The 57,671-nt window shown below is 32.6% G+C and carries 50 protein-coding genes (1 of these 50 running past the window's edge); 35 read left to right on the forward strand and 15 right to left on the reverse strand.

From position 1 onward, the window contains the following. From H8K90_RS07170 to H8K90_RS07185, 4 genes are all read right to left on the reverse strand, one after another. On the reverse strand, positions 1-3,066 hold a 3,066-nt coding region (locus H8K90_RS07170), incomplete at its 3' end, for a BspA family leucine-rich repeat surface protein (RefSeq protein WP_186845285.1). A 277-nt stretch (positions 3,067-3,343) separates the two neighbouring features. Beyond that, positions 3,344-4,114, reverse strand: coding sequence for a LuxR C-terminal-related transcriptional regulator (locus H8K90_RS07175; RefSeq protein WP_186845286.1), 771 nt, complete (start codon positions 4,112-4,114; stop codon positions 3,344-3,346). A 20-nt stretch (positions 4,115-4,134) separates the two neighbouring features. Further along, positions 4,135-4,761, reverse strand: a complete 627-nt coding sequence (locus tag H8K90_RS07180) for a CPBP family intramembrane glutamic endopeptidase (protein WP_186845287.1) — start codon at positions 4,759-4,761, stop codon at positions 4,135-4,137. A 1-nt stretch (position 4,762) separates the two neighbouring features. Then, positions 4,763-5,221 carry an Lrp/AsnC family transcriptional regulator gene (locus H8K90_RS07185; RefSeq protein WP_186845288.1) on the reverse strand — a complete coding sequence of 153 codons (459 nt, stop codon included), beginning with the start codon at positions 5,219-5,221 and terminating at the stop codon, positions 4,763-4,765. Positions 5,222-5,380: 159 nt separating this feature from the next. Here H8K90_RS07185 and H8K90_RS07190 point away from each other — a divergent pair, with 159 nt between their 5' ends. Continuing rightward, positions 5,381-6,595 carry an aminotransferase class I/II-fold pyridoxal phosphate-dependent enzyme gene (locus H8K90_RS07190; protein ID WP_186845289.1) on the forward strand — a complete coding sequence of 405 codons (1,215 nt, stop codon included), beginning with the start codon at positions 5,381-5,383 and terminating at the stop codon, positions 6,593-6,595. A 226-nt stretch (positions 6,596-6,821) separates the two neighbouring features. Here the strand turns inward: H8K90_RS07190 and H8K90_RS07195 are convergent, their stop codons facing one another. Continuing rightward, complete coding sequence (locus tag H8K90_RS07195; RefSeq protein WP_186845290.1) at positions 6,822-7,055, reverse strand: hypothetical protein; 234 nt, start codon at positions 7,053-7,055, stop codon at positions 6,822-6,824. 183 nt (positions 7,056-7,238) lie between these two features. On the opposite strand from H8K90_RS07195, the gene nhaC reads away from it, so the two are divergent. Both nhaC and H8K90_RS07205 read left to right on the forward strand, forming a co-directional pair. Next, positions 7,239-8,708, forward strand: a complete 1,470-nt coding sequence (nhaC, locus tag H8K90_RS07200; protein WP_186845291.1) for a Na+/H+ antiporter NhaC — start codon at positions 7,239-7,241, stop codon at positions 8,706-8,708. A gap of 105 nt (positions 8,709-8,813) precedes the next feature. Then, entirely contained in the window at positions 8,814-9,452 is a 639-nt protein-coding gene (locus tag H8K90_RS07205) for a peroxiredoxin (protein WP_186845292.1), read from the forward strand. Positions 9,453-9,536: 84 nt separating this feature from the next. On the opposite strand, the gene H8K90_RS07210 is transcribed toward H8K90_RS07205, so the two are convergent. Together H8K90_RS07210 and H8K90_RS07215 are read right to left on the reverse strand one after the other, a co-directional pair. Continuing rightward, positions 9,537-10,889, reverse strand: coding sequence for a DEAD/DEAH box helicase (locus tag H8K90_RS07210; RefSeq protein WP_186845293.1), 1,353 nt, complete (start codon positions 10,887-10,889; stop codon positions 9,537-9,539). A gap of 36 nt (positions 10,890-10,925) precedes the next feature. Beyond that, positions 10,926-11,822, reverse strand: coding sequence for an aldose 1-epimerase family protein (locus H8K90_RS07215; RefSeq protein ID WP_186845294.1), 897 nt, complete (start codon positions 11,820-11,822; stop codon positions 10,926-10,928). A gap of 85 nt (positions 11,823-11,907) precedes the next feature. Here H8K90_RS07215 and H8K90_RS07220 point away from each other — a divergent pair, with 85 nt between their 5' ends. From H8K90_RS07220 to H8K90_RS07310, 19 genes are all read left to right on the forward strand, one after another. Further along, positions 11,908-13,224 (forward strand): anthranilate synthase component I family protein, encoded by a 1,317-nt coding sequence (locus H8K90_RS07220; protein WP_186845295.1) that lies wholly within the window; start codon positions 11,908-11,910, stop codon positions 13,222-13,224. Positions 13,225-13,251: 27 nt separating this feature from the next. Further along, a complete protein-coding gene (gene tilS / locus H8K90_RS07225; protein WP_186845296.1) occupies positions 13,252-14,565 on the forward strand; it encodes a tRNA lysidine(34) synthetase TilS in 1,314 nt (437 codons plus the stop codon). Between the two features lie 47 nt (positions 14,566-14,612). Continuing rightward, positions 14,613-16,235: an adenine deaminase gene (gene ade / locus H8K90_RS07230; RefSeq protein ID WP_186846169.1), complete on the forward strand. Its 1,623-nt coding sequence runs from the start codon at positions 14,613-14,615 to the stop codon at positions 16,233-16,235. 78 nt (positions 16,236-16,313) lie between these two features. Further along, on the forward strand, positions 16,314-18,200 hold the full coding sequence (locus H8K90_RS07235) for a CocE/NonD family hydrolase (RefSeq protein ID WP_186845297.1): 1,887 nt from the start codon (positions 16,314-16,316) through the stop codon (positions 18,198-18,200). Positions 18,201-18,333: 133 nt separating this feature from the next. Further along, complete coding sequence (locus H8K90_RS07240; RefSeq protein WP_186845298.1) at positions 18,334-19,293, forward strand: YheT family hydrolase; 960 nt, start codon at positions 18,334-18,336, stop codon at positions 19,291-19,293. A gap of 33 nt (positions 19,294-19,326) precedes the next feature. Beyond that, positions 19,327-22,887 (forward strand): T9SS type A sorting domain-containing protein, encoded by a 3,561-nt coding sequence (locus H8K90_RS07245; protein ID WP_186845299.1) that lies wholly within the window; start codon positions 19,327-19,329, stop codon positions 22,885-22,887. A gap of 119 nt (positions 22,888-23,006) precedes the next feature. Beyond that, positions 23,007-24,545, forward strand: a complete 1,539-nt coding sequence (locus H8K90_RS07250; RefSeq protein WP_186845300.1) for a YifB family Mg chelatase-like AAA ATPase — start codon at positions 23,007-23,009, stop codon at positions 24,543-24,545. A 60-nt stretch (positions 24,546-24,605) separates the two neighbouring features. Next, the gene (locus H8K90_RS07255) at positions 24,606-25,874 is read left to right on the forward strand and encodes an LVIVD repeat-containing protein (protein ID WP_186845301.1); all 1,269 of its coding nucleotides are present in this window, start codon (positions 24,606-24,608) and stop codon (positions 25,872-25,874) included. Positions 25,875-25,886: 12 nt separating this feature from the next. Then, positions 25,887-26,354: a hypothetical protein gene (locus tag H8K90_RS07260; RefSeq protein WP_186845302.1), complete on the forward strand. Its 468-nt coding sequence runs from the start codon at positions 25,887-25,889 to the stop codon at positions 26,352-26,354. A gap of 73 nt (positions 26,355-26,427) precedes the next feature. Further along, entirely contained in the window at positions 26,428-26,982 is a 555-nt protein-coding gene (locus H8K90_RS07265; protein WP_186845303.1) for an RNA polymerase sigma factor, read from the forward strand. Further along, positions 26,979-28,358, forward strand: coding sequence for an outer membrane beta-barrel protein (locus H8K90_RS07270; protein WP_186845304.1), 1,380 nt, complete (start codon positions 26,979-26,981; stop codon positions 28,356-28,358). Before H8K90_RS07265 ends, H8K90_RS07270 begins: the two co-directional genes overlap by 4 nt. Before the next feature lie 81 nt (positions 28,359-28,439). After that, on the forward strand, positions 28,440-29,552 hold the full coding sequence (locus tag H8K90_RS07275; protein ID WP_186845305.1) for a DUF2891 domain-containing protein: 1,113 nt from the start codon (positions 28,440-28,442) through the stop codon (positions 29,550-29,552). Further along, positions 29,549-30,775 carry an Nramp family divalent metal transporter gene (locus tag H8K90_RS07280; RefSeq protein WP_186845306.1) on the forward strand — a complete coding sequence of 409 codons (1,227 nt, stop codon included), beginning with the start codon at positions 29,549-29,551 and terminating at the stop codon, positions 30,773-30,775. The genes H8K90_RS07275 and H8K90_RS07280 overlap by 4 nt, the downstream gene beginning before the upstream one ends. Then, positions 30,776-31,507: a 5-oxoprolinase subunit PxpA gene (gene pxpA, locus H8K90_RS07285; RefSeq protein ID WP_186845307.1), complete on the forward strand. Its 732-nt coding sequence runs from the start codon at positions 30,776-30,778 to the stop codon at positions 31,505-31,507. A 5-nt stretch (positions 31,508-31,512) separates the two neighbouring features. Then, on the forward strand, positions 31,513-32,238 hold the full coding sequence (gene pxpB, locus H8K90_RS07290) for a 5-oxoprolinase subunit PxpB (RefSeq protein ID WP_186845308.1): 726 nt from the start codon (positions 31,513-31,515) through the stop codon (positions 32,236-32,238). Next, a complete protein-coding gene (locus H8K90_RS07295; protein ID WP_186845309.1) occupies positions 32,235-33,083 on the forward strand; it encodes a 5-oxoprolinase subunit C family protein in 849 nt (282 codons plus the stop codon). The genes pxpB and H8K90_RS07295 overlap by 4 nt, the downstream gene beginning before the upstream one ends. Before the next feature lie 135 nt (positions 33,084-33,218). Further along, complete coding sequence (locus H8K90_RS07300; RefSeq protein ID WP_186845310.1) at positions 33,219-33,599, forward strand: hypothetical protein; 381 nt, start codon at positions 33,219-33,221, stop codon at positions 33,597-33,599. A 65-nt stretch (positions 33,600-33,664) separates the two neighbouring features. Next, a complete protein-coding gene (locus H8K90_RS07305) occupies positions 33,665-34,177 on the forward strand; it encodes a hypothetical protein (RefSeq protein WP_186845311.1) in 513 nt (170 codons plus the stop codon). Positions 34,178-34,800: 623 nt separating this feature from the next. Beyond that, the gene (locus tag H8K90_RS07310; RefSeq protein WP_246457612.1) at positions 34,801-35,667 is read left to right on the forward strand and encodes a sensor histidine kinase; all 867 of its coding nucleotides are present in this window, start codon (positions 34,801-34,803) and stop codon (positions 35,665-35,667) included. Here the strand turns inward: H8K90_RS07310 and H8K90_RS07315 are convergent. Genes H8K90_RS07315 through panB form a run of 3 tightly spaced genes read right to left on the reverse strand, consistent with a single transcriptional unit; the run spans position 35,664 to position 37,628 of the window. Next, positions 35,664-36,362, reverse strand: a complete 699-nt coding sequence (locus tag H8K90_RS07315) for an RluA family pseudouridine synthase (RefSeq protein ID WP_186845312.1) — start codon at positions 36,360-36,362, stop codon at positions 35,664-35,666. The genes H8K90_RS07310 and H8K90_RS07315 overlap by 4 nt on opposite strands. A gap of 52 nt (positions 36,363-36,414) precedes the next feature. Continuing rightward, entirely contained in the window at positions 36,415-36,768 is a 354-nt protein-coding gene (locus H8K90_RS07320) for a four helix bundle protein (RefSeq protein ID WP_186845313.1), read from the reverse strand. 41 nt (positions 36,769-36,809) lie between these two features. Further along, a complete protein-coding gene (gene panB, locus H8K90_RS07325; RefSeq protein ID WP_186845314.1) occupies positions 36,810-37,628 on the reverse strand; it encodes a 3-methyl-2-oxobutanoate hydroxymethyltransferase in 819 nt (272 codons plus the stop codon). Positions 37,629-37,741: 113 nt separating this feature from the next. Between panB and H8K90_RS07330 the strand changes: the two genes are divergently transcribed. Further along, positions 37,742-38,656 (forward strand): GLPGLI family protein, encoded by a 915-nt coding sequence (locus H8K90_RS07330; RefSeq protein ID WP_186845315.1) that lies wholly within the window; start codon positions 37,742-37,744, stop codon positions 38,654-38,656. 21 nt (positions 38,657-38,677) lie between these two features. Next, positions 38,678-39,148 (forward strand): nuclear transport factor 2 family protein, encoded by a 471-nt coding sequence (locus H8K90_RS07335; RefSeq protein WP_186845316.1) that lies wholly within the window; start codon positions 38,678-38,680, stop codon positions 39,146-39,148. A 61-nt stretch (positions 39,149-39,209) separates the two neighbouring features. Here the strand turns inward: H8K90_RS07335 and H8K90_RS07340 are convergent, their stop codons facing one another. Continuing rightward, positions 39,210-40,634, reverse strand: coding sequence for an L-serine ammonia-lyase (locus tag H8K90_RS07340; RefSeq protein WP_186845317.1), 1,425 nt, complete (start codon positions 40,632-40,634; stop codon positions 39,210-39,212). Positions 40,635-40,749: 115 nt separating this feature from the next. Beyond that, positions 40,750-41,235 carry a dihydrolipoamide dehydrogenase gene (locus H8K90_RS07345; RefSeq protein ID WP_186845318.1) on the reverse strand — a complete coding sequence of 162 codons (486 nt, stop codon included), beginning with the start codon at positions 41,233-41,235 and terminating at the stop codon, positions 40,750-40,752. A 237-nt stretch (positions 41,236-41,472) separates the two neighbouring features. Between H8K90_RS07345 and dnaK the strand changes: the two genes are divergently transcribed. The 3 genes from dnaK (at position 41,473) to H8K90_RS07360 (ending at position 45,818) form a co-directional block, all read left to right on the forward strand. Continuing rightward, positions 41,473-43,377 (forward strand): molecular chaperone DnaK, encoded by a 1,905-nt coding sequence (dnaK, locus tag H8K90_RS07350; protein WP_186845319.1) that lies wholly within the window; start codon positions 41,473-41,475, stop codon positions 43,375-43,377. Between the two features lie 209 nt (positions 43,378-43,586). Continuing rightward, complete coding sequence (locus tag H8K90_RS07355; RefSeq protein ID WP_186845320.1) at positions 43,587-44,816, forward strand: class I SAM-dependent rRNA methyltransferase; 1,230 nt, start codon at positions 43,587-43,589, stop codon at positions 44,814-44,816. A gap of 54 nt (positions 44,817-44,870) precedes the next feature. Further along, the gene (locus H8K90_RS07360) at positions 44,871-45,818 is read left to right on the forward strand and encodes an NAD(P)H-dependent flavin oxidoreductase (protein WP_186845321.1); all 948 of its coding nucleotides are present in this window, start codon (positions 44,871-44,873) and stop codon (positions 45,816-45,818) included. On the opposite strand, the gene H8K90_RS07365 is transcribed toward H8K90_RS07360, so the two are convergent. Next, positions 45,808-46,173: a hypothetical protein gene (locus tag H8K90_RS07365; protein ID WP_186845322.1), complete on the reverse strand. Its 366-nt coding sequence runs from the start codon at positions 46,171-46,173 to the stop codon at positions 45,808-45,810. The genes H8K90_RS07360 and H8K90_RS07365 overlap by 11 nt on opposite strands. Positions 46,174-46,390: 217 nt before the next feature. On the opposite strand from H8K90_RS07365, the gene H8K90_RS07370 reads away from it, so the two are divergent. The 4 genes from H8K90_RS07370 (at position 46,391) to H8K90_RS07385 (ending at position 49,950) form a co-directional block, all read left to right on the forward strand. Next, a complete protein-coding gene (locus H8K90_RS07370) occupies positions 46,391-46,741 on the forward strand; it encodes a YciI family protein (RefSeq protein WP_186845323.1) in 351 nt (116 codons plus the stop codon). After that, positions 46,741-47,988, forward strand: a complete 1,248-nt coding sequence (locus tag H8K90_RS07375; RefSeq protein WP_186845324.1) for an RNA polymerase sigma factor — start codon at positions 46,741-46,743, stop codon at positions 47,986-47,988. Before H8K90_RS07370 ends, H8K90_RS07375 begins: the two co-directional genes overlap by 1 nt. 300 nt (positions 47,989-48,288) lie before the next feature. Continuing rightward, positions 48,289-49,356 carry a DUF6090 family protein gene (locus H8K90_RS07380; protein ID WP_186845325.1) on the forward strand — a complete coding sequence of 356 codons (1,068 nt, stop codon included), beginning with the start codon at positions 48,289-48,291 and terminating at the stop codon, positions 49,354-49,356. A gap of 270 nt (positions 49,357-49,626) precedes the next feature. Next, positions 49,627-49,950: a YtxH domain-containing protein gene (locus H8K90_RS07385; protein WP_186845326.1), complete on the forward strand. Its 324-nt coding sequence runs from the start codon at positions 49,627-49,629 to the stop codon at positions 49,948-49,950. A gap of 123 nt (positions 49,951-50,073) precedes the next feature. On the opposite strand, the gene H8K90_RS07390 is transcribed toward H8K90_RS07385, so the two are convergent. Continuing rightward, positions 50,074-50,649, reverse strand: coding sequence for a GNAT family N-acetyltransferase (locus H8K90_RS07390; protein WP_186845327.1), 576 nt, complete (start codon positions 50,647-50,649; stop codon positions 50,074-50,076). Positions 50,650-50,859: 210 nt separating this feature from the next. Between H8K90_RS07390 and H8K90_RS07395 the strand changes: the two genes are divergently transcribed. The 4 genes from H8K90_RS07395 (at position 50,860) to H8K90_RS07410 (ending at position 56,923) form a co-directional block, all read left to right on the forward strand. Next, the gene (locus H8K90_RS07395; RefSeq protein WP_186845328.1) at positions 50,860-51,756 is read left to right on the forward strand and encodes a DMT family transporter; all 897 of its coding nucleotides are present in this window, start codon (positions 50,860-50,862) and stop codon (positions 51,754-51,756) included. A gap of 162 nt (positions 51,757-51,918) precedes the next feature. Then, positions 51,919-53,778, forward strand: coding sequence for a DNA topoisomerase IV subunit B (locus tag H8K90_RS07400; protein WP_186845329.1), 1,860 nt, complete (start codon positions 51,919-51,921; stop codon positions 53,776-53,778). Next, a complete protein-coding gene (locus H8K90_RS07405; protein ID WP_186845330.1) occupies positions 53,775-54,251 on the forward strand; it encodes a hypothetical protein in 477 nt (158 codons plus the stop codon). Before H8K90_RS07400 ends, H8K90_RS07405 begins: the two co-directional genes overlap by 4 nt. Then, positions 54,248-56,923, forward strand: coding sequence for a DNA gyrase/topoisomerase IV subunit A (locus H8K90_RS07410; protein ID WP_186845331.1), 2,676 nt, complete (start codon positions 54,248-54,250; stop codon positions 56,921-56,923). Before H8K90_RS07405 ends, H8K90_RS07410 begins: the two co-directional genes overlap by 4 nt. On the opposite strand, the gene H8K90_RS07415 is transcribed toward H8K90_RS07410, so the two are convergent. Next, on the reverse strand, positions 56,920-57,671 hold the 3' portion of the coding sequence (locus H8K90_RS07415; RefSeq protein ID WP_186845332.1) for a TerC family protein. 37 nt of this gene lie beyond the right edge of the window; only the last 752 of its 789 coding nucleotides appear in the window; the start codon falls outside the window, past its right edge; its stop codon occupies positions 56,920-56,922. The two genes, H8K90_RS07410 and H8K90_RS07415, sit on opposite strands and share 4 nt — an antisense overlap.

Here is a 57,671-nt window from a genome sequence, read left to right on the forward strand (position 1 = left end):
GAAACTTTCTTCTGTACAGCCTATTGCCTCTCCATCCGCATTATACGGAATTACTGAAACATAAATCACTGTGTTCTCGGGTAAGTCAATTGCTAAATCATAAGTCAATACATTACCAACATCTAAATCATTTACAATATCAGTTCCGCCAGAGGTTGTGCCAACCGTTAATAGGTAACCTGTTGCCTCTGTAACTGATGACCAAGTTAGATCTGTATCAATTGCAATATTCATTGAACCCGAAGTCGGCGAACTTAAACTCGTGCAATTTGGAGGAGACAGTATATTTTCGGTTGTAAAACTCTCTTCTGTACAGCCTGTAGCATTACCATCTGCATTGTATGGAATTATAGATACATAAATTGCAGTGTTTTCTGGTAAATCTGCTGGTAAATCATAAGTTAATACATTACCGACATCTAAATCATTTACAATATCAGTTCCTCCAGAAGTTGTGCCAACCGTTAACAGGTAACCTGTTGCTTCTGAAACCAGATTCCACGTTAAATTTGTTCCTATTAATACATCAACCGAACCGTTTAAAGGGGTATCTAAAGAGGTACATGGAGGTGGAATTGTAATGGTTAATTCGAAATCTTCTTGAGATTCACAACCATCATTAACACTATCATATATATAAAGTGTAATAGGATACGAAGCAAAGTCTGCATAGTTAATAACATCTCCTGCATTGTACATTGTTCCGGTTCCATTTGGTTCAGTATAGTACGCCTCATTTCCAGAAAGATTTGTTCCTGTAATAACAGGAAACGTAAAACTTACAGACGTATTTTGATCTGCTAAATCATCAACTGTTGAGCCTACAAAACCGCCATCTTGTATATACCAATTATCACTTGAAATCATGTTTGTTCTTGCTGCTTCTCCAGCACAATATTGACTAAAACCTCCATGAAACCAAACATCTGGCTGTAAATTTTGAGCATTCCAACCAATTAGTAAACTATCATAATTTGCAATGGATAATGTAGCTAAATTAAACATACCATTAGCGTAAAGAACGTTCTCAACATTCCAATTCCCTAAATCTTGATCAAATTCAACAGCACTGTAAAACATATCAGTCATATGGGTTGCATTACTGGTGTTCCATGCTCCAATATCCTGATTAAAGACTATAGCACCACCAAACATATTAGAGAAATTAATTGCTTGACTTGTATTCCAATTTCCAATATCTTGATTAAAGACTAACGCTCTATCGAACATACTACCAAAATTAGTGACACTGGAAGTATCCCAATTGTTTAAAGGTTGGTTAAAGTCACTTGCTTCTGAAAACATGGCTCCCATATCAGTAACCATAGCAGTATTCCAGCTATTAATATTCTGATTAAAACTCCAAGCTTGCTGAAACAAATTATGCATATCCATTACATTACTAGTGTCCCAAATTCCTATATCTTTATTAAATGTGTTAGCACCTGAAAACATTAAGCTCATATCAGTAATTGTGCTTGTATCCCAGTTCCAATTACCTGTGCCACCACCCAAATCCTTAGCTTGATAAAACATGAATGATGTATCAGTAACATTAGATAAGTTTGGAACATCTGTAGCATTAACCACTAAAAATCGACATCCAGAAAAAGCGTAGCTCATAGTTTCCCATGCGTTACAACCCCATTGATCAATAGATTTAATATTATATTGATTGTTTAAACTTGCCCCATGAAAGTAGATACGTGGAAAAAGTCCCGTAATTGTAATTTGATATGTACCAGCAGCTAGATAAGTATGACTTGCATCTCCAGTTGCACCAACTGTGGTATTTCCATCTCCCCAATCTATATTGTAATTATAGCCTGGTCCTGTAGTTGGTATGGTAATGGATTCGTTGGCAGTTGAGGTTTCCCATGTGGTGATGAAGGCGCCAACGGAGGGTTGTGGCAGTGATTCATTAACATACAAACTTGTACGAGGACCTGAAAGTCCATTTCCAGCAATTAAAAGGTCTTGATCACCATCTCCTTCTACATCCGCAAAAGCTACAACACCATTGGCAGCCCTTTCAAATGGCATTCCTATAACTTCTGTAAAGTTACCATAGCAATCATTTGAATATAATATTGAATCTGTTCCATCTGTAATTATTAAATCAATATTACCATCGCCATCAACATCAGCAAATTCAACATCACCTGCACTTGCGGCTTGTAATGGCTGATTAGCTGTTAATGCAAATAAGCCTGTACCATCATTTTCATATAAGTATGAAATACTGCCACTACCGTTAAAACCAGTAATTAAAATGTCTTGGTCACCGTCATTATTTATATCTGAAAAACCAATAGCTGCGTTTAAAACCCCTTCAAAGGGAGTTCCAATCATTTGTGTATAATTACCTGACCCATCATTTGTATATAAATAGGACTGCTCTATAGTGCCATCGTTCCCAGATATTAAAACATCCAAATCATTATCACCATCAATGTCTGCAAAGGCAACATCGCTATATCCACCTAATGGTATAAATGGTTGCACAGATAAAGTAAACAAACCTGAACCATCATTTATATATAGATTATTGACCTCATTACCAAAATCATTTCCACCAGTAATTAAAATATCTAAATCATTATCACCATCTACATCAGCAATTCCGCTCCTCCCAAATTGAACATTTTCAAATGGGCTTCCAACTGCCAAAGTGAAATTTCCTGATCCATCGTTAATATATAACTCTGTTGAGGAAAAATTTGAAGCTAGCTTTCCTGTTATTAAAATATCTTGATCATTATCCTCATCAATATCTGCAAAAGATATTGAGCTCATTGATACTGGTATAAATGGAGTACCAATTACTTCTGCAAAATTTCCTAATCCATCATTACTATATAGTTTAGCAATAATAGTACCTCCTTGTTGGCCTACAATAAATAGATCCTGATCTCCATCATTATCAATATCGGCAAAGTCAGCATCGCCTAATGTAATACCTTCAAAAGGTACAGTAGTATCTTCTATAAAATTTATTTGAGCATTTAGCGTTAAAGAAAATAATAAATATAAAGTGAGAATTGAGAGAACGGAATACGGTTTCAAAATAGAGAGGTGTTAATTAATAGCATTACAAACTATTAATAATCATACATATACGCAACATCTCTATTGAAAAACAAAGGTCATTATGACTGTTTTTCGGTAAACTGTATATAACGAAGTTCTATCACATTGAGCATCTGTATATATTGCGTAAAAAAAGTGCCTACCAGAATCAATGACAATTCTTAAATAGACACTTTTTCTTATATACCTTAGAATTAATAGCATTCAAAATTGAACAATTACTTTCAATCTTACAATACTCAATTTGAGTATTTTATAGCCAATGAGGATTTAATTTTAAAATTCCTACGAGTTCTCCTGTGGATGATATTTCTAATTTTTTTAAAATATTGCGTCTATGAGTATCCACTGTGTGCGGACTAATGTTTAGTTTTTCTGAAATTTCTTTACTTGACTTGTCTAAAATTAATAGACGTATGATATCACGCTCTCTATTGGTAACACCATCGTGCAGTAATTTTTGTGAAAAGCTATCAAAATAAATGGTCTCATACTCTTGCTTATCATTTAATAACTTAGCTGAAGCTGTAATATCTAATTTTACATCTGGATGTAAAACAGTATAATGTGCTAAACCAATTATTGGTTTGTTTTCAGAATCAAAAATTAATGGAGTAGTGTTTTGTACTATGTTTACGAAAACATTTTGTGCATTTTTAAATCTAAAGTTCCAAGTGTAACTCGCATCTTGTCGTTTTTCTACAGGAATTTCATTTAAAGTAAATTCCATTAATTTGTTTAAGGCTTTTAACCATGCATCTACATCGTCTGGATGAATTCTATTCCAGAAATATCGCATTCCATTCTCTTTTAATTCGTTAGGATTTAATCCCAAGGATGCTTTGTAATTTTTACTGATGAATTCAAAGCTTAAATCTTGAGTATTTGTGATACAAAAAAAGGTTGAACTATATGGTAAAAACGTATCCATCTCAATAATTTTTTCGATGTGTTTTTGTAAAAATGGTTTATCGTAAGACTGAAAAATAAATCTATATATTTCTTTAATTTTTAAATAATTCATAACCTAAAAATAGTGTAAAATTAATTAGGAAACCCTAGCATTTCTCCCATGCCAACTGTAAACAACCAGCACCCATATAAAGCATGCTCTATGGACACCAGTAATGTTGATTTTGTTTTCTTAAATGTTATTGCAAATAATAAACCTCCTACAAAAGTGAAAATCGAAACTAAAATGTTTCTAAAAAATATATGCGCTAAGGAAAACATAGCTGCGTTTACAAATACAAATAAAGTGTTACTTCTAAATAAGGATTGGTAACGCTGAAAGAAAAATGTTCTGTAAATTAACTCTTGTGGATATACTGAAAAAACAGAATATATAAATAAAATTGCTAGCCAAAATAATGGCTTTGATTTTATAACAACAAATAAATTCTTATGGTCAACTAAATATACATACAGAGTAGTAATAACAATTATTACAAGTAGTTTTATTGTGGTTCTTTGCCAAAATTGTTTCCAATTAATATGTTTTCTTAGTTTAAACTTATTGTTTTCAACTTTAAGAAGCACATAAATCGCATAGATAAAGCCAAGGAGACCAATCGTTAGTTTTAGCCAAAGCTGATACTGCAACACAAAACTTATCGGTATTACAATAAACACTATAAAAAATTCAATAAGTCTGTATTGTACGCTATGCATATTATATTTTTATTGCAGTTGTGTGTTTTACTTCATTCATCATAAACATACTATAGGTACTACCAATATGATCAATTTTAGTGAGCTTTTTCACCATAAATTCTCTAAACTCTTCCATGTCTTTTACCAAAACTTTGATAAGATAATCATAATCTCCACTTATATGATAACATTCTAGTACTTCATTGAGCTTTGCAACTTCTCTTTCAAATTTTACGACATAATCTTGTGTGTGCTGAATTAACTTAATATTACAAAAGACCACAAAATCCTTATCTACACTTTTTTTATCAACAAGAGCTACATATCTATTAATTACTCCGTTATTTTCAAGTTTTTTTATACGTTCGTAGACCGCAGTAACCGATAATCCTAGTGCATATGATAAGGCCTTATTGGTTTGCTTACTATCCGCCTGCAACAATTCTAGTAATTTCTTGTCAATTTCGTCGTAAACCATAATTATATTTTTTCTGTTTAAATGACTTGAGAATAAAATATTTAGATTATAAATCTATAATAATACGTAAAATTAGTTTAATTTTCTAAAAATAGTAATAACTATTGATTATTAATCTAATATTTATGAAATTTGAAAAGTTAATCAAATAAAATTATTATGGCTTTTAAACCTGCAAACAATATACAAGATTTACAATATTTCGGAGAATTCGGAGGTGTAAATCCTTCAATTTCAGACTCATCTACCTATACTTTCTTATCAGCAAAAACTATGTTCGATACTTTTGAAGGAAATGCAGATGGATGTTATTTATACTCGCGTCATTCATCTCCATCAAATTTATATTTAGGTGAAGCATTGGCTGCTATGGAAGGTACAGAAACAGCAACCGTTACAGCTTCTGGTATGGGTGCTATTACAGCTGTGTTACTTCAATTATGTGGTGCTAGCGAGCATGTAGTAAGTAGTAGAACTATATACGGAGGTACATATGCATTTCTTAAAAATTTTACACCTCGAATGGGTATTGAAACGAGCTTTGTAGATATCACTAAACTAGATGCGGTTGAAGCGGCAATTACTCCAAAGACTAAAGTATTATTTTGTGAGTCTGTAAGCAATCCTCTTCTCGAAGTTGCAGATATTAGAGGTTTAGCAGCTTTGGCAAAAAAGCACAACTTAAAATTGGTTGTTGATAATACGTTTTCACCATTATCTATTTCACCAATAAAGTTGGGCGCTGATATTGTTGTACACAGTTTAACAAAGTTTATAAACGGCTCATCCGATACGGTTGGTGGTGTAATTTGCGGAAATCAAGAATTAATAGATGATCTAAGAAACGTAAATGATGGAGCTGCCATGTTACTAGGTTCTACAATGGATAGTTTACGATCTGCTTCAGTTTTAAAGAACCTTAGAACGTTACATATTAGAATGCAACAACATAGCTATAATGCCGCTTATTTAGCAGACAAATTTGAGAAAGATGGTTTAAAAACGGTGTATCCTGGTTTAAGATCTCACCCTTCGCATAAATTGTTTAAATCCATGATGAACGATAAATATGGTTATGGTGGCATGTTAACTATTGATGTAGGTTCTTTAGATAAAGCCAATTCATTGATGGAATTGATGCAAGAACGTAACCTTGGTTATTTGGCTGTAAGTTTAGGATTTTATAAAACACTATTTAGCGCTCCAGGTAGCTCTACTTCTTCTGAAATTCCGGAAGACGAACAAGTAGAAATGGGTCTAAGTGATGGTTTAATTCGTTTTTCGATTGGTTTAGATGCTGATATTGAACGTACCTACCAAATGATGAATGCTTGTATGGTTGAGTTGGGTATTCTTGAAGCGACAATGGCCTAAGAAAAACCTTTAATTTGTCATTCTAAAGTTACACAAGAATTTAGTTGTGCAATTAAGGTAGATTCTGAAATAAATTCAGAATGGCAAAAAATGATATTTGTAATTTCCTTTATTCCTTATTTTTTCTATTCATGCTTTAAAATAACAAGTATATTAAAGGATTAGAATAACTGATTAGATATTTAGAATATAAGTACAATTGTAATTATCACCGTGAATTTACATTTTAAGCGATTAGTTTATTTTCAATTTGAGTTTTAAAGAGATTTATCTGCCTGGTATTTCTAATGACTTCTCGTTGTAAACTTCTTTTTAAGTTTTGAATATCTAGCAAACGCTTTGAATCTTTTTCTGTATTAGAATTCAGTTCTAAAATGAATAAATAATTTAACGTTTTTAGATTTCTTCTTAATTGGTTAGACTGTTTTTTAAGCTCTGTTTGTAAAGTTGAAGTTTCCAAAATGTAAAATGATTTAGGGTTGCAACAATCGAAATGTTTATTATATGTATGACACACAGCTATTTATGGTGGTCACTAATTTTCGATGAATGACATTTTTTTTTAACAAATAAAAAATGATATACCCTTAATTTGCTATAAAAACAAGATTATTGTAACATTACATAACTAAACTTAGCACAAATGCAAGACGACGACTTATCTAAAATTAACATAGAAGACCAAAAAATTATTGACAACAAAGAACTTAATATATGGGAAGCACTTGTACCTGTTGTTATTCTAATGGGACTTTTAGCATATAATATTTTTGGAGCAGAAGGTGAAATGTTCGGTGGTTATTCTAACCAATACATTTTATTAATTGGTGGTTTTGTAGCTTTTGTTGGAGGTTTATTAAATAAAGTTACTCCTATTGTAATGTTGAAAGAGGTATGGGAAAACCTTAAAAGTGTTTTTGTACCTATAATGATATTGTTTTTAGTTGGTGCTTTGGCAGGTACATGGCTTATAAGTGGTGTTATACCAGCAATGGTGTATTATGGATTACAAGTTTTAAGTCCCGAGATATTTTTACCTGCTTCTGTTATCATTGCAGCTGTAATTTCGATAGCAACTGGAAGTTCATGGACAACTTCAGCAACTGTTGGTATAGCCTTAGTGGGTATTGGCACAGCCTTAGGGATTAATCCAGGTATGATTGCTGGAGCAGTAATTTCGGGTGCTTATTTTGGGGATAAAATGTCTCCACTTAGTGATACAACTAACTTAGCACCTGCTATGGCAGGTACCGATTTATTTACACACATAAAATACATGGCATATACTACGGTGCCAACTATTGTAATAACATTAATTGTCTTTGGAATTATTAGTGCTTCAATTGAACCGACTGGTAATGCAGATATTAGCAATCTACTTGGATCAATAGATAAAGCATTTAACATTACACCTTGGTTATTTCTTGTTCCAGCTGCAGTAATTGCTTTAATTTTATTAAAAACAAAACCTTTAGTAGCCTTAGTTTCTGGTGTTGTTTTGGCTGCTATTTTTGCTGTTATTTTTCAGCCAGAAGTATTGAAAAATCTTTCTGACTCAAATTTTTCAGCCATCTCAAATTCAATTCTTACAGATACGGCAATTGCTACAGATAATGAAAAATTAAACGATTTGTTTGCATCTGGTGGAATGGAAGGAATGTTATGGACAATCTTTCTTATAGTTTGCGCTATGATATTTGGTGGAATTATGGATGGCATTGGTGCCTTGGCAAGAATAACAAAAGCTTTACTTTCTATAGCTACTACTGTTTTTGGTTTGTTTGCAAGTACTGTCATTAGCTGTTTGGGATTAAATGCTATAGCTTCAGATCAATATTTGGCTATTGTTATACCTGGTAAAATGTTTAAAAAAGCTTATGAAGATAAAGGCTTAGCACCCGAAAATTTAAGTAGAACATTAGAAGATTCTGGTACTGTAACTTCTGTTTTAATTCCTTGGAACACTTGTGGTGCATACCAAAGTGGTGTATTAGGCGTTGGTGTTGGTGAATATTTTATATATGCTATTTTTAACTGGTTAAGCCCTTTTACAACACTAATATTTGCCGCGTTTAGAATAAAAATTAGACAGCTATCTGGTAAATTAGCATAATCTACCGTTTAATAAATTTTTAAAATAATTCTTCATTGTCAATCCTATATTGATATGTATCTTTGCAGCCAAATTCAAAAATTTAACATTAAAATAGATTAAAAAATGGCAGTATTAGTAGGAAAAAAAGCACCTCAATTTAATGCACAAGCAGTTGTAAATGGACGTGAATTTGTAACTGATTTTTCTTTAGATCAATTCATAGGACAAAAACACGTTGTTTTATTCTTTTACCCAAAAGATTTTACATTTGTTTGTCCGACAGAATTACATGCTTTTCAAGAAAAGTTAGAAGAATTTAAATCTAGAAATACTGAAATTATTGCTGTTTCTACAGATACAGAGCAATCTCATTTCGGATGGTTGCAATTAGAGAAAAACCAAGGTGGTATTAAAGGTATTACATACCCATTAGTTGCAGATACTAATAAAACAATTTCAAAGAATTATGATGTTTTAGCTGGTGATTACTTTTATGATGAGAATGATATGCTACAAGCTGAAGGAGAATTAGTAGCTTATAGAGGTCTATTCTTAATTGATAAGGAAGGTATTGTACGTCATCAAATTGTTAATGATTTACCATTAGGTAGAAACGTTGATGAGGCGTTACGTATGGTTGATGCTTTACAATTTGTAGAGGAAAATGGTGAAGTTTGTCCAGCAAACTGGAATAAAGGAAAATCTGGAATGCAAGCAACTCACGAAGGTGTTGCTGAGTTTTTAGAAAAGCATGTCAATTAAATAAAAGACATTACTTAAATAAAAAACCACTTCTTTTATGAGGTGGTTTTTTTTATATATGTTGTGTGCTAACAGCTAATCAATTTATTTCTTTTTGTTTCGCCTGTTATAGTTTTTATCTCCTCTAGTTTTTGGCTTTTTATACTTTTTAGCGATTTCTCTTTGGTAAGATCCACCAAGGTTTTCTTTTTTATTTTTTTCTTTTTTCTCATGAAATGCTGGTCCAGGTGCGTCTTCATCTCGACGTTTTATTGGATTGTAACGTTCCTTTATTTGTGGACGCTCTTCTTCAATTAATTCAGTAGAAATTTCAACTTCTTCAGGTATTTCTAGAGTTTCTATAGGTATTTGCATTAATTCTTCAATGCGTATTCGAGCATCTTGTTCTGCTTCAGTAGAAAATAGTATGGTATGTCCTTCTTTTTCAGCACGACCAGTTCTACCAATTCTGTGCATATAATTTTCAGGATAATCAGTGGTGTCAAAATTAATAACATGAGTAATATCATCTATGTCTAGACCACGAGCCATAACATCTGTAGCCACTAATAGCCGATGTTCACCTTCTCTAAATTGTTCTATACTACGTAATCGATAATTTTGCGTTTTATTTGAATGGATAACACAGGCTTCATTAGGAAATAGCTCTTCTAACTGATCAAATAATCGATCAGCCATACGTTTGTAGGCCACAAATATTAAAACTTTTGAAAACTCGTCTGTATTTTTAAGTAAGTATTCTAATAAATTAACTTTGGTGTAAAAATTAGGAACATTGTAACGCTGTTGCTTTATGTTTTCTAACGGAGTACCAGAAACTGCAATTGATATTTTAGTAGGATTGATAAAAAAATCAGTAATTAATTCATCTACATCTTTGGTCATGGTGGCAGAAAACATAATATTCTGTCGACGCGGAGGAAGGATGTCAAAAATATTCATTAATTGATGTCTAAATCCAAGATCTAGCATTACATCTACCTCGTCAATCACTAGTTTCTGAATCGATTTTAACTGTAAAACTCTACTAACAGCTAAGTCATATAATCTTCCGGGTGTAGCAACAATAATATCTTGTCCTTGAGCCACAGCTTGCTTTTGAGTGTTTATATTAGTGCCACCATAAACTCCCAATACACGATTATTAATGTATTTAGAAAATTTTTCGATTTCACTAACCACTTGTACCACCAACTCTCGAGTAGGTACCAAAACTAAGACTCTAGGATTATCTTGTCTAGAGTATTTAAGGTTTCTTAATATAGGCAGCATGTAGGCTAGCGTTTTACCTGTACCAGTTTGCGCTATACCTACAACATCTTTTCCAGAGGCTACTACATTAAAAGATTGCGCTTGGATTGGAGTAGGAGTTTCAAAGCCTAAATCGTCTAAAGCGTTATATAATGGTGTGTTTAAGTTTAAGTCGTTAAAAGTCACTTAGTATAATTTAGTTGCAAAGCTACTACTTATTATCTACTTATTATTTAAATGTTGTTTGTCTATTTCAATACTATAACTAGATTTAAAAATGGAGTTAGCTTCTAGGCTAATAATTCCTTCCTTTTCTTCAATTTTCTGATTTGTGTTTTCGTTGTCTGCAATACCTAGCCAAGGTTCAATACAAACATAAGGTGCATTTGGTTTTGCCCAAATGCCTAAATAGGAAAAGTCTTTGTATGTCATATTTAATACCCTTCCTTTATCTTTATGCTTTAAAGTAACTTTTCTAGATTTTAAATCTTTAAAAATAAGCGCATCATTATTAAATATGTTTTCGTTAAGCTTAATTTTATTGCCATCCTCAATTATTGGTTTTGTTTTATCCGTTAGTAGACCATTTTCCATATTAAGTAAATAAGTTTCACTATCTTCTAATTTTTCAAATTCTAAAAAATAATCACTGTAGTCTTCATCTTTATATAGTGGGCAAGTAAAAGCAGGATGTCCACCAAGTGAAAAAAATAACGGTTTAGAATCTGTGTTTTCAATTTTATGATGTATCGTTAGAATATTATCGTTTAACTGATAAGAAATTTCATATTTGAATAGAAAAGGATATATTTTGTATAACCTGTCATTAGATGTTAGCTTAAATGTAATCTCAGAATCGGAATGACTTTTTAAAACAATTTCATCATTATGTCTTACAAAACCATGTTTTGTCATTTTATAGGATTGGTTGTTATAGATGTAACTATCATCTTTCATAGCTCCAATAATCGGAAATAAATTTGGTGCATAACTTCCCCAAATATTTGGGTCTCCATGCCACATAAATTCATTATTGTTTTTAATTGCGGAAATAGCACAAAGCTCTGCACCAACGGTATTTATATTAATTTTAAGGTAGTCATTGAGTAAAGTGTACATGAATCTATGTTTTTTTTTAGAAATATACGAATTTGATGATATTCAAAACTATTCTCATTATTTTTACAAGGATTAAATTTTACTATTGAGAACAACAACTTTTTATAATCTCAAAGACACCGAGAATTTTAAGCAGCAACTGTTACAATGGAGTCAACAATTTAAAGATGTTGTATGGCTCGATTCTAACTGCCATAAGGATATTTATAGTAGTTATGATGCCGTGTTGGCTGTTGATGCTTTTACAGTTTTAAAAACGGATTATTCCAATGCTTTTGAGCGTTTAAAAGAGTATCAAAATAGCACCAGAGATTGGATTTTCGGGTATCTCACATACGATTTAAAAAACACCACAGAACAATTAAAGTCTCAAAATTTTGACGGATTAGATTTTCCTGATTTATACTTTTTTCAACCTAAAAAACTATTTCTAATTAAAGGGAATGAAGTAGAAATTCAATATTTAAAAATGGTGGATGATGAGATTGAAGATGATTTTAAATTAATAAGTGCTATTACTTCATGTACTTCGACTTCGCTCAGTAAAGGTTGCGCCGAGAAGTTTCAGAATCCTATTAAAATAAAGCTGAGAATTCACAAAGATGAATACTTTGAAAAAGCTCATAAAATGTTAGCACACATTCAAAGAGGTGATATTTATGAAGCTAATTTTTGTCAGGAATTTTATGCAGAAGACAGTACAATTAATCCATTGGAGACCTTTAGAAAACTCAATGAAATTTCTAAACCACCTTTTGCGACATTTTTAAAAATTGAAGATAAATATTTGTTATCTGCAACACCAGAACGGTACATAAAAAAAGAAGGGTTTAAAGTGATTTCACAACCCATAAAAGGAACGGCAAAACGATCAAATCTTAAAGAGGAAGATTTAAAATTGGCGGAAACTTTGGCCAAAGATGAAAAAGAAAGAAGTGAAAACATAATGATAGTAGATTTGGTGCGTAACGATTTATCGCAGACAGCCATAAAAGGAAGTGTGAAGGTCGAGGAATTATGTAAAGTCTATTCGTTTTTGCAAGTGCATCAAATGATTTCTACTATTTCTTCTAAAGTCGAAGAAGAAACGCATCCTGTAGAGATTATTAAAACGACTTTTCCAATGGGAAGTATGACAGGAGCACCAAAAATTTCGGCCATGAAAATCATTGAAGATTTAGAGGAGACTAAACGTGGTTTATATTCGGGTTCTGTTGGTTATTTTACTCCTATTGGTGATTTTGATTTTAATGTTATTATAAGAAGTATATTGTATAATGAAACTAAAAAATATATTTCCTATTCTGTAGGTAGTGCTATAACTGCAAAAAGTGATCCTTTAAAAGAATATGAAGAATGCTTAATAAAGGCTAAAGCCATGCGTGAGGTTTTGGAGAATTAATCGTATTAATTTCAATAACTTTGAATTGTGCTAAATAAATTCAAGAACCATATAAATAAACAACTTCCTTTTCTCGAAAAAAGTAAGCTCATTATTGCCATTTCAGGTGGAGTAGATAGTGTGGTTTTAGCACATCTTTGCAAAACATTAGGTCTAAACTTTGCTCTAGCACATTGCAATTTTAACCTTCGTAGAGAAGAAAGCAATGCAGACGAAGAATTTGTATTAGAACTTGCCGAAGAGTTAGATGTTGAAGTCTTTATTCAAAATTTTGATACACAAGCATATGCAGATGAAAACAAACGCTCTATCCAAATGGCAGCACGTGAGTTGCGTTACGATTGGTTTGCTGAATTGGCAGAGCAACTAAAGTTCGACTATATTTTAACAGCACACCACGCAGATGATAATCTCGAAACGTTTTTAATAAATTTTACTCGTGGTACAGGATTAAATGGATTAACTGGTATTCCTATGCTTAATGATAATATTGTTAGACCTTTATTACCTTTTTCGAGAGAACAGATTGAACACTATGCAAAGGAGCAAAATATATCTTGGAGAGAAGATAGTAGCAATTCATCCCGAAAATATCTTAGAAATAAATTAAGGCACGAGGTTGTGCCAATTTTAAAAGAAATTAATCCACAACTATTAGATAGTTTTCAAAACACGTTAGAAAATCTAAATGATACAGCAGATATTGTTGAAGAAAGTCTAAATGCAGTTGCAAAACGCGCTATTACTAAAATCGATGATAATGGTATAACTTATAAAGTATCCGAGTTTAAAAAAGTGAATAACCCAAAAGCATATCTTTTTGAGATGTTCAAGGATTACGGATTTACAGAATGGTATGATGTTGTTGATTTATTAGATGCGCAATCCGGAAAACAGGTATTTTCAAATTCACATCGCTTAATAAAGCATCGTGATGTATTAATATTAACCAATTGTCATTCAGAGCAAAACGAAGAATCTTTTGATGTGTCAGAAGATATTAAATCGATTAATACACCTATAGGTATTTTGTTTTTTGATGAAGCAGATACCATCAAGGAATCATCAAAAAATACAATTTTTGTTGATAAAGATAAGTTGAAATATCCCTTAGAATTAAGATTAAGGAAAGAAGGAGACTACTTCTATCCATCTGGAATGAAGGGTAAAAAGAAGATTAGCAAATACCTAAAAGACGAAAAGCTTTCATTAGTAGAAAAAGAAAATACTTGGCTGTTAACCTCAAATAACGACATTGTTTGGGTAGTTGGTAAACGTAGCGATAATCGTTTTTGTGTAACTGAAGCGACTACAAAAATTCTTAAAATAGAAGTTGAATAGAACTGTCATTCCGCACGTGATGTGGAATCCACACATAAATTATGAATTTGAAACTAAAAGGAAACATAGTAGATATACAAAACCGCAAAATCTTTAAAGGAGAAATCACCATTGAAAACGGTAAGATTAAATCCATTGAAGAAAAACACAGTGAAGAAAACCATTACATACTGCCAGGTTTTGTAGATGCACACATTCATATTGAAAGTTCAATGTTGGTGCCAAGTGAATTCGCCAAAATTGCGGTTGAACACGGAACAGTTTCTACAGTTTCAGATCCACATGAAATTGCTAACGTCCTTGGAGTTGCTGGTGTAGAATTTATGATTGACAATGGTAAGCAAACACCCTTTAAATTCAATTTTGGAGCACCAAGTTGTGTGCCTGCTACAAGTTTTGAATCTGCAGGAGCAATTATAGATTCGGAAGACATTAAAACCTTAATGGCAAATCCAGATATTAAATATTTGGCTGAAATGATGAATTATCCAGGAGTTATTTATGATGATGAAGAGGTTATAAAGAAACTCGATTGGGCAAAACATTTCAATAAACCCATTGATGGACACGCTCCAGGCTTGCGAGGAGATGATTTAACCAAATATATTGCTGCCGGAATTTCAACGGACCATGAATGTTTTTCCTATGAAGAAGGTTTAGAGAAATTACAAAAAGGAATGAAGGTCATTATCCGAGAAGGAAGTGCAGCTAAAAACTTTAATGCACTTATAGATTTATTAGAAGAACATTACGAAAACATGATGTTCTGTAGCGATGACAAACATCCAGATGACCTGTTGTTAGGTCATATTAATCAACTCTGTGCCAGAGCTGTTGAGAAAGGTATTGATGTATTTAAGGTGCTTCAAGCGGCTTGTGTCAATCCTGTAAAACATTATAATCTCGATGTTGGATTGCTAAACATTGGTGACGACGCGGATTGTATTCTAGTTGAAGATTTAAAAGACTTTAAAACGCTTCAAACCTATATCAATGGTGAATTGGTTTACGATAACGGAGTTTCAAAAATAAAGCATGTCGAATTTCAAAACCTGAATAATTTCAATACAACTAAGAAAGAAGTTTCAGATTTTAGATTCGAATCGAATTCAAAGCAAATTCGAGTGATTGAATGTTTAGATGGAGAGTTGGTGACTAACGAAATCATTGAAAATTCAACAATTGTAGATGGTAATTTAGTATCTAACACAGAAACTGATGTATTGAAAATGGCTGTCGTTAATCGTTATCAGAATGATAAACCAGCAATAGCATTCATTAAAAACTACGGTCTAAAGGAAGGTGCTATTGCAAGTTCCGTTGGTCACGATTCGCATAATATCATTGTTGTTGGCGTATCTGATGAAGCCATTTGTAAAGCTGTAAATCTACTTATTGAAAATGAAGGTGGTATTTGTGCTGTTTCAAATTCAGAAGAAAAGGTAGTAGCTCTTCCTGTAGCTGGTATAATGAGTGATCAAAACGCAGAAACAATTGGCAAGCAATATTCCGAACTAGATAAAATGGCAAAAGATTTAGGAAGTAAGCTTCATGCTCCATATATGAGTTTATCATTTATGGCTTTATTGGTGATTCCGTCTTTAAAATTGAGCGATAAAGGCTTGTTTAATGGTTCAGATTTTAAGTTTACTTCGGTAGAACTTTCTTAAAGAATGTTAAGGTTCTAAAACCTTTCAATTTTTGATATTCAATTTACCTATCTTTAAATTTTAATAAACCAACCTATTATGATAAAAAAGATTCTACTCATTGCATTAGTGACTTTAACAGTTTTTAATTGCCAAGACACGAAGCATCAGGCTATAGATATACCAGAGATAGCTGAAGGAGAAAACACTTTTGCAAAAGATAACTATACCAAAAGAGAGGTGATGATAGAAATGCGAGATGGTATTAATCTGCATACCACCATCTATACTCCAAAGGATACAACTAAAACATATCCTATTTTAATGATGCGTACACCTTATAGTTGCCGACCATATGGTGAAACGGAATTTAAAAGCAAAATAGGTCCTAATAAATACCTCATGGAAGAAGGTAATATTATGGTCTATCAAGATGTAAGAGGTCGTTGGAATAGTGAAGGAGTTTACGATAATATGCGTGCTTATATCCCAAATAAAACAGGTGAGCAAATTGATGAAGCAAGTGATACTTACGATACAATAGAATGGTTGGTCAATAATGTAGAATACAATAATGGAAATGTTGGTACTTATGGTATTTCATATCCTGGTTTTTATGCTACATATTCACTTTTAGATTCACATCCAGCGTTAAAAGCGGTATCTCCTCAAGCATGTATTGGTGATTTCTTTTTCGATGATTTTATACATAATGGTGCGTATTTATTGAGTTATTGGAGGGCAACATCTGTTTTTGGATATATGAAAGATACACCAACAACCGAAGCTTGGTATGAGTTTCCTGATATTGGTACTGAAGATCAGCACCAATTCTTTTTAGATCATATGCCATTGAGTAAACTAAACAAGTTCTACGATAGTACTAATGTGTTCATGGAGCAATTAAAAGAGCATGTCACTTATGATGAATTTTGGCAGAGTAGAGGCATTATTCAACATTTAAAGGATATAAAACCAGCCACAATGGTTGTTGGAGGTTTTTTTGATGCTGAAGATTTATACGGCCCATTTAATACTTATAAGAGTATAGAAAATAATAGTGAAAATTATAACACAATGGTTTTTGGACCATGGAGTCATGGAGATTGGGCAAGAAATAAGGATAGACAGGTCATTGGTAATATTAATTTTGGAGATAGTATATCAGATTATTTTCAAAAAAATATTGAGACCAAATTTTTTAATCACTTCTTAAAAGGTGATGCCAATGGAGAAACCGGGTTAGCAGAAGCACACATGTTTAATACTGGTACAAAACAATGGGAATCTTTTGAAACTTGGCCACCTAAAAACACTGCTAAAGAAAGTTATTTTATGCAGCCATCTGAACGTTTAACACAACAAGCGAATCGTATGATTGCGACTTCAGATTTTGTTAGCAATCCTAAAAAGCCTGTACCATATACTGAAGATATCAAAGTTGGATTTACGCCAAGAAAATTCATGACAGACGATCAGCGTTTTGCATCGAGACGACCAGATGTATTAACCTTTGAAACTGAAGTTTTAGAAAATGATATAACACTTGCTGGTGACATTTTAGCAAAACTTAATGTATCTACAACAGGCACAGCAGCCGATTGGATTGTAAAAGTTATTGATGTCTTTCCTGCAGATACTGAAAACACAGACGATGTTCAAGATCATTTAAAACTGAGTAATTACCATATGATGGTGCGCAGTGAAGTATTAAGAGGTCGTTTTAGAAATAGTATGACAAATCCTGAACCATTTGTGCCAAATAAAAAGACTGTGGTGAATTTAAAGTTGCAAGATGTGTTTCACACCTTTAAAAAAGGACATAAAATTCAAGTGCAAGTACAAAGTACATTCTTTCCGTATATAGATGCTAATCCACAGACTTATGTCGATAATATTTTTGAAGCAAAAGAATCGGATTTTAAAACACAGACGCATAAAGTGTTTAATGATTCGTCTATTGAGTTTACAGTACTTAAGCAATAAAATTTGTGTCAGTTCGAGTGAAATTGCTTGTAGCAATTTTGTATCAAGAACCTAATTAGTTTTCTTCTCGATACAATTCCTGATACTTCGGTATCACTCGAAGTGACGACATAAAATAACCACTGATTACTAAATGCCAATCGTACAATCTAATTACAAACCACCGTTTTGGGCTAAAACAAGCTTTGTGTCAACGGTATTTTCTGGATTAGCTAGAAAAGTTAATGGAATTGAGCAATCGAGAGAACGGATTACATTACCAGACTCTGACTTTCTAGATTTAGATTGGAGCTATGCACAAAAGAAGAGTGATAGAGTTGTTATTCTACTTCATGGTTTAGAAGGACATGCGCAACGGCCATATATTACTGGAACTTCGAAGTTGTTCAATGACAATGATATTGATGCCTGTGCTGTAAATTTTAGAGGTTGTAGTGGTGAGCCCAACTTATTGTATCGCAGCTATCATTCTGGTGCAACAGAAGATCTAGATATTGTGGTTAAGCATATCTTATCTAAAAAGAAATATAAAGAGATTTATATAAAAGGCATTAGTTTGGGCGCAAACATGGCATTAAAATATGTTGGTGAGCGTAGCGATGTGCCAGATGAAATTAAAGCAATAATAGCCATATCTACACCATGCGATCTTAAAGGCTCTTGTGATAAATTACTAAGTTTAAAGAACAAACATTATGCGATTCGATTTTTAGGTCATTTAAAAGAAAAATTAAAACCTAAACTAATTCAATTTCCTAACAGTATAACGGTTACGGATTTTAATTCAATAAAAACTTTAATTGATTTTGATCATGTCTATACCTCAAAAGCACATGGATTTAAGGATGCTTTTGATTATTACGACAAAGCCAGTTGTCTACAATTCTTACCCAATATTAAAATACCTTCTTTAATAATTAATGCCTTAAATGATTCGTTTTTATCACCAAGTTGTTACCCTGTAAAAGCAGCGAAACACAATCCTAATCTTTTTTTAGAAATGCCAAAATATGGAGGACATGTTGGCTTTATTGATAAACGGAATGTTTATTATAACGAAAGTCGCGCGTTAGAATTTGTTACTGGATTATAATTATATAGATTTGCCATTCTTACATCAAAGCCTATGAAAACAAAACTACTTACTTTACTTTCAATATTATGTGTTCTAAGTGCTAAAGCACAAATAGACTTTACTGAAAATACTGTTATAGACATGTCGTTATTTATTTTAACGCCATTTGATGTTTTTCCTGCAGATTTAGATGGTGACGGAGATATAGATTTGTTGACATCAACGTATAGTGATGATAAATTGTTGTGGTTAGAAAATTTAGATGGAATTGGTAAAGATTTTGCAATGCACGAAATCTCTACAACTATTGATAACCCTTGGTCTGCACATGCAGCTGATTTAGATAATGATGGAGATTTAGATGTATTAGCGGCTGCTTTTGGTGGAGATCATGTTATTTGGTACGAAAATACAGATGGCAATGCTAATTTTGAATTTAGGCAATACATATCAGCATATGAAGCTAAAGAAGTCAGTGCTCATGATATGGATGGAGATGGAGATTTAGATGTTGTTTGGTCTTCTAATACTGACGCTAAAATTAAATGGTCTAGAAATACCGATGGTTTAGGCACTTTTGCAAGTACTTTAAATATTGAAAATAGTTTGTCTAGTCTCCCAAATTTTCAAGTTATCGATGTGGATGGAGATGATGATTTAGATGTTGTGTCCGCATGGAATTTTGATGGAGGCACCCAAGGAGTTTCATGGTACGAAAATGAAGTAGGCTCAGGAAGCTTTAGTAATAGAATTACAATTAGCTCAACAACAGCAACAGTCTCATCAGTACGTGCTGGAGATTTAGATGGTGATGGAGATATAGATGTTGCTGCTACAATTTCTGCTGAGAATAAAGTAGTTTGGTTCGAGAATACGGATGGTATTGGCACGTTTGGCCCAGAACAATTGCTGTCAGATACAGTAAACGCTGTTGTCGAAATGCGAATTACAGATTTTAATGGTGACGGAAATTTAGATATTATCGTAGCAGCTAATGATGATAATGAAACATTCTGGTTTCAAAATTTAGGCTCAGGTAATTTTAGTGCTAAAACGAGTATTGATGGTTATTTGGGTGGCATGCGCGATTTAGAAATCAGAGATTTTGATGGAGATGGAGATCAAGATTTTGTTACCGTAACTAGTGACGATAAAAATATTAAATGGTATGAAAATACAGATGGTTTAGGTGATTTTTCGCCTTATACCATTACAAAAACTGTTTCTGGAGGTAAAGTTATTACAGCTGCCGATTTAGATGGAGATGGAGATAAAGATATACTTTCGGCTTCGCATTGGGATGATAAAATCGCTTGGTTTGAAAATAAAGATGGACAAGGAGATTTTTATAATACACAAAAAATAATTTCAGAAACTTTAAATGGTGCTGGCTCAGTAGTCGCTGTTGATATTGATGGAGATGGTGATAATGATGTTATTGGAACCTCTTCATTAGATGATGATGTGGTATGGTACGAAAACACCGATGGCTTAGGCAATTTTGGTGAGGCTCAAGTTATTGAAGATGATTTATATAGTGTGAGTAAGGCATTTACTTCAGACATTGATAACGATGGAGATATCGATATCTTTTGTGTTGCTAGAGGAAAAGTGGTGTGGTATGAAAATACAGATGGATTAGGGAATTTTTCAGTACGACAAGAAATAGAATCTATAAATAATTTTACCATGTGGTCTATAGATTTTGGTGATTTAGATGGTGATGGAGATTTAGATATTTCAGTAGCTTCAAGTTACAGATTGCTGTATTTCTTAAATCTAGATGGTCAAGGTAATTTTGGTACTAGGCAAGAAATTGAGGATTTTTATTTTGATTCGGTATCAACTCAAATAGCAGATATCGACGGCGACGGAGATAATGATATTGTTTATACAGGTGATAAAACAGATACAGACTATGTTGGTTGGTCCGAAAATTTAGATGGAGCAGGCACATTTAGCGATATTAAGTTGATAACCACAATTATTAATAATCCGAAGGATGTTAGAGTTTTTGATATTGATAATGATGGAGATTTGGATGTTGTATCTGCTGCACAAGGTAATGGAGGAGTCATTGCATGGTACGAAAACACTGATGGACTTGGTGATTTTGAAAACACGCAACAAGTCATTTCTACAAGTTTGAATAGTCCTTATGATCTTTTTCCAACAGATATAAATCAAGACAATAATATAGATATTGTTTCTATTTCAAATTTAGGTAACCGAATTTTTTGGTACAATAACATGGGTGCCGCTTTAAGTAACCAAATTCGTGGTACAGCACGATTCGATCTTTTAGGTGATGGTTGTACAGTAGATGATGCCTTATTAAGCGGAATTATGGTAGTGGCCACAAATGGTACCTCATCTCAAGCTGCTTTCACTCAAGAAAACGGTGTTTTTAGAATATATACTCAAGAAGAAGGAATTGTAGATACGCAGATTACAGCACAATTACCTAATTATTATCAAGCTAATCCAACGACTTTTCAATCGGACTTTACAGGTTTTGGAAACTCAGACAATATTAATTTTTGCATTGAGCCTGTAGCCGCAATAAGTGATTTAAATGTTAGTGCGTACCCAATATTTTTTGAGCCAAGACCAGGTTTTGATACCTCGTATCGCATCGTTTATAAAAATGTAGGTACAACGCAATTAAGTGGTTCTGTCAATTTTGAATTTGATGGTTCAAAACTAAATTTTTTAAGCGCTACTGAAATGGTAAGTTCTCAAACAGCGAATGTAATAACCTTTGATTTTACAGATCTAAACCCTTTTGAAACCAAAACCATTGATTTAGATTTTAATGTCTTTCCGCCACCAACAACTAATATCGATGATGAACTTTTAACGACCGTTTCTATAAGCCCAATTTCTGGAGACATTACTGAAGAAGATAACACCTTAACGATTGAGCAAATAGTTGTTGGTTCTTATGACCCAAATGATATCACAGTTTTAGAAGGAGATGAAATCTTAATAGAAGATGCAGATAAGTATTTGCATTACTTAATTCGTTTTCAGAATACAGGAACTGCAAGTGCAATTAATGTTAAGGTAGATCATGTGCTAGATAACAAACTAGATTGGTCAACTATGCAAATAGAAAGCTTAAGTCATACAGGTCGTGTAGAAATTATGGACCAAACCGATGTGAGTTTTGTGTTCAATAATATTCATTTACCAGATAGTACTAACGATGAGCCAAATTCTCATGGGTTTATTACTTTTAAAATAAAACCAAAACCTAATGTGCAAGTTGGTGATATTATTAGTGGAGTAGCGGATATTTACTTTGATTTTAATCCTGCGATCGTAACCAATACAGTTAATACTCAAATTGTAGAACCTTTGAGTGTTAATGGTTTTAATTTTAATAATCTACAGTTATATCCTAATCCTGCGAGCGAAAAGCTAGAATTATCGTCAAGTCAGATGATTGATAAAGTTGCTATAGTTGATATAAACGGACGCATGCTTACTGAAATTGAAATTTCCGCCAGTAGTTATATTTTAGATATTTCAACTTTTTCAAAAGGTGTTTACTTCATAGAAATTCAATCAGGTAATTCTAAAGTGACCAAAAAGTTTATTAAAAATTAAGATGTCATTCTGAGCATAGCGAAGAATCTCATTAAAAAAAAGCAGACCTTTCAAGATTTAATTTTGAAAGGTTTTTTTATTGTATTTCGTTTTCCTACTTTTAAGAAAACTAATCATTTATGCTCAAAAAAGTTTTCGCTAGTGCCGTTTTTGGTGTAGAGGCTTCAACAATTACTGTTGAGGTTAATGTAGATAAAGGTGTTGGATACCATTTAGTAGGATTGCCAGATAATGCCATAAAAGAAAGTAATTATCGGATAGCAGCTGCACTTCAGAATAACAACTATAGAATTCCAGGGAAGAAGATCACTATCAACATGGCTCCTGCCGATTTACGTAAAGAAGGTTCTGCTTACGATTTAACATTAGCCATCGGTATTTTAGCTGCATCTAGCCAAATTAAAGCAGAAAACTTAGAGGATTACCTTATAATGGGTGAACTATCCTTAGATGGAAGCTTACAGCCAATTAAAGGCGCTTTGCCAATAGCTGTAAAAGCCAGAGAAGAAGGATTTAAGGGTTTTATTTTGCCAATGCAAAATGCTAAAGAAGCTGCTATTGTAGATGACTTAAAAGTCTATGGTGTAGATAATATCACCCAAGTGATTAATCATTTTGATAAAGGAGAAACCTTAGAGCAAACCATAATTAATACACGAGAAGAGTTTTACAAAAATCTCGATTTCCCAGAATTTGATTTTGCAGACGTCAAAGGACAAGAAAGTATAAAACGTTGTATGGAAATTGCGGCTGCTGGTGGTCATAATATTATTCTCATTGGTCCACCAGGTTCTGGTAAAACCATGTTGGCAAAACGTTTGCCTAGTATATTACCACCAATGACATTGCATGAAGCTTTAGAAACGACTAAAATCCATTCGGTAGTTGGTCGCGTAAAAGCACATGCAGGATTGATGGCACAACGACCTTTTAGAAGTCCACATCATACGATCTCAAATGTAGCTCTCGTAGGTGGTGGAAGCTATCCACAACCAGGTGAAATATCCTTATCGCATAATGGAGTACTTTTTTTAGATGAATTACCAGAATTTAAACGCGAAGTTTTAGAGGTAATGCGTCAACCATTAGAAGATAGAGAAGTTACGATATCTAGAGCCAAATTTACGGTAACGTATCCAAGTTCATTTATGTTAGTAGCGAGTATGAATCCGAGTCCGAGCGGTTATTTTAACGATCCAGATGCACCTATAACATCATCACCTGCTGAGATGCAACGGTATATGGGAAAAATTTCTGGACCTCTTTTAGATCGTATAGACATTCATATTGAAGTGACACCAGTACCGTTTGAAAAACTTTCTGATGACAGAAAAGGTGAGTCTTCTGTAGAAATTAGAAAACGAGTTACAAAGGCTAGAGAAAATCAAACTGAGCGCTTTAAAGAGTTAGAGAATATTCATTACAACGCACAGATGAATACGAAGCAAATTAGAAAATTTTGTAAATTAGATGAAGCGTCTTTACAGTTATTAAAGTCTGCAATGGAGCGTTTAAATTTATCTGCTAGAGCCTATGATAGAATTTTAAAAGTAGCCAGAACAATTGCAGACTTAGAAGGCTCTAAAGATGTTTTGGGAGCTCATATTAGTGAGGCTATTCAATACCGTAGTTTGGATCGCGAAGGCTGGTTAGGATAATTTTTTTGCAAACCACTGCAACCTTTTGCTTTTTTTTCATCTTATTAATAAACAATAATTATGAAAAACAAAATCTCCGCTTTAGTATTAGTTGTTATGGTTTGCTTGCAATTTACAAACTGTGACAAAGACAACGATGTTGATATAATAGATTCCGTTGCAGTAACAGTTCCTGTAATAAAATCTAAATCCGAAATAAGGAATTCAATTGCAGTTACTGGTGCAAAATCAACAAATTCAGATGGAAAAATATATGTGTATAATGATTTGCTATTTTATATAGCTCAAAATTCTGGTGTGCACATATTTAATAATCAAAACCCTGAAAGTCCTCAAAATCTGGCATTTATTCAATTAGAAGGTGTGCATGATATATCTGTGAAAAACGATATTTTGTATGCAGATAATTTCATGGATTTGGTAGTTTTTGATATTAGTAGTGTGTCATCTATTCAGCTACTAAATGTTGAAGAAGATATGTTAACATACTATGCAACATTTCCCGATGATATTTCCTATTATCAGTCCGATATATACCCATCAAATAATGATGAATTTATAGCCAATTACACAACAGTAAATATGCCAAGAGTTGTAGCTGAGGATAATGAGAATATTTATAACTGGACTACTGAGATATTTATGTTTACAGATACTGCTTTAGCTAATAATATAGGTGTTGGTGGATCTTACGCTAAATTTCAGATTTTTAATGATGCACTTTACACTATAGATGATTATAGATTATACACGTTTGATATTACGGACTATAATGATATTTCTTTAACATCAACAACTTATATGCAATCTTGGTTTGGCGGTGAGTTAGAGACGACTTATATACTTAAAGACAACTTGTTTATTGGTGCTACTAACGGTATGCATATCGTTAGTTTAGAAGATGAATTCAATCCTATTTATATGTCATCTTTTTTGCATGCTACAGGCTGTGATCCGGTTGTTGTAGAAGGTTTTACTGCTTATATTACAGTTAGAGGTGGTAATTCTTGTGGTGCTGTAGAAGATCAAATTAACGTAATTGACGTTTCAGACATTAGTGCTCCTACAGAATATTCTACATACTTTTTGTCGAATCCTTATGGTCTAGGAGTTAAAGATGAGGTATTATATGTTTGCAATGATGAAGGTATTAATGTTTTTGATGCTCAAAATCCTAGCGAGATAGTATTAGAAAATACATACAACTCTAGCGCAAAGGACATAATCCCTTTACAATCTCATTTAATTGCTGTAGGTGAAAATGTAATACATCAATATAATTATGTAGGTGATTTTGAATTAGAACTTATTAGCACAATTCAATTTTAAATAATAATAGGGATGAAGAAAATAACATTAGGATTATTAGTATTTGGAATTTTACTGTCCTGTAGTAGCGATGATGACGCATTAAATATTACAGATGATAACTTTCTGATTTTTGGCCATTTTTACGGAATGTGCGGAGGAGAAGGGTGTGTTGAAACTTTTAAACTCAATGAGAAATCACTATATGAAGATACAATTGATGATTATAGTGGGCAGAATATGGAGTTTGTTGAGTTGGAAAATGAATTGTTTGAAGAAGTTAGAGACATAGAAGATTTCTTTCCGAGTCAACTTCTTAATGAAAATGAAACAGTTTTTGGTTGTCCAGATTGTGCAGATGGAGGTGGCTTGTTTATTCAATATTCTGAAAATGGAATTTTAAAAAGTTGGAGAATCGATCAAACTAAAAGCAATGTGCCGAGTTATCTACATAATTTTATAGATAAGGTGAACGAAAAAATTGCTTTAATAAATAATTAGACGCTATATATGGCTATGCTGTAAATAAATTAAGTAGTGCTTAATTAAATTTAAGCATGCAGAGTAGATTAATTTGGATAAAAAACTTAGAATACTCATACAAAAATGTGTTAATAATGATAGGGAAGGGCAGCGTGAACTATACACGTTGCTTTCGCCTGTGCTGTATGGTATTTGTCTAAAATATATGAGGAATAAAACTGAGGCCGATGATGTGTTTCAGGATGCTTTCATAATTCTGTTTCAAAAGATTAATCAATTTAAGTTTGATGGTAGTTTCGAGGGTTGGGCAAAACGCATTTTTGTTAATGAGGCCCTTGAAGTTTTAAGGAAGAAACAACGTCAGTTATACATTGCCATTGAAGACTCTAATTTAAGTAATGATCTAGAAGATGAAATTATTAATCATCGTGTTGTTTTGTCTAAAGACGAATTGCTAAAACATATTCAGCAATTACCAGATAACTATAGAATGGTTTTTAATCTCTATTATTTTGAAAACTACAGCCACAAAGCAATTGCTAATAAATTAAAAATGGCGGAAGGAACATCAAAATCGCTATTAAGTAGAGCTAAAAACATGTTACGAGCAAAAATTAATGAGGAATTTAATATTAAGGTGTCATGAAGAAGGATGATATTAAAGACATATATGGAGATTTAGAAGCTTTTTCAAAAGAGCCTCCCAAGGAATTATGGGATAATATTGAAGCTAGGCTTCATCCTGAAAAAAAGAATAGAAGAGGATTCTTCTTTCTTTGGGGTTCAGCTGCTGCTGTTTTAATGGTGTTTCTTGGTTATTCTGTTTTTAGCGGTTCATTAGATTTAAATACTGAGCCAATTTATGATGTTACAGATATAAAGCATAAAGCTGGTAGTGATTCAATAAATAATAACGAAGTACAGGGTGTTAGTGTTGGTGACAAAGAAGCTGTGGGCAAAAACGCCGTGCAAGAACATCTAAATACTAGCAAAGAAGCATCACAAAGTGTAGCAAGTCAGAAACAATCACCTGAAACAAGTGAAATTTTAAAGCAAGATAAAGAGAACACGATTATCGTTAATAATGGGTCTGAAAATGATGAAAAAATAAAGCAACATAATGGCTATGCTCACGATTTAGAAAAATACAATACAGATAACATTGCTATAAACGATTTTAATGTTTTAAAATTGAAGAATAGAAGTCTAGTTAGCTTTAAAAATGAAAAAGCTACAGCATCTATTAATTCGGTACCTAAACTTATAGATAAACCTTCTTTAAATTTGGCTGAAGAGCTTTTAGCTATGGAGGATGATGAGCGAGACCCAATAAACCTCGATGTGCCAGGTGCACAATGGTCGGTAGAGGTTTTAGGTGGTTTATCTAATACAGTATCAGAATCATCTATTCAAGGTGCTTCGTCTAATACAACACCTCAAAATGACTTTGTTTATGCTTTAAAAGTTGGTTATGCTATTTCAAATAGGTTATCTGTAAAATCTGGTATAGGTAAGAATGTGCTAGGTCAAGAAATAGATAATATTTTATTTGCAAGTTCAGATACTTCTTTATCAATTGATACAGGAAACATTATAAGTAATCAAGAAATTTTTATTTCTAATAATTTAGAAGCATTTACTGATGTTGCCTCTGCGCCTTACAACGTAAGTGAAGGAAGTTTGCAGCAACAACTCGATTATGTGCAATTGCCATTAGAGTTGTCTTATAGTGTATTAAACGAATCAAAATATAATGTATCGTTTGGTTTTGGTGGAAATGTCAACTTTTTGACAAATAATAGAGCATACCTCGATAACCAACAGGTTGGTGAAAATTTAGGGGTTAATAAAACTATTTTTGGTGCAACGATAAACTCTAACCTTTCTTATAAGTTATCTAATGCTCTAAATCTTTTTTTAGAACCAAGTTATAACTACTTTCAAAAACCTATAGATAATAATAACCAAGATTTTAAAAACACTCAATTTAGGGCTTTGTTTGGTCTGCGATATAACTTTTAGAAATCATGTTTTGAACAAGGTAGCGCTTTAAGGTTAAAATTTGAATTTCATATATTAGTCTTCTAACTCATTTAGATTTCTATGAAAACACGCTACCTAATTCTTTTCTTATGTATTGTTAATTTAAGTTGTAATTCTGAAAAGGATAAAAAAACCGAAATTTCAACAGCTCAAATAGAAAAAGTTGCTAAACCAACTCTAAACCTCGAACAAGCCAATCGATTGGCAGAGTTACCTCTGGCTTGTGTTGGTACTGAATACCCTAATAAACTAGGGCAAACCTTAGGAGGTGATGAGGATTTAAAATCACCAAAAGAATTACACCCTACGTTTTATGGCTGTTTTGATTGGCACTCTGCTGTGCATGGACATTGGAGCTTGGTAAGTTTATTACGTCAATTTCCGGAATTAGATAAGAAGGTTGAAATAATTAACTTTTTAACTAATAGTATTTCAAAAGAAAACATAGAGCAAGAACTCTTATATTTTGATGGTGTACACAATAAATCCTTTGAGCGAACATATGGTTGGGCTTGGTTGTTAAAACTTGCGGAAGAACTTCATTTTTGGGATAATAAGGTGGCTAGAGAATTAGAAGCTAATCTTCAACCTTTAACAGATTTAATAGTTGATAAATATTTAGAGTTTTTACCTAAACTATATTATCCTATTAGAGTAGGCGAGCATCCTAATACAGCATTTGGGTTAAGTTTTGCTTATGATTATGCTGTAACTGTTGGTAATACCGAATTAAAATCTTTAATAGAACAACGTGCTAAAGATTTTTATGGAAATGACAAATCTTGTCCAATTAGTTGGGAGCCAAGTGGTTTTGATTTTTTGTCACCATGTTTAGAAGAAGCAGCTTTAATGAAACGTGTTTTGTCTAAAGATGAATTTAAAGTTTGGGCAGTTGATTTTTTACCTCAATTAAAAGACAAAACATTTGTTATGGAAACCGGTAAAGTATCGGATAGATCTGATGGAAAACTTGTGCATTTAGACGGTGTCAACTTTTCAAGAGCTTGGAGTCTTAACTACATTGCTAATAATTTACCAGCTTATGCACATCTTAAAAATGTTGCTAATCAGCATATCAATTATTCTTTACCTAGTATAGTTGGTGACAGTTACGAAGGTGGACATTGGCTTGGGAGTTTTGCAATTTATGCGCTAAATTCTATTGAAGAATGATTAAAAAGTTCTTTAAAAATATTGGACCAGGTCCATTGGTTGCAGCTGCATTTATTGGGCCAGGCACTGTTACAATCTGTACATTGGCAGGTGTTAATTTTGGTTATGCTTTGTTGTGGGCAATGGTATTGTCTGTATTTGCTACCATCGTTCTACAAGAGATGGCAGCGCGTTTAGGAATTGTATCGCAAAAAGGTTTGTCTGAAATAATAAGAAGTGAGATTAAAAGCCCAGTATTAAAAACGATAGCTATCATTTTAATATTAAGTGCTATTGTTGTTGGTAATGCAGCTTATGAAGCAGGAAACATTAGTGGTGGAGCTTTAGGGATGCAAACAATTTTTGGTAATCCTATAATTGAATTAGGTAGCTTAAAGCTTAATATTTTGAGCTTAATAATTGGCATTTTTGCTTTTGTCTTGCTCTATATTGGTAATTATAAGGTTTTAGAAAAGGTATTAATATTTATGGTGGTAATTATGAGTTTGGCATTTTTGCTAACAGCAATTATTACTAAACCAAATATTGCAGAAATATTAAAAAGTGTTTTTGTGCCTAAATTTCCAAAAGATAGTATTCTCACAATTATTGGTTTGGTAGGGACTACAGTTGTACCGTACAATTTGTTTTTACATGCTTCATTAGCAAAAACTAAATGGAAACATAAAAGTGATTTAGGGTTTGCTAGAAAGGATACTATTATTGCTGTAGTGTTGGGAGGAATCGTCTCAATGAGTATTATTATTTCTGCATCTTCAATTAATGGTGGAGAGATTGCTAATGCATCAGATTTAGCAAAGGGATTAGAGCCTCTTTTTGGCAGTTATGCAAAGTATTTTTTGTCTATAGGTTTATTTGCAGCCGGAATTACAAGTGCCATAACAGCACCTTTAGCGGCAGCCTATGTTGCAAGCGGTTGTTTAGGTTGGGATTCTAATTTAAAATCAAGTAGATTTAGAGCTGTTTGGATTATTATTTTAGGTTTAGGGGTTTTATTTTCTACCATAGGTTTTAAGTCAATAGAGATTATAAAATTTGCACAAATAACAAATGGTTTGTTACTGCCAATTATTGCGGGCTTTTTAATTTGGGTAATGAATAAATCTATAATTCTAGGCGATTATAAAAATTCTAAACTTCAGAATATATTTGGTATTATGATTTTAATAATCACTATCTTTTTAGGTGTAAAAGGGATTTTAAGTGTCTTTAAATTAATCTAGATGCAAATAGATATTAACGCAGATGTCGGAGAAGGGGTTGGAAATGAGGTGGATATAATGCCATTTATATCTTCGTGTAATATTGCTTGTGGTGGTCATGCAGGGGATTTGCAATCAATGACTACAGTTGTAAGGTTAGCTAAAAAGTATAAGGTTAAAATTGGAGCACATCCTTCTTTTCCAGACAAAAAGAACTTTGGAAGGGAGATATTGCAAATGACTGCCGCCGATTTGTTTTCTAGTTTAAGGCAACAAATTAGAATGTTTCAAAATGTGCTGCATTCAGAAAACGAATTACTTCATCACATAAAGCCTCATGGAGCACTGTATAATTTGGTGGCAAAAGATGAGAAAACTGCTAAGGTTCTTGTTGAGGTTATTAAAAGTATTGAGTTACCTATAAAATTGTATGCACCTTATGATTCAGTAATTGCTAAAGTTGCAAAATTTGAAAATATCGAAGTTACTTACGAAGCTTTTGCGGATAGAAATTATAATGCTGATTTGTCATTGGTCAGTCGGCAAAATAAAAACGCCTTAATCCTAAAAAAGGAAAGTGTTTTTAATCATGTAAAGCATATTCTTAAGACGCAAAAGGTAATGGTTATAACTGGCGAAAAAGTGTCAATTAAAGCATCAACATTTTGTGTTCATGGTGACACAAAAAATGCTGTTGAAATTTTAAAATATTTACACCAAGAATTGAGTAATAATCAAATTTATATTCGTTAATTTTTATGTTGTATCATCTTCAATATTCACGCTTTAATGAGTGTTCTGTTTTAATAGAATGGCCAGAGCTAATTAATGAAGATATATTAAAAAACATTTTGAATTTTAAAAATAAAATTGAAAATAGTCATATTAAACATTTACTTGAAGTAATAAATACATATTCCTCAATATTAATTATATATAAAAGAGCTATTGATAATGTCAATGATGAAATATTAAGGCTTAGAGACGTATATTCTGGGTTAAGTGGCTTAGATATTTCTATTGACAAAACTTGGCACATACCAGTTTGTTATGATAGTGAATTTGCAGTAGATTTAGATCAATTTTCAAAAGCAAAATATCTTTCAAATTCAGAAATTATTAGGCTGCATTCTCAAACAATTTACACGGTTTATTTTATTGGTTTTTTACCTGGATTTTTATACTTAGGAGGGCTAGATTCTAAATTATTTTTTGATAGAAAATCGACGCCTAATCTCAGTGTAAAAAAAGGATCAGTTGCTATTGGTGGAAAGCAAACCGGTATTTACCCGCAAGATAGTCCTGGAGGTTGGCATGTTATTGGAAATTCACCGATAGATTTGTTTAATTCAAATAACAAGACTCCATGTTTTATTAAAGCTGGAGATAAAATTCAGTTCAAACCAATTAGTATTTCAGATTATAATTCAATTAAAGAAAGTGTTTGCTCGTCAACATTCGATTTAAACTCTTTATTACAATGATTAAAGTTATACAACCTGGCTTTTTCACTTCAATACAAGATAAAGGACGTTTTGGCTACCGATCTAATGGTGTTCCTGTTTCTGGTGCTATGGATTTATACTCTAGTCATTTTGCTAATGCGTTATTAGGAAACCCAGATGATTGTGCTACATTAGAAATTACTATGGTTGGCCCAACACTTCAATTATGTAAACCAACAACTATTGTTATTTCTGGAGCCTTTATGAATCCAAAACTGAACGGTAAACCTATTGAAATGAATACAATTATCACAGTTAAAAGTAATGATATTCTAAGTTTTGGGCGAGTAGAAAAGGGGCTAAGATGTTATTTAGCTATAAAAGAAGGTTTTAAGTCTAAAGTAGTTTTTAACAGCAGAAGCATGTATACCAATATTACTAGTGCTGTACGTTTAAAAAAAGATGATATTGTAGATTATTTAGCTGATAATCAGGTGAGTCCTAGTTTTAATGCTCATGTGAAGTTCAATGATTCTGTTTTAGAAAATGATTTTCTAGAAGTGTTTAAAGGACCAGAATTCGATAAGTTGTCTCTGGAGCAAAAGAATGCTATATTAAATAAAGAGCTAAAAGTTTCAAAATTTAATAGTAGAATGGCTTATCAATTACTGCCATTAGTTGAAAATTATTTAAAACCTATTTTAACGGCTCCAGTTTTGCCAGGCACTGTGCAATTAACTCCTTTAGGACAGTTAATTGTATTAATGAGAGATTGCCAAACCACTGGTGGTTATCCTCGAATTCTCCAACTTACTGAGCAGTCCATTAATAATTTAAGTCAAAAAAGCACAGGAAGCATCCTAAAAATCAGACTAAAAGACTAGTTGCGTAAGAAAATTTATCATAAAACCTTGTGGTCTGCGATAAATTATCTAATTTTAAATTTAATTCCCTATAATTCCTCTTAACCCTCAATTGGTATAATTATACTAATCCATTAATCTATAAAACTAACTAAAATGAGTAAACCAAAAGGTTTAATTACACCGCAACAGGCAAAAGAATTAAATGATGCATACACCGAACGTTGCAAGCTTATCAGCACTAATATTACAAAACGACCAGACAATAGATCTTCTTGGTATTCATTGAAAGATTTAAGAACGTTTTTAGATTTAGCAGAAGCACAGGCTAAAGAATTAGGTTATGAAATGGATGGAGTAAGAATTTATTGTGGTGCATATCCAACGGTAAATGATAAAGTTGGTTATTCTACATCCTTTATTGTTCCGACGGCAAGTAATAAGATTGGAGATGGTCATAGTCATGATATTTCAAACGCTAATGGTTTAAATTTAGGGCATGATGGTGTACCGCCTGACGCTAATTATCCTCAATAAATAATTTATTAAAAGAATTTCAAAATAGATTTTTTTGAAACACATATTAATTTAAACAGCTTATTATGAAAAAATTAGGAACACTCATCTTTGGTATTATTTTAGGAGCTCTAGCTATGTATTTATATTACAATTATTATGGAGTCGGAATGGAGCAGCCACCAATTGGTGCTCCTAAAGGAATTATTACCCCAAAAGAAGCAATAGCTCTAGATAAAGCTTTTAACATAAAGCACAGAATTATAAATGATTCTTTGTTTAAGGATACTAAAATAAAGGATAATAGATCGTCTTGGTGGTCTATAGAAGATATTCAAAGTTATATTAATTATGCCGAGAATCAAGCAGGTGAATTAGGTTATTCAATGGATGGCTTGCGTGTGTATCTAGGATCTCATCCTTCAATAAATGGGCAGGCAGGTTTAACCACAATGTTTTTAATACCAACAGGTAAATTAAATACATCTCAAGGAAATATATTGCCTATCTTCCAAGGTCCAAGCAACGATATTAAGGGAGCTGATGGATTAAATTTGGGGCATGATGGTGTTCCACCTAGTTCTAATTATCCTCAGTAATAAATTATGGATGAATTTCTTAAATCTAATTATGGTTATATTATAACTTTAATTGAGTTTATAGCAGCATTTACTGGAGTAATCTTATATAAAAAATATAAGCATACTCATGTTAAATACTTAATTTACTTTCTTGTATATACGTTTTTCATAGATACAATAGGTGATTATCCTTCTATACTTAAAAAATTAGGTTATTTTCATTTAATTAAAGGTACTTTAATAGAGAGTAACTATTGGTGGTACACTATATTTTGGTGGATAGGACTGTCAGTTATAATGGTTTATTTAAATTACCGAGTAGTAAAAACAATTCGATTTAAAAAAATTCTCAAATATGGTTTTTATTTATATTCATTGCAAGTTGTCTTGTATATTGTGTTTAGGTTCGAAAACTTATTCAGTCATGAAAGATATATAACCATATCTAGTTTGTGGATAATCTTATTAAGCATTGTTATCTACTTTTTTGAGACTTTGAAATCTGAAAAGATAATTTTGTTTTATAAATCAGTTTACTTTTATTTTAATACTGTATTTTTTATTTGGGTTTTAATAATTATCCCAATGAATTTTTTTGAAGTTTATAATGTATTAGAAGACTGGAATTATGTTCTTTTTAAATGGAAAATATACTTAACACTCAACTTTTTTCTTTATTTCACCCTGTCGGCTGCATTGATATTTTGCAAGCCGGAGAGCGAATAATAAGTACAAAGGCAGAACGGAATTTTATTATATACATGATTGTTGTAATAATTGTCGTATGCATTTTAGTTATTCTTTTCTTTATGGTGTATCAAAAGCGAAAAAACCAACTTTTACTAAGAAACGTTGAACAGCAGAAAAGGTTTGATGAAGAACTCATAAAAACCCAACAAGAAATACAAGAAGAAACCTTAAAACAAGTTGGGCGAGAGTTACACGATAATATTGGTCAAATGCTCGTAATGTCCACAATGCAAATGAATGCGGCAGCAAAAGTGGTTGGTGATGAGGCTAAAAATAAAGTCAATAATGCGTCAGAAGCTTTAAAAGCAACTTTAGAAGAGGTCAGAGCCTTGTCTAAATCATTAAATAGTGACGTTATTTTTAATTTGGGTTTTGATGCAACGGTTAAAAATGAAGTAGAACGCTTAAATAAAACCGGATTAATTGAAGCTAGTTTATCAATAACTGGAGAGAAGGTTAATTTTGAAAATAAAAAAGACGAAATTATATTGTTTCGCATTCTTCAAGAGTTTTTCTCAAATACCTTAAAATATGCTGAAGCTGAAACCCTGAATTTAACCTTAGCTTATAACGAGAAATATTTAAAAATTGAAGTCAATGACGATGGAAATGGTTTTAATATAGATGCTGCTGAAAAAGGTTCTGGATTAATAAATATGGAAAAAAGAGCTGAATTAATTAAGGCAACCTATCAATTAGAGTCTCAACCTAAAAAAGGTACCAAAATCATATTAAAATATCCTTATAAAATTATTTAGCTGGTACAAGCATTCCAAAGTACATCATTTGGCAATGGTGCAGTTATAATAAGTTCTTCCTTTTTTACAGGATGTATAAAGCGCAGTGTTCTTGCATGCAAACTAATACTAGCATCTTTGTTACTTCGGTCAAAACCATATTTTAGATCCCCTTTAATAGGGCAACCAATAGACGCCAATTGAGTACGTATTTGGTGATGTCGACCTGTTTCTAAATCTACTTCTAGTAAGTAAAAATTGTCAAGCTTTTTAATGATGTTGTAATGTAGAATTGCTTTTTTACTGCCTTCAATCTCTTTAGAGAAAGCTGCAGATTTATTGTTTTTAGGATTCTTCTTTAACCAGTTAACGAGTGTATCATTAGTTTTTGGTGGCTGATTTTTTACTAAAGCCCAATACGTCTTTTTAGCTTTCTTTTCAGCAAATAATTTGTTAAGTCGTGGTAAAGCTTTGCTGGTTTTAGAGAATAATACTATTCCTGTTGTTGGTCTGTCCAATCGATGAACAACACCTAAATAAACATTACCAGGTTTATTATATTTCTCAGCTATATATTCTTTTACAACTTCACTTAAAGGTTTATCACCTGTTTTATCACCTTGTACAATATCTCCAGCTCGTTTGTTGACTACGATAATATGGTTGTCTTCGTATAAAACTTGAAGATTATTTTTATTAGATAATATTTTAGACAAATTAGATTTGTTAGATAGTTAGATAATTAGATAGCTAGAGTTGCTCGATTATTTAATTTAATGTTGATTTGAATTTTGAAATCATTTTAATAATCTCGTTTAATTCCGATAGAAAAGGTTGAAGCTCGTCTTCAGAAATAAATTTCAAATCGTGTGAAATTAATAACTGTGTTTCTATTTCGTATGCTGAACCTATTGATATTTGTAAAAAACGCGAAAAATCTTTTTTAGATTTTCTAGAAGATCTCTCTGCTATATTAGATGGAATTGAAACTGAAGCTCTTCTTAATTGATTTGTCAAACCAAATTTCTCAGAATCAGGAAATTTCGATGTAACCTCATAAATTTTAGAACAGAGTAATCGACTTCTTTTCCAGATTTGTAACTCTTTAAATTTATGCGCCATAATCTAAAAATCTAAATAGTCTAGAAATCTAAAAATTCATATTAATACTGCTCTTTATCATTCGGAAAATCACCACCTTTAACATCTTCACCATATTGGGTAAAAGCATTAGTCATTTCTTCATATAAATTCATGTAACGTCTTAAAAAACGAGGATTAAACTCATGCGTCATACCAATCATATCGTGAGTAACTAAAACTTGTCCATCAACACCATTACCTGCACCAATTCCTATTACAGGTATAGAAACACTTTCGGCAACTTCTTTAGCTAAAGCAGCTGGTATTTTTTCTAATACAATACCAAAACAGCCTGCTTTTTCTAGCATTAGCGCATCTTCTTTAAGTTGTTGGGCTTCTTGTTCTTCTTTGGCCCTTACTGTGTAGGTTCCAAATTTATAGATAGATTGAGGTGTTAGACCTAAATGACCCATTACCGGAATACCAGCATGTAAAATGCGTTTTATAGAGTCTTTTACCTCTTTACCACCTTCCATTTTTACAGCATGTCCTCCAGATTCTTTCATAATTCTAATAGCAGAACGTAATGCTTCTTTAGGATCACTTTGGTAGCTTCCAAAAGGCAAATCTACCACAACTAAACAGCGTTCAATGGCTCTTACAACAGAAGAGGCATGGTAAATCATTTGGTCTAAAGTAATTGGCAACGTAGTTTCATGACCAGCCATAACGTTACTTGCTGAATCACCAACTAAAATAACATCGATACCTGCACCATCTACAATTTTTGCCATCGTGTAGTCATATGCAGTAAGCATAGATATTTTTTCGCCTCTAGATTTCATATCTACAAGACTTTTTACTGTAATTCTTTTATATTCTTTTTTTGCTACTGACATGTTGTTTTTATTAGTTGATTGTAAAAATAATAAAATAGAGTAATAGCCAGTTATAATTATGTTTCAAATGAATAAAATATTATTTTGTACATTATTTTCTAAATTAAACTCGCATGTTAAAAAAAATAGTCACTTTGGTTTTTATGTTTTTTTTTATTTTGGTTTTCTCTCAAGATGATAAGAAGTTGACTAAAGTTTCATATACATTTGATCTTAATTTGAATAGTTATTCAGAGGGCATTCCATATAAAGCTGAATTATATTTCAATGACAGCCTAAGTCTTTTTGTTTATAATTCTGTTAAACTGGAAGGTGTTGCTGGTTTTCGTAAAATGGTTAAAGATAGAACAGGAAGAGTTGATGGTATATCTTTTTTTAGAAATTATGATGAAATTGGACTTAAGTTTTACTTGAAAATTAATGATAGAGAGTTGACATCAAGGCAATTGTCTTATGAGCTATACGAAAGTATAGTAAGAGAAAAAGATATTAATTTTAATTGGCAGATTACTAAAGAAACTAAAACTATTGGGAATTATTTGTGTTATAAGGCAACAACAGAAAATTTTAGAGGACGTAATTATGAGGTTTGGTTTACATATGACATACCAATTGCAACTGGTCCATGGAAATTTCATGGATTGCCAGGTTTAATTATTGAAGTTCATGACGATAAAGATTTGATTAATATTACTTTTAATGAATTGAATAAAATTGATCAAAATGATATAGAACTTGAAAAGCCAATTAGTGAAAATGATCAAAATTCAATTGATTATAATAGACCTGATTTTGAAAACGTTTATACTTTAGAGATGTACCTTGAGGAATGTTTTCGACTCTATTTGAATTATGTTGATAGGCAAAAAGATGCTATAATTCAAGGTTTATTGCCAAGTAATGCTACTCATCCTTCTTATGTCAATATAGAATATAATAAAGACCAAATAAAGCTTTTAAATCAATATCATCAAATTGAATATAGCGATTATGAAAAGTCGAAAGAAATTAAAGACACAAAAGACTAACCATTAATAAACTTTAAACATATGAAACATTTACTATTAATCTTTAGCTTATTGTTTACAATGATATTAAATGCCCAAAAATCTGAATCTGATAATGTGAAAGCTGTAATTGTTGATTTTTTTGACGCATTCCATAAGCAAGATACAACGGCCTTGAAAGCTATGGTTACAGACAAAATTATACTTCAATCTATATCAACCAATAAAGATGGTAAAACTGTATTAAAGGAAGACGACTTTGGTAAATTCATGAAAAACATTGCTAGTATTCCTAAAGATAGAACTTTTGAGGAAAAACTATTAGACTTTAGTATTCAAGTAGATGGTAATATGGCCAATGCATGGACACCTTACGAGTTTTGGTATCAAGGAAAATTTAGTCATTGTGGTGTTAATTCTTTTCAGCTAATAAAAGACGATAAGAAATGGAAAATTATTTATTTAGTGGATACAAGACGAAGAGAGAACTGTAATAAAAATTCCAAAAACTAAAATCCAAATTACAAAAACATAAGAGTAAGAGTTCCTTCCCTTTGGGAAGGTTAGGAAGGGCTTAACAATCCGTTAAATGAACACCAACAGCCAAACCACCTTCAGACGTTTCTTTATACTTCGTATTCATATCTTTTGCCGTTTCCCACATGGTATTAACGACTTTGTCTAATGGCACTTTTACGTTATTAGGATCTGTTTCTAAAGCTAATTCTGCAGCATTTATAGCTTTTATGGCTCCCATAGAATTTCGCTCTATACAAGGTATTTGTACTAAACCTCCAATAGGATCGCAGGTTAAACCTAAGTGATGCTCCATAGCAATTTCTGCAGCAACTAAAACTTGCTCTGGAGTTCCGCCTAATAATTCAGTTAATGCTCCTGCGGCCATTGCAGAAGATACACCGATTTCCGCTTGACAACCTCCCATTGCAGCACTAATTGTGGCACCTTTTTTAAAGATACTGCCAATTTCACCAGCAACTAAAAGGAATTTTTTAACATGCTCAAAATCGGCTTCGTGGTTTTCAATTACCATGTAATACATTAATACAGCAGGAATAACACCAGCACTGCCATTAGTAGGTGCTGTAACCACTCTGCCTAAAGAGGCATTAACTTCGTTTACAGCTAATGCAAAACAGCTTACCCATTTTAAAATCTGGCGAAATTTCACCTCAGTTTTTCGTATGGATTCAAGCCATTCTTGTGGTGTGTTGTATTTATTTTCGCCAATTAAATTTTTGTGCATATCATAGGCACGTCTTCTTACGTTAAGACCACCAGGTAAGTTGCCTTCTGTGTGGCAACCTGTGTACATGCATTCTAACATGGTGTTCCATATGCGTTTTAATTCAAAATCTATAGAATCTGTATCACGTATGGATTTTTCATTCTCTAAAACCACACCAGAAATAGGAAGGTCTAATTGTTGGCAAAACTTAAGTAGTTCTTCACCATATGATACAGGATAAGGAAATGTACAGTAGAAAATAATTTTGTTAGCTTTAGAAATCTTACGTTCTTCTTGTACCACAAATCCGCCACCAATGGAGTAGTAGGTAGATTTATAATTTCTGCCATTTATTAAAGCACTAAACGACATGCCATTAGAATGAAATGGTAAAACCTTACGGTTAAAAATAATATCGTCCTTAAAATTAAAAGGAAGCTCTTTTTCCTTATTAAAATGAAGTGTATTAGTACTTTTTATAGTAGCTATTGTACTATCTATGCTTTCAACAGGAACATATTCAGGATCTGCACCACTTAACCCTAGCATTACAGCATAATCAGTAGCGTGTCCTTTTCCTGTTAGAGATAACGAACCGTATAAATCAACAGTAATTTTTTCAACCTTTTCAAAACGGTTTTTAGCTTTAAGCTCTTTTATCCAACGTTCTGCTGCTCGCCAAGGGCCTAAGGTATGAGAACTCGATGGTCCTACACCAATTTTTAGCATATCAAAAACAGAAATACATTCCATTTAAACAATCAATTTAGTCTAAACAAATATACATTTTGTTTGCATTGATGATATAAAAAAAACAGCTTTGATTTTTATAACCAAAACTGTTTGAATTTATTTAGTTTTCTGAGAATTATTCTACGTATTGCATAACCTCTGATAAATTATTAACATCAAGGTCAATGCTATTTACTAGATCTACAGGTAATACTACAATTCTAAATGTTTGACCAATACGATCAGCTTCTGGTAATGTACTACGGTCAAAAGTAGGAGGTGCATATATGAATAGGTCTACAAAATCGAAATTATGATCAAAAGTATATTGAAACTCATTTCCATTGTCAGTGTAGACAATTTCTGGAAGCGGCCTCCAAATGTCATAGCCCTCGTTATCAATTCCTACAAGTCTGTATGTTAAAACCATATCCGATTCAATTAATTCAATATTAAGAGGAATTTCTAAACTTGCCTGATAATCTGGATTTATAAAGTTTACGGTTCCTTCAAAAGATTGACCAACAAAATTAACTCCATCGAAACCCGGAGGTCCTTGTTCTCCTTCGCAAGCGGTTAATAATAATGCAAATACTGTAATAAATGATAATATGCGTTTCATGATTTAATGATTTAAGATTGTTTTTTATTCATATATGTACGTACTTATTACAATGACGTTACTTCTACATGAATATTTGTTTAATGATATCAAAACTAATACCAAAGTAGAAATTAGTGCGAATAATTTTTAAAAAATAAATCTGACATCATGTCACATTTTTTGTCATGGCATAATCATTGACTAATTATAATTGAGTTTAAAAAAATAAAACGCAACAAAACACACATATAAATTATGAGTAAAATTATTGGAATTGATTTAGGTACAACCAACTCTTGTGTTTCTGTAATGGAAGGTAACGAGCCAGTTGTAATCCCAAACGCTGAAGGTAAGAGAACAACACCTTCGGTTATCGCCTTTGTAGAAGGTGGAGAAATTAAGGTTGGTGATCCAGCAAAAAGACAAGCAGTAACAAACCCAACAAAAACAGTTTATTCTATTAAACGTTTTATGGGTAATAAGTATTCTGAATCTAAGAAAGAGGCAGAACGTGTACCATATAAAGTGGTAAAAGGAGACAACGATACTCCACGTGTAGATATCGATGGTCGTTTATATACTCCACAAGAATTATCAGCTATGATTCTTCAAAAAATGAAGAAAACTGCTGAAGATTATTTAGGGTCAGACGTAAGTAGAGCAGTAATTACTGTACCAGCTTATTTTAATGATGCACAACGTCAGGCGACAAAAGAAGCCGGCGAAATAGCAGGATTAAAAGTAGAACGTATTATTAATGAGCCTACTGCGGCAGCATTAGCTTACGGTATGGATAAAAAAGGTACAGACCAAAAAATCGTAGTTTTCGATTTTGGTGGTGGTACGCATGATGTTTCTATCCTTGAGTTAGGTGACGGAGTTTTCGAAGTATTATCTACAGATGGTGATACACACTTAGGTGGTGATGATGTAGATGAGAGAATTATCGATTGGTTAGCGGAAGAGTTTATAAAGGACGAAGATATGGACTTACGTAAAGACCCAATGGCATTACAACGTCTTAAGGAAGCAGCTGAAAAAGCAAAGATAGAATTATCATCTTCTGCTCAAACAGAAATTAACTTGCCTTATGTAACGGCAACAGCTAGTGGACCAAAACACTTAGTACGTACATTAACACGTTCTAAATTTGAGCAATTAATAGATGATTTAATCAAACGTACTATTGAACCATGTGAAACGGCACTGAAAGCAGCAGGTTTATCTAAATCTGATATTGACGAGGTGATTTTAGTAGGTGGTTCTACACGTATTCCAGCAGTACAAGAAGCGGTTGAAAAATTCTTCGGAAAAGCGCCAAGTAAAGGTGTAAATCCTGATGAAGTTGTTTCTTTAGGAGCAGGTATCCAAGGTGGTGTATTAACTGGTGATGTAAAAGACGTTCTTTTATTAGACGTCACTCCATTATCTCTTGGTATTGAAACTATGGGTAATGTAATGACGAAGTTGATTGAAGCAAATACTACGATTCCAACAAAGAAATCGCAAGTATTCTCAACAGCAGCAGATAATCAGCCATCGGTAGAAATTCACGTATTACAAGGTGAGCGTCCTATGGCAGCAGATAACAAAACGATAGGTCGTTTCCACTTAGATGGCATTCCACCAGCAAGAAGAGGAACACCTCAGATTGAAGTAACGTTTGATATTGATGCCAATGGTATCATAAAAGTATCTGCAGAAGATAAAGCGACTGGTAAGAAACAAGATATCAGAATTGAAGCTTCTTCAGGATTAACAGAAGAAGAAATTGCTAAAATGAAGCAAGAAGCGGAAGCAAATGCGGAAGCAGATGCTAAAGCTAAAGAGACAGCAGATAAGTTGAATAGTGCTGATGCTATGATTTTTCAAACTGAAAGTCAGCTGAAAGAATTTGGTGATAAATTATCTGATGATAAGAAGAAGCCAATTGAAGATGCACTTGAAGAATTGAAAAAAGCATACGAGACAAAAGACATCGCTGTTATCGACCCAGCTTTAGAGAAAATCAACGAAGCATGGAAAGTAGCAAGTGAAGAAATGTACAAAGCACAAGCAGAAGCTCAAGGCGGAGCTGCAGGTCCTGAAGCAGGAGCGCAAGGTCAACCAGAAGCTGAAGGTGATAATGTAGAAGACGTAGACTTCGAAGAGGTCAAATAATCGTGATTTGTCATTCTGAACTTGTTTCAGAATCTCGAATATAAAGAAAAACGCAATCCTCAATTGGATTGCGTTTTTTTGTTTTTAACTCTTTTTCATTCCTGCGAAGACAGGAATCCAGTTTATATTTTTCTTTATTAATTAGATTCCTGCCTTCATAGGAATGACAGCAGGATTAGTTTCGTATTTTCGCAACATTTCTAAGTTATATGGAATTCACAAAACAAATAAAATCAACCCAAAACCCAAAACGCTTAGCGGTTAAGCTCAACGCAAAAGGGGAGCAATTCGTTGTAAAGGGGCATCCTTGGGTGTTTTCTAATAGTATAGTAAAGATTAATGACGATGCCAAAACAGGCGATTTAGCCATAGTTTTTAGTAAGAATAAAAATAAAGTTGTGGGTTTAGGATTATATGATGCTAACTCACCAATTAGAATAAAAATTATTCATAATGCCGACACTAAAGCTGTAATAAATGCTGCTTTTTTTCATCATAAAATTGAATTGGCTTTTGAGAAACGTTATGAGTTGTTACAAACAAATACAAACAGTTATCGTCTATTATTTGGTGAAAATGATGGTTTTCCTGGCTTAATAGCAGATGTTTACGATTCGGTTTTGGTTGTAAAACTATATTCCGAAATTTGGTTACCATACTTAGAATCTATTTTAAAGAGCCTGCAACAAGTTGCTAGAGCAAATACAGTTGTAATTCGTTTAAGTCGTGGGTTACAAAACAGTAAAAATCATTCATTAAAAGATGGTGAAGTTGTTTATGGAGATTTAGAAAACGAAGTGGTTCAGTTTGTAGAACATGGAGTTAACTTCAGTGCTAATGTAATTAAAGGTCATAAAACAGGTTACTTCTTAGATCATAGAGCTAATAGAAAGCGAGTAGGTGAGTTGAGTAAGGGAAAATCGGTTTTAGATGTATTTTCTTATGCTGGTGGATTTTCAGTTCATGCTTTAGCTAATGGTGCAACAGAGGTCACCAGTTTAGATATAAGTAAACAAGCACTAGATATTGCTCGCGAAAATGGAAAGTTGAATGATTATTCCGGAATGCACAAAACCATTTCTGGCGATGCATTTAAAGAAATGAAAGCTTTAATCGAAAAAGGGAAAACTTTTGATGTAGTAGTCATAGATCCTCCAAGTTTTGCAAAACAACAATCAGAAATAGATTTAGCAAAAAAGAAATATGCACAGTTAGCGGAACTAGGTGAGCAGCTTACTGCAAAAAACGGACTTTTGGTTTTAGCATCATGTTCTTCTAGAATTTTAGCCCAATCTTTCTTTGATTTAAATCAACGTGTTTTAAATTCACAAGCAAGACTTTTTGAAACTGTTCTTAAAACGAAGCACGATAGTGATCATCCAATTAGTTTTCTTGAAGGTGCTTATTTAAAATGTGGTTACTACAGATTTTTAGAATAAAAGTATTATGCATGCATAATATTTGTGTTATATTTGCTATTCAAATTTCAAATTATGACATCCCAACTGACGCAACTTCTTAATATCAAATACCCAATCATTCAAGCACCAATGTTTTTAGTTTCTAATGTTGCTATGGTAACAGAAGCTATGAAAGCAGGTATTGCTGGTTGTATTCCTGCATTAAACTATAGAACGCTCGATGAGTTAAGAGCCGCAATTAAAGAATTAAAAGCTAATAAAGTAGAGGGAGGTTCATTTGGGTTTAATTTAATTGTAAATAAGTCTAACGTAAAATATAAAGGACAATTAGAAGTACTATGCGAGGAAGGTTGTGATTTTATAATTACCTCATTAGGAAGTCCAGAAGAAACCATAAGACAAGCACATGCTGTAGGCATCAAGGTTTTTTGTGATGTTACCGATTTAAAATTTGCTAAAAAGGTAGAACAACTCGGAGCAGATGCAGCCATTGCGGTTAATAATGAAGCTGGTGGACACAGAGGAAACCTAACACCAGAGCAGTTAACAAGCTTATTAAACAAAGAGCTAAGTATTCCTGTAATTTCAGCAGGTGGCGTTGGTTGTAAAGCAGATATAGATAAAATGTTGAGTTACGGAGCAGAAGGTGTTTCTGTGGGTAGCCCATTTATTGCATCAGTAGAAGCAGGCGTTACCGAAGAATATAAGCAAGCTTGTGTGGATTATGGTGCAAAAGATATAATAATGACAGAACGTATTTCGGGTACACCATGCACAGTCATTAATACTCCTTATGTTCAAAAAATAGGAACAAAGGCAACTTGGATTGAAAATATGCTAAATAAAAATCGTAAACTCAAAAAATGGGTTAAAATGATACGTTTTTCAATAGGTATGAGAGCTACAGAAAAAGCAGCAAAAAAAGCAACTTACAAAACTGTATGGGTTGCAGGTCCGAGTATTGAGCATACTAAGGCAATTCTTCCAGTAAAAGCTATTGTGGCAAAACTTACAACCTAAGTGCAGCAATTGCTTCTTCTGTCTTTTTCTTTTTTCTCCTTTTACCAGTAAAAATATTAAAACTATAGCTGGCGGTTAAACCACCAAGTGAGGTGGCAATAGCTTCACTTGCATCAAATTTCCCACTTATTATGTAGCCATCATATATTTCTTTAGAAAGACCAGCTAAAGTAGAAAGACCGAGGCTATACCAAAAGGCTTTCTTTTTATTTTTGGTTTTGGAATAGACTAAGGCGTAAGTTCCACTAGAGATTGCTGCTCCTGTTAAAAAATGTAAGCCATCATCGCTTATAGTAACTTGTGCAGAACTGAAATTAAAAATTGCAAAAGCAATTAGTGTAAGTAAAATTTTCATTATTTTGTTAGGGTTAGTTGCGAGCAAAGTATACTTTTAATATACATATCACTTCATTAATCGATTGAATATCATATTTATACGATGAAATGATAAAGGTGCAGTTTCTAATGATCATAATTCTCTATATTTAAAAAGAAAAAAATATAAAATAATTGTCCCCTTTAATGTTTTATGAAACGTCTTAAGGATATAAACATTTAAAATATTAGAAATTATGAAAAATTTTATGATGATTTTCGTTGGAAAAGAATACACTGATCTTGGATTATCTCCAGAAGATATGCAAGGCAGGATGGAAAAATGGTTTGCTTGGGGAAGTAAGATGGAAAAGGCAGGTATTTTACGTGGTGGCGAAGCTTTAACACCTCAAATTAGACGTATTGTTGGAGAGAGTAGAACTGTAACGGATTTAACATCTGCGGAAGTAAAAGAAATTGTTGGTGGATTTTATTTAATTGAAGCCAAAGATTTTGACGCCGTACAAGAGATAGCTCAAGATTTCCCAGATTACGATTTAGGAAACACCGTAGAAATTCGTGAAATTATGGTTTTTGACGAACACTAATGGAAAATAAACTAGTAGACCATCTGTTTCGCCATCATAGTGGAAAGATGGTCTCTGTTTTAACCAGAATCTTTGGGTTATCTAATTTAGATATTATTGAAGATGCGGTACAAGATACCTTTATTAAAGCTAGCATATCTTGGCGAAAACAACAGCCAGAGCATCCGGAAGCTTGGTTAACAAAAGCCGCAAAAAACAGAGTTATAGATATTTTTAGAACCCTAAAAGCTCAAAAAAATAACCTTCCTAATATTACCCAAGGCACTGATGCTATTGCTATTAACGAATTGTTTTTAGATGCTGAAATTGAAGATGCACAGCTCAGAATGATATTTACAGCTTGTCATCCTAAGTTAGATCCAAGAGATCGAATTTCGTTTGCCTTAAAAACCGTTTCTGGTTTTAGTACCAAAGAAATTGCTTCAGCTTTGCTCACAAAAGAAGAGACGATTAAAAAACGTCTAATGCGTGCTCGTAAAGCCATTCAAAAATCAGATATACAGTTTTATATTCCTCAAGGAAAAACATTAAACGAGCGTTTAGAAAGTGTAATGGAAGTCTTGTATCTTATTTTTAATGAAGGTTTTCATTCTAATAATAAAGAGCATTTAATTAGAGAAGATTTATGCGGTGAAGCCATGCGTTTATGCAAATTACTATTAAAATATAAGCAAACACGATCACCAGAGTGTTATGCTTTGTTTGCTTTAATGTGTTTCCATTCTGCAAGATTACCAGCCAAAACAAGTGTAGATAATGAAGTATTGGATTTAAAACAACAAAATAGAGCTTTATGGCACTTTCCATTTATACAACTTGGCAACACCATGATGAGTAAAGCAGTTGAGACAGAAGATTTTTCATGTTATCATTTTGAGGCAGCGATTGCTGCAGAACATTTAAAAGCAAAAACTTTTGAAGACACCAATTGGAATGCCATTTTAAAATGGTACCAGGCATTGCATCAATTACAGCCCATGCCATCGCATTTATTAACAATGGCAGTTATTTGTATACAGAATAAAGATTATGAAACTGCTGATTTCTATTTTAAACAATTACAACCAGAGCATTTAGAGCAACGAGCATATTTATACTTTGCAGCCAAAGCAGATTATTTTGCTGAAACTAAAAATTTAAAAGAAGCATTGATTTATATTGATTTGGCTCTATATTCAGTAACAAATTCGCAAGAAAAAGCCTATTTACAGAATAAGAAAGCAGCTTTATTACAAATATTAAATTAATATTTTTCACCTTTAATATTAGCTTAAAGCAAAACTAAAGGTATCATTTGGAATTAATTTTTCCAATCATGCTAACTTGTTAATAATTAAATAGTTCTATGTACTGAAACTTTGCATTAAATCGACTAACTTGCTTAACGACTAACTCATATCATTAAAGTTAGCCTTCATTAAGACCAACCATTAACTAAATGATAAAATTCTTTAGATTATCAAAACAAAATTTTGCAATGCAAAATCGAATGTCCTGCGGACATTTGGCGGAAATAGTTGCTTGCGGAAGATTTAAAATCCTTAAACATGATTAAATTCTTCAGACGTATAAGACAACAACTACTCTCAGAAAATAAATTTAGCAAATACATACTGTACGCTATAGGCGAAATTGTGCTTGTTATTATTGGTATTCTTATAGCGCTTCAAATAAATAATAAAAACGAACAGCGAAAAACCGAAAATAAAATTGTTTCTATTTTAAAAGAAGTACAAAATGATTTAGCACTAGATATTCAAAAATCGGACGAACTAATTGCCTATTATAAAACACAAGATTCAATCATCAACTTAGTAAAAGCAGATAAACTAACCTATGATGATTATAAAAATGAAAATCGAAATGCTTTAAGATTTGCAATTATGGACGCTTTCCACATGAAAATTCATGCAAATGGATATACCAACCTCATAGAAAATGTTGATAATGTTCCAAAAAAACTGAAAGCAGTTATTGAACCATTACACGAGATATATATTTATAACAAATACGAAATAGACAAGTTCGATAAGCGATTGGACTTGATTACAGATAGAGTGATAGACAAGTTAGCCAAAAGTAAAGATTGGTATTATAGATTAGATCGGCCTCAATTAGAAGATGAGATGATTAATTTTTTCCTGAATGACCCTTATTATAAAAATGATGTAGCTCTATACCAAAATGCTGGCTGGACAAACTTGGCATACCATGTTACAATATTTAGAGAAAACGCAATTAATGCATACAAACAAATTAACGCACTTGTTGAAAGTAATGAACCGCTTCCCGATTTTATACCACACAATTTAGTTCATCTAACAACGGCACAACTAAATGAATATGCGGGTACTTTTAAGGTTGTAAAGTATGATGGGTACGATGGTCCAATTCCAGATTTAAACTATAAAATTCAGATACAAGACAATGGTCTAGTGGGCATTATGAATGGAGATCTTGAAGATATGGATTATTTCTATTTTGAAACAACAGATAAGATATTTGGTCAGACTGATATTTACCTTAAAGGAGAGTTTGTAAGAGATAGTTTAAATGAAATTACATCTTTATTTATTATGAAAAATGGAATGGTAGCTCACTTAAATAAACTTTAAACTTATTAAAGAAAATTAATAACGAAAGGCTAAGAACGAGTATAATTAAATGCTTTGGTCGTTGCCTATTTAGAAAATTCCTATGGAATTTTCACGTGTTCGTTTTTGTTTACTAAATTAGTTGTTTAACCGAGCAACCAAACGCACACATCATCGTTAAGCATAAAATCAATTTCCTCTTTAAATATGTGGCACACAACTTGTTTGTAACAAAACAGTAGATTTTACTACATATAAGTAAAACCAAGTTTAATTAAAAAAGAAAAAGATATGATTCAGTTAAAAGGAGCCTTAGTTTTAGGAACCATAATAGGTGTAGCCGCAGGTGTGTTATTAGCGCCAGAAAAAGGCAGTGTTACAAGAGATAAACTTAAAAAAGAAGGAAAGGATATTAAAGACCAAATTGTTGATGACTTCACTGAAGTAAAAGACGATTTATCTAAAGCAGCGGCATCTGGTAAGGATAAATTTAAAGAAGATTTAAAAGACTTTGCCTCTAAAACAAGTTATAAAACAGAGCAAGCGATTACCTTTTTAGAAAAGCAATTAGCTATTTTGAAAGAAAAGAATAAAACGCTACAGCAGACAAGCTAAAACATACTTTGAACCGTCATTGCGAAGCCGACTTTTTTGTTGGCTGTGGCAATCTCATAAAAGGGAGTAATTACCATTAATGAGATTACCACGTCCTACGTCCTCGTAATGACGTTTCGTTTTTTATTTTATAATATTTAGGAGGCTTTTTTTTATCTCTGCCCACTCATCTTTCAAAATACCATAACAGCAAGTACTACGTCTAAAACCATCATTCATAAGGGTGTCTTTTCTTAAAATGCCTTCGAGCGTTGCGCCTAATTTCTCAACAGCACGTCGCGATTTGTTATTGCGTTCGTCAATTCTAAATTCAACCTTTTCAAACGCTAAGGTTTCAAATGCATATTGTAGCATTAAAAACTTCATGTTAGCATTTAATCCTGTACCCTGAAAATGGTGTCCTATCCAAGTCCAACCAATGTGTAAGACTTTGTTTTTCCAATTGATCAATCCAAATCGTGTGGCACCAGCATAAGCTTGTTTTTCTTTATCATAGATAATAAAAGGTAATGTGGTTTTATTATCATAACCCTCTATAGCAATTTGCACATAAGCTCTCAATTTTTCTGGATCAGAAATATCGGAAGGTGAGTAATAGATTAAATCCTTTTCTTGAGCAATTTGTCCTAAATGCGCGTAATTGCTTAGGTTGAGTAATGTGAGTTTTACGCGATTATTTTCTAAGGTTGGTGTATTCATTGACAGTTTATGGCATATTTGTAAAATCGAAATCTAAATTATAATTATTTCTTTAAAAGCGCTTATAGAATTATATTTTTATATGTTGAACCCTCAGTCATTGAATGTAGGATAGATTTACTATTTTAAAATGTTAATTTAAGACGCTGAACATTGTAATTCATAAAATTTTGATGAATGCATTAATTGTAATTACTCTAATTTTATGACATGGTATCTAAACAAACCTTTATTAAAGGCATTCTCATAGGTATATTGGGTATTGTATTATTTTCTTCTAAAGCCGTAATGGTGAAGTTGTCATATAAGTACAATGTTGATGCACTTAGTGTCTTGTTATTACGTATGCTATTTGCATTTCCGTTTTATATAGCAATTGCATTTGCTTATAGACACGAAAAAAGTATGCACGTAAAAAAGAATGATTATCTCTGGCTTGTATTTTTTGGGTTTGTAGGTTATTATTTGGCGAGCTATTTTGACTTTGTTGGTTTAACCTTTATTAAAGCTAGTTTAGAGCGTATTATACTTTTTATCTATCCTACTATTGTGCTATTATTTAATAAGTTATTTCTTAAAAGGGTAATAACTAAGATGCAAAAACTAGCTATTATAATTACATATGTTGGTATTGTGATTACGTTTGGTAGTGAGGTGTCTATTTCGGGAAATCATGTCTATAATGGTGGCTTTTTTGTGCTGCTCAGTGCCATTACCTATGCATCTTATTTGGTAGGTAGTGGATGGCTTATTCCTAAATTTGGTGTCATGAGATTTACGGCCTACGCCATGTTAGTCTCTTGTGTCTGTGTATTTATTCATTATGGATTAGTCTCTAGAGTGAACATTTTTAATTTTCCTTGGCAAGTTTATGTGTTAGGTTTGTGTATTGCTGTTTTTGCAACTGTAATTCCTTCATTTTTAGTATCTATATCTATTAAACTAATCGATTCATCAAACTTTGCAGTAATTGCAGGTGTTGGACCTATTTCAACAATTGTCCTTGCAGTTATCTTTTTAAACGAAAGCCTTACATTACTTCAAATTATAGGTACTATAGTTGTTATTTTAGGGATTTTATTGATTTCAAAAAACAGAAGAAAATAGTAGTTATAGCAATATTAAAACTAAATTCAATGTAATAATCAATAAATCTAATGTTCTCAACAATATTGGGCATTTATTGTTAATTACTTTACGTAAACCGTATTTCATTTTTTGCGGTATAGTCTTATATTAGCGTTCCAACAAAAATTCGTCCTAAATTCTATGGCAGAACAGTCTAACTATACCGAAGATAATATACGCTCACTCGATTGGAAAGAACATATCCGAATGCGACCTGGTATGTATATTGGAAAGTTAGGTGATGGATCTTCGCCAGACGATGGAATCTATATTTTACTAAAGGAAGTACTCGACAACTCCATTGATGAGTATGTGATGGGAGCAGGTAAAACTATTGAGATTTCTGTACAAGGAGAGCGCGTTATTGTGCGCGATTATGGTCGTGGTATTCCACTTGGTAAAGTTGTAGATGTTGTGTCTAAAATGAATACAGGAGGTAAATACGATTCTAAAGCCTTTAAGAAATCAGTGGGTTTAAATGGTGTTGGTACTAAAGCTGTAAATGCTTTATCATCTTATTTTAGAGTAGAATCTACAAGAGATGGTAAATCGGCTTCGGCAGAATTTGAACAAGGAAATCTTACCAATAAAGAATTATTAGAAGATACTTCTCGTAGAAAAGGAACAAAGGTTAGTTTTATTCCAGATGAAATTATCTTTAAAAACTATAAGTATAGAAACGAGTATATCGTTAAGATGCTTAAAAACTATGTGTATCTTAATCCTGGATTAACCATTGTTTTTAATGGTGAAAAGTATTTTAGTGAAAATGGATTAAAGGATTTACTATCTGAAAACATTAATGAGTCAGATTTGTTGTACCCTATCATTCATCTAAAAGGTGATGATATAGAAGTGGCATTAACACATAGTAAAACCCAATACAGCGAGGAATATCATTCGTTTGTAAATGGTCAAAATACGACACAAGGAGGTACGCATTTAGCTGCTTTTAGAGAGGCATTAGTAAAGACTGTACGAGAGTTTTACGGAAAAACCTATGATGCTTCAGATATTAGAAAATCAGTAGTTTCTGCCATTGCTATAAAAGTGATGGAGCCAGTTTTTGAGAGTCAGACCAAAACAAAGCTTGGTTCTACAGATATGGGTGGTGATTTGCCAACTGTAAGAACCTACATCAACGATTTTGTTAAAAAGTACTTAGATAACTTTTTACATAAAAACCCGGATACAGCAGAGAAAATTCAACGTAAAATTCTTCAGGCAGAGCGAGAACGTAAAGAGCTTTCAGGCATTAGAAAATTAGCAAAAGACAGAGCTAAAAAGGCAAGTCTTCATAATAAAAAATTACGCGATTGTAGAGTGCATTTTGGTGATACTAAAAAGGATGGTTATTTAGATACAACGTTGTTTATCACTGAGGGTGATTCGGCATCTGGTAGTATTACAAAATCGCGCGATGTTAATACTCAGGCAGTTTTTAGCCTAAAAGGTAAACCTTTAAACTGCTATGGTTTAAGTAAAAAGATTGTTTATGAGAATGAAGAATTCAATCTTTTACAGGCGGCTTTAAATATTGAAGAATCTCTAGAAGATTTAAGATATAATAATGTGGTAATTGCAACTGATGCTGATGTGGATGGTATGCATATTCGTTTATTGCTAATTACATTTTTCTTGCAATTTTTTCCAGAAGTGATAAAAGAAGGACATTTGTATATTTTGCAAACACCTTTATTTAGAGTAAGAAATAAAAAAGAAACGATTTATTGTTATTCTGAAGATGAAAGACGAGAAGCAATAGAAAAACTAAAACCAAAGCCAGAAATAACTCGATTTAAAGGTTTAGGTGAGATTTCGCCAGATGAATTTGTACATTTTATTGGTGAAGATATTCGTTTAGACCCAGTAATGTTAGATAAAGATATGTCTATAGAAGAGTTATTATCTTTCTATATGGGTAAAAACACACCGACGCGCCAAGAATTTATAATAGATAACCTAAAAGTTGAACTAGATATAGTTGAAGATACTGTATGAGAACGGATAACAGAGCTGTAAAAAATTCTATTATTTCCATCTATTTTATATTATTAGTTGCTGCTATTTTATTAGCGACAGTTTTTAATACGTACGACGATTTTCCTGTGAGTTCAATGTATGTGTTTTTAGCATTATTTGTAGTTGTAGTTCTTGTTCATTTTTTGGCTAGATATTTTGAATATGATAGTGATGGACCAAAATTGATTCTTACCAATAGAGGATTAATACTAACAGATTTCATTAACTACAGACAGCATAGAGCAGAGTTTGCGAAGGAAAAGTTAGTAAATTATAAAGCGCATAATTATTTAATTTATAAAACTTTAGTTGTTTCTATAAAACATAGTAATGGTAAAATAGTAAAAGAGAGCTTTAATGTTACGCTTTTAAAACGAAAGAAATTAAGGTACGTAAAGCAATCGCTTAAAAGAATATTAAAAGAAAATTTAAAGCATAAAGAAGGTCAATGATAGAAGAGCATGATGATTTGTTGAATGAAGATAATGGTAGCCAAGAAACAATTACCAAGGTTACCGGAATGTATAAGGACTGGTTTTTAGATTACGCTTCTTATGTAATTCTAGAACGTGCAGTACCAGCAATAGAAGATGGTTTTAAACCTGTGCAGCGACGTATTATGCACTCTATGAAAGATCTTGACGATGGACGTTATAATAAAGTCGCAAACATCGTAGGTCATACCATGCAATACCATCCGCATGGTGATGCCAGTATTGCGGATGCTATGGTGCAAATTGGCCAAAAAGACTTATTGATAGATACCCAAGGAAACTGGGGAAATATCTTAACAGGTGATCGTGCAGCGGCTTCAAGATATATAGAGGCACGATTATCTAAGTTTGCTCTAGATGTTGTGTACAATCCAAAAATCACAGAATGGCAAGCTTCTTACGATGGTCGTAGAAAAGAACCTATAAATTTACCGGTAATGTTTCCTTTGCTTTTAGCGCAAGGTGGGGAAGGGATTGCTGTAGGTCTATCAACAAAAATTTTACCACATAATTTTATCGAACTAATTGATGCTTCAGTAAAGCACCTTAAGGGCAAACGTTTTACGATTTTACCAGATTTTCCGACTGCTGGTATTGCTGATTTTACCAATTATAACGATGGACTACGTGGAGGTAAAGTGCGTGTAAGAGCTAAGATTTCGCAACGCGATAAAAATAGCTTAGTTATTACCGAAATTCCTTTTGGTACAACGACATCATCTCTTATCGATTCTATTCTTAAAGCCAATGATAAGGGGAAAATTAAGATAAAAAAGATTGAAGATAATACTGCTGCTGAAGTAGAGATACTAATTCATTTACCATCTGGCTTATCACCAGATAAGACAATCGATGCTTTATATGCTTTTACTAGTTGTGAGACATCAATTTCACCATTAGGTTGTGTTATTGAAGATAATAAGCCTTATTTCGTTGGTGTAACAGAGATGTTACGTCGCTCAACAGATAATACGGTTCAGCTTTTAAAAAGTGAATTAGAAATTAAGCTTGGTGAGTTTGAGGAGCAATGGCATTTTGCTTCTTTAGAGCGAATTTTTATTGAAAAGAGAATCTATCGTGATATTGAGGAAGAAGAAACCTGGGATGGTGTTATCAATGCTATAGATAAAGGTCTACAGCCACATATAAAACACTTAAAGCGTGCTATAACTGTTGACGATATTACGCGATTAACAGAGATTAGAATAAAACGTATTTCAAAATTTGATATAGATAAAGCACAACAAAAAATAGATGCTTTAGAAGATCAAATAGCTGAAGTAAAACATCACTTAGCGAACCTAATTGACTATGCGATAGCATATTTTGAAAGATTAAAGAAAGATTATGGTGAAGGTAAAGAGCGTAAAACTGAGATAAGAGTTTTCGAAGATGTCGATGCTACAAAGGTCGTTATTAGAAACACAAAACTTTATGTAAATAGAGAAGAAGGTTTTATAGGTACGTCTTTAAGGAGAGATGAATATGTGTGCGATTGTAGTGATATTGATGATATTATTGTGTTTACCAAGGACGGTAAAATGATGGTTACTAAAGTAGATTCTAAAACTTTCATTGGTAAAAACATTATACATGTAGCTGTATTTAAGAAAAAAGATAAGCGTACTGTTTATAATATGATTTATCGCGATGGTAAAAGTGGGCCATCTTATGTTAAACGATTTGCGGTAACAAGTATGACTAGAGATCGCGAATACGATTTAACCAATGGTACTAAAGGATCTTCATTATGGTATTTTTCTGCCAACCCAAATGGTGAAGCAGAAGTTGTAACTATTATGTTGCGTCAGGTAGGTAGTATTAAAAAGTTGAAATGGGATTTAGATTTTGCCGATATTCTTATAAAAGGAAGATCGTCAAAAGGTAATTTAGTAACTAAATATTCTATAAAACGAGTTGAGTTAAAAGAAAAAGGGGTTTCTACCTTAAAACCACGTAAAATTTGGTTCGACGATACAGTTCAACGCCTTAATGTTGATGGTAGAGGTGAGTTGATTGGCGAATTTAGGGGTGAGGATCGATTATTAATTATAACGCAATCTGGAGTTGTTAAAACTATTATACCAGAATTGACTACCCATTTTGATAGTGATATGATTGTTTTAGAAAAATGGATACCTAAAAAACCTATTTCAGCAATTTATTACGATGGAGATAAGGAACGGTATTATGTAAAGCGTTTTGTAATTGAGCAAGAAGGTAAAGAGGAAACCTTTATATCAGACCATGCTAATTCGCAACTAGAAATTGTTTCTACAGACTGGAGACCAATGGCTGATGTAGAATTCACCAAGGAACGTGGTAAGGATCGTAAACCAAACATGGAAGTGAACCTAGAGGAATTTATTGCAGTTAAAGGAATTACAGCATTAGGCAATCAGTTAACTAAAGATAAAATTAACCAAATTAGCTTGTTAGATTCATTACCATACGAGGCACCAGAGGAAGTGCATGCAGATGAGTTGGAGGTTGTAGATGAGGAAACGGTTTCTAATAGTTCTGAAACTGAAAATGCCTCTGAAAACGAATCGAAAACAGAATCCACATCTAAAGATGATTCAAATGAAGATTCAGGTATTGACGATAAAGGTCAAGCGAGTCTGTTTTAATTTTTGTTTTTAGTTGTTCTGTGATTTAAAAATTCTACAAACAGAGAAAATGCAATTGCAAAGTACAGATATCCTTTAGGTATAGCGCCAACAGTGTTTCCGAAAAATTCTGTATGCGAAAGGTGAGCCGCTTCTGTAATTAGCATAAAGCCAATTAAAATTAAAAATGCTAAACCTAAGATTTGCATACTTGGGTTTTTGTCAATAAACTTTCTAATTGGGTTTGCAAAACCTATCATTACTGCGATAGAGATTATTACAGCGATAATCATTAGAATTAATGTGTAATTATTGTTAGGATGCAATCCGTTTGTCATACCAACAGCAGTTAAAATAGAATCTACAGAGAAAATAAAGTCTATAATCAAAATTTGAGTAATTGCTTGAGACAATGATTTTATAACCTTAGATTTTACACCATCTTCGTCGTGAGATGGATTTTCAACTTTTTCTCTAATTTCAGAAGTACTTTTATAAATTAAGAATAATCCACCGGCAAATAATATAATAGCTTGCCAACTTATAGCAATATTTAGCCAACTAGAAGTGTAAGTGTAAAAAGGTTCGCTTAACCCAACTAAAAATGACACGAAAAAAAGTAATATTATACGCTGAACCATTGCTAGTATAAGTCCAATGTTAGTTGCCTTGTTTCGTTGATGTTCTGGCAGTTTGTTAGCTGCTATAGATATAAAAACAATATTATCTATACCTAATATGATTTCTAAAAACGTTAAAGTGATTAAAG

Origin of the sequence: Winogradskyella echinorum (assembly GCF_014297365.1) — a bacterium.
GTDB classification, from domain to species: domain Bacteria; phylum Bacteroidota; class Bacteroidia; order Flavobacteriales; family Flavobacteriaceae; genus Winogradskyella; species Winogradskyella echinorum.

Coding starts and splice junctions, on each gene's coding strand:
- H8K90_RS07370 (WP_186845323.1), top strand. CDS start 46,391: ATGAAAAATTTTATGATGATTTTCGTTGGAAAAGAATACACTGATCTT.
- H8K90_RS07395 (WP_186845328.1), top strand. CDS start 50,860: ATGGTATCTAAACAAACCTTTATTAAAGGCATTCTCATAGGTATATTG.
- H8K90_RS07250 (WP_186845300.1), top strand. CDS start 23,007: ATGCTCAAAAAAGTTTTCGCTAGTGCCGTTTTTGGTGTAGAGGCTTCA.
- H8K90_RS07175 (WP_186845286.1), bottom strand. CDS start 4,114: ATGAATTATTTAAAAATTAAAGAAATATATAGATTTATTTTTCAGTCT.
- H8K90_RS07260 (WP_186845302.1), top strand. CDS start 25,887: ATGAAGAAAATAACATTAGGATTATTAGTATTTGGAATTTTACTGTCC.
- pxpB (WP_186845308.1), top strand. CDS start 31,513: ATGTTGTATCATCTTCAATATTCACGCTTTAATGAGTGTTCTGTTTTA.
- H8K90_RS07320 (WP_186845313.1), bottom strand. CDS start 36,768: ATGGCGCATAAATTTAAAGAGTTACAAATCTGGAAAAGAAGTCGATTA.
- H8K90_RS07270 (WP_186845304.1), top strand. CDS start 26,979: ATGAAGAAGGATGATATTAAAGACATATATGGAGATTTAGAAGCTTTT.
- H8K90_RS07240 (WP_186845298.1), top strand. CDS start 18,334: ATGCCAATCGTACAATCTAATTACAAACCACCGTTTTGGGCTAAAACA.
- H8K90_RS07365 (WP_186845322.1), bottom strand. CDS start 46,173: ATGAAAATTTTACTTACACTAATTGCTTTTGCAATTTTTAATTTCAGT.
- H8K90_RS07255 (WP_186845301.1), top strand. CDS start 24,606: ATGAAAAACAAAATCTCCGCTTTAGTATTAGTTGTTATGGTTTGCTTG.
- H8K90_RS07295 (WP_186845309.1), top strand. CDS start 32,235: ATGATTAAAGTTATACAACCTGGCTTTTTCACTTCAATACAAGATAAA.
- H8K90_RS07190 (WP_186845289.1), top strand. CDS start 5,381: ATGGCTTTTAAACCTGCAAACAATATACAAGATTTACAATATTTCGGA.
- H8K90_RS07180 (WP_186845287.1), bottom strand. CDS start 4,761: ATGCATAGCGTACAATACAGACTTATTGAATTTTTTATAGTGTTTATT.
- H8K90_RS07385 (WP_186845326.1), top strand. CDS start 49,627: ATGATTCAGTTAAAAGGAGCCTTAGTTTTAGGAACCATAATAGGTGTA.
- nhaC (WP_186845291.1), top strand. CDS start 7,239: ATGCAAGACGACGACTTATCTAAAATTAACATAGAAGACCAAAAAATT.
- H8K90_RS07275 (WP_186845305.1), top strand. CDS start 28,440: ATGAAAACACGCTACCTAATTCTTTTCTTATGTATTGTTAATTTAAGT.
- H8K90_RS07355 (WP_186845320.1), top strand. CDS start 43,587: ATGGAATTCACAAAACAAATAAAATCAACCCAAAACCCAAAACGCTTA.
- H8K90_RS07185 (WP_186845288.1), bottom strand. CDS start 5,221: ATGGTTTACGACGAAATTGACAAGAAATTACTAGAATTGTTGCAGGCG.
- H8K90_RS07380 (WP_186845325.1), top strand. CDS start 48,289: ATGATTAAATTCTTCAGACGTATAAGACAACAACTACTCTCAGAAAAT.
- H8K90_RS07310 (WP_246457612.1), top strand. CDS start 34,801: ATGGAAAATATACTTAACACTCAACTTTTTTCTTTATTTCACCCTGTC.
- H8K90_RS07360 (WP_186845321.1), top strand. CDS start 44,871: ATGACATCCCAACTGACGCAACTTCTTAATATCAAATACCCAATCATT.
- H8K90_RS07215 (WP_186845294.1), bottom strand. CDS start 11,822: ATGTACACTTTACTCAATGACTACCTTAAAATTAATATAAATACCGTT.
- H8K90_RS07345 (WP_186845318.1), bottom strand. CDS start 41,235: ATGAAACGCATATTATCATTTATTACAGTATTTGCATTATTATTAACC.
- H8K90_RS07410 (WP_186845331.1), top strand. CDS start 54,248: ATGATAGAAGAGCATGATGATTTGTTGAATGAAGATAATGGTAGCCAA.
- H8K90_RS07375 (WP_186845324.1), top strand. CDS start 46,741: ATGGAAAATAAACTAGTAGACCATCTGTTTCGCCATCATAGTGGAAAG.
- panB (WP_186845314.1), bottom strand. CDS start 37,628: ATGTCAGTAGCAAAAAAAGAATATAAAAGAATTACAGTAAAAAGTCTT.
- H8K90_RS07205 (WP_186845292.1), top strand. CDS start 8,814: ATGGCAGTATTAGTAGGAAAAAAAGCACCTCAATTTAATGCACAAGCA.
- H8K90_RS07335 (WP_186845316.1), top strand. CDS start 38,678: ATGAAACATTTACTATTAATCTTTAGCTTATTGTTTACAATGATATTA.
- dnaK (WP_186845319.1), top strand. CDS start 41,473: ATGAGTAAAATTATTGGAATTGATTTAGGTACAACCAACTCTTGTGTT.
- H8K90_RS07300 (WP_186845310.1), top strand. CDS start 33,219: ATGAGTAAACCAAAAGGTTTAATTACACCGCAACAGGCAAAAGAATTA.
- H8K90_RS07280 (WP_186845306.1), top strand. CDS start 29,549: ATGATTAAAAAGTTCTTTAAAAATATTGGACCAGGTCCATTGGTTGCA.
- H8K90_RS07235 (WP_186845297.1), top strand. CDS start 16,314: ATGATAAAAAAGATTCTACTCATTGCATTAGTGACTTTAACAGTTTTT.
- pxpA (WP_186845307.1), top strand. CDS start 30,776: ATGCAAATAGATATTAACGCAGATGTCGGAGAAGGGGTTGGAAATGAG.
- H8K90_RS07245 (WP_186845299.1), top strand. CDS start 19,327: ATGAAAACAAAACTACTTACTTTACTTTCAATATTATGTGTTCTAAGT.
- H8K90_RS07340 (WP_186845317.1), bottom strand. CDS start 40,634: ATGGAATGTATTTCTGTTTTTGATATGCTAAAAATTGGTGTAGGACCA.
- H8K90_RS07405 (WP_186845330.1), top strand. CDS start 53,775: ATGAGAACGGATAACAGAGCTGTAAAAAATTCTATTATTTCCATCTAT.
- H8K90_RS07390 (WP_186845327.1), bottom strand. CDS start 50,649: ATGAATACACCAACCTTAGAAAATAATCGCGTAAAACTCACATTACTC.
- H8K90_RS07330 (WP_186845315.1), top strand. CDS start 37,742: ATGTTAAAAAAAATAGTCACTTTGGTTTTTATGTTTTTTTTTATTTTG.
- H8K90_RS07400 (WP_186845329.1), top strand. CDS start 51,919: ATGGCAGAACAGTCTAACTATACCGAAGATAATATACGCTCACTCGAT.
- H8K90_RS07305 (WP_186845311.1), top strand. CDS start 33,665: ATGAAAAAATTAGGAACACTCATCTTTGGTATTATTTTAGGAGCTCTA.